This window comes from Nocardia sp. 2TAF39, from assembly GCF_052114905.1.
Lineage (GTDB): Bacteria > Actinomycetota > Actinomycetes > Mycobacteriales > Mycobacteriaceae > Nocardia.
On the sequence record NZ_JBFRFQ010000053.1, the window covers coordinates 1 to 46,916 of the forward strand.

47 protein-coding genes and 2 pseudogenes are annotated in these 46,916 nt (G+C 67.3%); 31 read left to right on the forward strand and 18 right to left on the reverse strand.

Translation table 11 applies throughout. From position 1 onward, the window contains the following. Window positions 1–416 precede the first annotated feature (416 nt). A complete protein-coding gene (locus AB4Z47_RS25960; RefSeq protein ID WP_441954476.1) occupies window positions 417–788 on the reverse strand; it encodes a YybH family protein in 372 nt (123 codons plus the stop codon). 68 nt (window positions 789–856) lie between these two features. After that, window positions 857–1,303, reverse strand: a complete 447-nt coding sequence (locus tag AB4Z47_RS25965) for an Rrf2 family transcriptional regulator (RefSeq protein ID WP_441954478.1) — start codon at window positions 1,301–1,303, stop codon at window positions 857–859. Between the two features lie 353 nt (window positions 1,304–1,656). On the opposite strand from AB4Z47_RS25965, the gene AB4Z47_RS25970 reads away from it, so the two are divergent. From AB4Z47_RS25970 to AB4Z47_RS25980, 3 genes are all read left to right on the forward strand, one after another. After that, window positions 1,657–2,496, forward strand: a complete 840-nt coding sequence (locus AB4Z47_RS25970; protein ID WP_441954560.1) for an IS5 family transposase — start codon at window positions 1,657–1,659, stop codon at window positions 2,494–2,496. A gap of 80 nt (window positions 2,497–2,576) precedes the next feature. Continuing rightward, a complete protein-coding gene (locus tag AB4Z47_RS25975) occupies window positions 2,577–2,864 on the forward strand; it encodes a hypothetical protein (protein WP_441954480.1) in 288 nt (95 codons plus the stop codon). Continuing rightward, window positions 2,861–3,268, forward strand: coding sequence for a hypothetical protein (locus tag AB4Z47_RS25980; RefSeq protein ID WP_441954482.1), 408 nt, complete (start codon window positions 2,861–2,863; stop codon window positions 3,266–3,268). The genes AB4Z47_RS25975 and AB4Z47_RS25980 overlap by 4 nt, the downstream gene beginning before the upstream one ends. Window positions 3,269–3,286: 18 nt before the next feature. Here AB4Z47_RS25980 and AB4Z47_RS25985 read toward each other — a convergent pair whose 3' ends face one another. Both AB4Z47_RS25985 and AB4Z47_RS25990 read right to left on the reverse strand, forming a co-directional pair. Next, the gene (locus tag AB4Z47_RS25985) at window positions 3,287–4,171 is read right to left on the reverse strand and encodes an LLM class F420-dependent oxidoreductase (protein WP_441954484.1); all 885 of its coding nucleotides are present in this window, start codon (window positions 4,169–4,171) and stop codon (window positions 3,287–3,289) included. A gap of 248 nt (window positions 4,172–4,419) precedes the next feature. Further along, window positions 4,420–5,502, reverse strand: a complete 1,083-nt coding sequence (locus AB4Z47_RS25990; RefSeq protein WP_441954486.1) for an SDR family oxidoreductase — start codon at window positions 5,500–5,502, stop codon at window positions 4,420–4,422. A gap of 110 nt (window positions 5,503–5,612) precedes the next feature. Here AB4Z47_RS25990 and AB4Z47_RS25995 point away from each other — a divergent pair, with 110 nt between their 5' ends. From AB4Z47_RS25995 to AB4Z47_RS26010, 4 genes are all read left to right on the forward strand, one after another. After that, complete coding sequence (locus AB4Z47_RS25995; RefSeq protein ID WP_441954488.1) at window positions 5,613–6,239, forward strand: TetR/AcrR family transcriptional regulator; 627 nt, start codon at window positions 5,613–5,615, stop codon at window positions 6,237–6,239. A gap of 59 nt (window positions 6,240–6,298) precedes the next feature. Then, a complete protein-coding gene (locus AB4Z47_RS26000) occupies window positions 6,299–6,610 on the forward strand; it encodes a nuclear transport factor 2 family protein (RefSeq protein ID WP_441954490.1) in 312 nt (103 codons plus the stop codon). A 164-nt stretch (window positions 6,611–6,774) separates the two neighbouring features. Further along, entirely contained in the window at window positions 6,775–7,053 is a 279-nt protein-coding gene (locus AB4Z47_RS26005; protein ID WP_441954491.1) for an alkaline phosphatase family protein, read from the forward strand. Window positions 7,054–7,180: 127 nt separating this feature from the next. After that, entirely contained in the window at window positions 7,181–7,678 is a 498-nt protein-coding gene (locus tag AB4Z47_RS26010) for a hypothetical protein (protein ID WP_441954493.1), read from the forward strand. Between the two features lie 10 nt (window positions 7,679–7,688). On the opposite strand, the gene AB4Z47_RS26015 is transcribed toward AB4Z47_RS26010, so the two are convergent. Beyond that, window positions 7,689–8,111, reverse strand: a complete 423-nt coding sequence (locus AB4Z47_RS26015) for an MmcQ/YjbR family DNA-binding protein (RefSeq protein WP_441954495.1) — start codon at window positions 8,109–8,111, stop codon at window positions 7,689–7,691. A 146-nt stretch (window positions 8,112–8,257) separates the two neighbouring features. Between AB4Z47_RS26015 and AB4Z47_RS26020 the strand changes: the two genes are divergently transcribed. From AB4Z47_RS26020 to AB4Z47_RS26045, 6 genes are all read left to right on the forward strand, one after another. Next, the gene (locus tag AB4Z47_RS26020; protein ID WP_441954497.1) at window positions 8,258–9,478 is read left to right on the forward strand and encodes a transcriptional regulator; all 1,221 of its coding nucleotides are present in this window, start codon (window positions 8,258–8,260) and stop codon (window positions 9,476–9,478) included. A gap of 169 nt (window positions 9,479–9,647) precedes the next feature. Then, entirely contained in the window at window positions 9,648–10,043 is a 396-nt protein-coding gene (locus tag AB4Z47_RS26025; RefSeq protein WP_441954498.1) for a DUF779 domain-containing protein, read from the forward strand. A gap of 376 nt (window positions 10,044–10,419) precedes the next feature. Beyond that, entirely contained in the window at window positions 10,420–12,744 is a 2,325-nt protein-coding gene (locus tag AB4Z47_RS26030; RefSeq protein ID WP_441954500.1) for a nitrate- and nitrite sensing domain-containing protein, read from the forward strand. Between the two features lies 1 nt (window position 12,745). Then, window positions 12,746–13,171: a roadblock/LC7 domain-containing protein gene (locus tag AB4Z47_RS26035; RefSeq protein WP_441954502.1), complete on the forward strand. Its 426-nt coding sequence runs from the start codon at window positions 12,746–12,748 to the stop codon at window positions 13,169–13,171. Further along, the gene (locus AB4Z47_RS26040) at window positions 13,168–13,542 is read left to right on the forward strand and encodes a DUF742 domain-containing protein (RefSeq protein WP_441954504.1); all 375 of its coding nucleotides are present in this window, start codon (window positions 13,168–13,170) and stop codon (window positions 13,540–13,542) included. The genes AB4Z47_RS26035 and AB4Z47_RS26040 overlap by 4 nt, the downstream gene beginning before the upstream one ends. Beyond that, window positions 13,523–14,122 carry a GTP-binding protein gene (locus tag AB4Z47_RS26045; RefSeq protein WP_357265094.1) on the forward strand — a complete coding sequence of 200 codons (600 nt, stop codon included), beginning with the start codon at window positions 13,523–13,525 and terminating at the stop codon, window positions 14,120–14,122. Before AB4Z47_RS26040 ends, AB4Z47_RS26045 begins: the two co-directional genes overlap by 20 nt. Before the next feature lie 78 nt (window positions 14,123–14,200). Here the strand turns inward: AB4Z47_RS26045 and AB4Z47_RS26050 are convergent, their stop codons facing one another. The 5 genes from AB4Z47_RS26050 to AB4Z47_RS26070 all read right to left on the reverse strand — a co-directional run bounded on the left by AB4Z47_RS26050 (window position 14,201) and on the right by AB4Z47_RS26070 (window position 17,744). Further along, window positions 14,201–14,698, reverse strand: a complete 498-nt coding sequence (locus AB4Z47_RS26050) for a hypothetical protein (RefSeq protein WP_441954506.1) — start codon at window positions 14,696–14,698, stop codon at window positions 14,201–14,203. A 32-nt stretch (window positions 14,699–14,730) separates the two neighbouring features. Next, a complete protein-coding gene (locus AB4Z47_RS26055; RefSeq protein ID WP_441954508.1) occupies window positions 14,731–15,144 on the reverse strand; it encodes an NUDIX hydrolase in 414 nt (137 codons plus the stop codon). A 147-nt stretch (window positions 15,145–15,291) separates the two neighbouring features. Next, window positions 15,292–16,401 (reverse strand): DNA glycosylase AlkZ-like family protein, encoded by a 1,110-nt coding sequence (locus tag AB4Z47_RS26060; RefSeq protein WP_441954510.1) that lies wholly within the window; start codon window positions 16,399–16,401, stop codon window positions 15,292–15,294. A 15-nt stretch (window positions 16,402–16,416) separates the two neighbouring features. Next, the gene (locus tag AB4Z47_RS26065; protein WP_441954512.1) at window positions 16,417–17,367 is read right to left on the reverse strand and encodes a M56 family metallopeptidase; all 951 of its coding nucleotides are present in this window, start codon (window positions 17,365–17,367) and stop codon (window positions 16,417–16,419) included. Continuing rightward, window positions 17,364–17,744 carry a BlaI/MecI/CopY family transcriptional regulator gene (locus tag AB4Z47_RS26070; protein WP_357264926.1) on the reverse strand — a complete coding sequence of 127 codons (381 nt, stop codon included), beginning with the start codon at window positions 17,742–17,744 and terminating at the stop codon, window positions 17,364–17,366. Before AB4Z47_RS26070 ends, AB4Z47_RS26065 begins: the two co-directional genes overlap by 4 nt. Window positions 17,745–17,875: 131 nt before the next feature. Between AB4Z47_RS26070 and dinB the strand changes: the two genes are divergently transcribed. Then, the gene (gene dinB / locus AB4Z47_RS26075; RefSeq protein WP_441954514.1) at window positions 17,876–19,117 is read left to right on the forward strand and encodes a DNA polymerase IV; all 1,242 of its coding nucleotides are present in this window, start codon (window positions 17,876–17,878) and stop codon (window positions 19,115–19,117) included. Window positions 19,118–19,138: 21 nt separating this feature from the next. Here dinB and AB4Z47_RS26080 read toward each other — a convergent pair whose 3' ends face one another. Together AB4Z47_RS26080 and AB4Z47_RS26085 are read right to left on the reverse strand one after the other, a co-directional pair. Further along, window positions 19,139–19,735 (reverse strand): Uma2 family endonuclease, encoded by a 597-nt coding sequence (locus tag AB4Z47_RS26080; RefSeq protein ID WP_441954516.1) that lies wholly within the window; start codon window positions 19,733–19,735, stop codon window positions 19,139–19,141. 85 nt (window positions 19,736–19,820) lie between these two features. Then, window positions 19,821–20,120, reverse strand: a pseudogene (locus tag AB4Z47_RS26085) (nuclear transport factor 2 family protein); the annotation flags it as partial. A 111-nt stretch (window positions 20,121–20,231) separates the two neighbouring features. Here AB4Z47_RS26085 and AB4Z47_RS26090 point away from each other — a divergent pair. From AB4Z47_RS26090 to nuoN, 14 genes are all read left to right on the forward strand, one after another. Beyond that, a complete protein-coding gene (locus AB4Z47_RS26090; protein WP_441954518.1) occupies window positions 20,232–20,651 on the forward strand; it encodes an Rv3143 family two-component system response regulator in 420 nt (139 codons plus the stop codon). 487 nt (window positions 20,652–21,138) lie between these two features. Continuing rightward, window positions 21,139–21,519 (forward strand): NADH-quinone oxidoreductase subunit A, encoded by a 381-nt coding sequence (locus AB4Z47_RS26095; protein WP_441954520.1) that lies wholly within the window; start codon window positions 21,139–21,141, stop codon window positions 21,517–21,519. A 51-nt stretch (window positions 21,520–21,570) separates the two neighbouring features. Next, on the forward strand, window positions 21,571–22,125 hold the full coding sequence (locus AB4Z47_RS26100; protein ID WP_441954522.1) for a NuoB/complex I 20 kDa subunit family protein: 555 nt from the start codon (window positions 21,571–21,573) through the stop codon (window positions 22,123–22,125). Continuing rightward, a complete protein-coding gene (locus AB4Z47_RS26105; protein ID WP_441954524.1) occupies window positions 22,122–22,898 on the forward strand; it encodes an NADH-quinone oxidoreductase subunit C in 777 nt (258 codons plus the stop codon). Before AB4Z47_RS26100 ends, AB4Z47_RS26105 begins: the two co-directional genes overlap by 4 nt. Next, a complete protein-coding gene (locus tag AB4Z47_RS26110) occupies window positions 22,898–24,232 on the forward strand; it encodes an NADH-quinone oxidoreductase subunit D (protein ID WP_441954526.1) in 1,335 nt (444 codons plus the stop codon). The genes AB4Z47_RS26105 and AB4Z47_RS26110 overlap by 1 nt, the downstream gene beginning before the upstream one ends. Further along, window positions 24,229–24,942: an NADH-quinone oxidoreductase subunit NuoE gene (gene nuoE / locus AB4Z47_RS26115; RefSeq protein ID WP_441954528.1), complete on the forward strand. Its 714-nt coding sequence runs from the start codon at window positions 24,229–24,231 to the stop codon at window positions 24,940–24,942. Before AB4Z47_RS26110 ends, nuoE begins: the two co-directional genes overlap by 4 nt. Beyond that, window positions 24,942–26,264, forward strand: coding sequence for an NADH-quinone oxidoreductase subunit NuoF (nuoF, locus tag AB4Z47_RS26120; protein WP_441954530.1), 1,323 nt, complete (start codon window positions 24,942–24,944; stop codon window positions 26,262–26,264). The genes nuoE and nuoF overlap by 1 nt, the downstream gene beginning before the upstream one ends. A 23-nt stretch (window positions 26,265–26,287) precedes the next feature. Beyond that, window positions 26,288–28,798, forward strand: a complete 2,511-nt coding sequence (locus AB4Z47_RS26125; protein WP_441954532.1) for an NADH-quinone oxidoreductase subunit G — start codon at window positions 26,288–26,290, stop codon at window positions 28,796–28,798. Then, window positions 28,791–30,683, forward strand: a complete 1,893-nt coding sequence (nuoH, locus tag AB4Z47_RS26130) for an NADH-quinone oxidoreductase subunit NuoH (protein ID WP_441954534.1) — start codon at window positions 28,791–28,793, stop codon at window positions 30,681–30,683. Before AB4Z47_RS26125 ends, nuoH begins: the two co-directional genes overlap by 8 nt. Then, window positions 30,680–31,510 carry an NADH-quinone oxidoreductase subunit J gene (locus AB4Z47_RS26135; protein WP_441954536.1) on the forward strand — a complete coding sequence of 277 codons (831 nt, stop codon included), beginning with the start codon at window positions 30,680–30,682 and terminating at the stop codon, window positions 31,508–31,510. The genes nuoH and AB4Z47_RS26135 overlap by 4 nt, the downstream gene beginning before the upstream one ends. Continuing rightward, a complete protein-coding gene (gene nuoK / locus AB4Z47_RS26140) occupies window positions 31,507–31,806 on the forward strand; it encodes an NADH-quinone oxidoreductase subunit NuoK (RefSeq protein ID WP_441954538.1) in 300 nt (99 codons plus the stop codon). The genes AB4Z47_RS26135 and nuoK overlap by 4 nt, the downstream gene beginning before the upstream one ends. Before the next feature lies 1 nt (window position 31,807). Beyond that, window positions 31,808–33,694 (forward strand): NADH-quinone oxidoreductase subunit L, encoded by a 1,887-nt coding sequence (gene nuoL, locus AB4Z47_RS26145; protein WP_441954540.1) that lies wholly within the window; start codon window positions 31,808–31,810, stop codon window positions 33,692–33,694. Beyond that, the gene (locus tag AB4Z47_RS26150; protein WP_441954542.1) at window positions 33,691–35,316 is read left to right on the forward strand and encodes an NADH-quinone oxidoreductase subunit M; all 1,626 of its coding nucleotides are present in this window, start codon (window positions 33,691–33,693) and stop codon (window positions 35,314–35,316) included. The genes nuoL and AB4Z47_RS26150 overlap by 4 nt, the downstream gene beginning before the upstream one ends. A gap of 155 nt (window positions 35,317–35,471) precedes the next feature. Further along, the gene (gene nuoN / locus AB4Z47_RS26155) at window positions 35,472–37,019 is read left to right on the forward strand and encodes an NADH-quinone oxidoreductase subunit NuoN (RefSeq protein ID WP_441954563.1); all 1,548 of its coding nucleotides are present in this window, start codon (window positions 35,472–35,474) and stop codon (window positions 37,017–37,019) included. A gap of 15 nt (window positions 37,020–37,034) precedes the next feature. Here the strand turns inward: nuoN and AB4Z47_RS26160 are convergent, their stop codons facing one another. Next, on the reverse strand, window positions 37,035–37,370 hold the full coding sequence (locus AB4Z47_RS26160) for a cupin domain-containing protein (RefSeq protein WP_441954544.1): 336 nt from the start codon (window positions 37,368–37,370) through the stop codon (window positions 37,035–37,037). Window positions 37,371–37,441: 71 nt separating this feature from the next. On the opposite strand from AB4Z47_RS26160, the gene AB4Z47_RS26165 reads away from it, so the two are divergent. The 3 genes from AB4Z47_RS26165 (at window position 37,442) to AB4Z47_RS26175 (ending at window position 40,045) form a co-directional block, all read left to right on the forward strand. Further along, the gene (locus AB4Z47_RS26165; RefSeq protein ID WP_441954546.1) at window positions 37,442–38,377 is read left to right on the forward strand and encodes a GlxA family transcriptional regulator; all 936 of its coding nucleotides are present in this window, start codon (window positions 37,442–37,444) and stop codon (window positions 38,375–38,377) included. Between the two features lie 241 nt (window positions 38,378–38,618). Further along, a complete protein-coding gene (locus AB4Z47_RS26170; RefSeq protein WP_441954548.1) occupies window positions 38,619–39,209 on the forward strand; it encodes a TetR/AcrR family transcriptional regulator in 591 nt (196 codons plus the stop codon). Next, window positions 39,206–40,045: an alpha/beta fold hydrolase gene (locus AB4Z47_RS26175; protein WP_441954550.1), complete on the forward strand. Its 840-nt coding sequence runs from the start codon at window positions 39,206–39,208 to the stop codon at window positions 40,043–40,045. Before AB4Z47_RS26170 ends, AB4Z47_RS26175 begins: the two co-directional genes overlap by 4 nt. 184 nt (window positions 40,046–40,229) lie before the next feature. Here the strand turns inward: AB4Z47_RS26175 and AB4Z47_RS26180 are convergent, their stop codons facing one another. The 5 genes and pseudogenes from AB4Z47_RS26180 to AB4Z47_RS26200 all read right to left on the reverse strand — a co-directional run bounded on the left by AB4Z47_RS26180 (window position 40,230) and on the right by AB4Z47_RS26200 (window position 46,756). Beyond that, window positions 40,230–41,453, reverse strand: coding sequence for a DUF418 domain-containing protein (locus AB4Z47_RS26180; RefSeq protein WP_441954552.1), 1,224 nt, complete (start codon window positions 41,451–41,453; stop codon window positions 40,230–40,232). 153 nt (window positions 41,454–41,606) lie between these two features. After that, on the reverse strand, window positions 41,607–43,094 hold the full coding sequence (locus tag AB4Z47_RS26185) for a S8 family peptidase (RefSeq protein ID WP_441954554.1): 1,488 nt from the start codon (window positions 43,092–43,094) through the stop codon (window positions 41,607–41,609). A 387-nt stretch (window positions 43,095–43,481) separates the two neighbouring features. Beyond that, window positions 43,482–44,078 (reverse strand): HdeD family acid-resistance protein, encoded by a 597-nt coding sequence (locus AB4Z47_RS26190; RefSeq protein WP_441954556.1) that lies wholly within the window; start codon window positions 44,076–44,078, stop codon window positions 43,482–43,484. A gap of 444 nt (window positions 44,079–44,522) precedes the next feature. Next, window positions 44,523–45,366 (reverse strand): annotated as a pseudogene (locus tag AB4Z47_RS26195) (IS5 family transposase). 427 nt (window positions 45,367–45,793) lie between these two features. Then, on the reverse strand, window positions 45,794–46,756 hold the full coding sequence (locus tag AB4Z47_RS26200; RefSeq protein ID WP_441954558.1) for a LysR family transcriptional regulator: 963 nt from the start codon (window positions 46,754–46,756) through the stop codon (window positions 45,794–45,796). Between the last annotated feature and the right edge of the window lie 160 nt (window positions 46,757–46,916).

Sequence of the window (46,916 nt, forward strand, 5' to 3'; positions counted from 1 at the left end):
AACCCGGCACGCCGAAGACGATCCAACCCCCGCGTCGTCAAACGCAAAATCCTCAAATGGGCAGCAAAACGCACCCATCACACCCAGCACCCGCAACCGACTCACGACCCGAAACTCACAATCAACGGACCTTAACTGAACGGTATTGAGGCTAAGTGAGCATCCGGGAACGGTGGAGGGTGTTGTTGGTTAGATCGGTGATCTCCGGCGGCGTTGATCGGTGGATCTCGACGGCAGCCATAGGCTCGATGCCGCATCGGTGAAATCCAACGTTACGATGTCGCTTGACAACCGCGCGCCCAGTGGCAGGTGCATGTATCGCCAGGGCACACTGGCGCCGACATGTGAAACACGTGCAGTGGCTTCGCGACTCCTACTCAACGGGTGAAGGCTCTGAGTGAGTGCGCGCCCGATCCTCACCTGTCGGAGTCGTCGACGAGGACGCGCCAGCTGTCGTCGGCGTGGCGGCGCAGCACGAGGGTCGCCACGCCCTCGAACAGGTCCTTGCCGTCGATCTCGCCATTCCGAAGGCGGGTGGACCACACATTCGTCACCAACGCGACATTGCCCGCCTGGATGATCTTCGCAGTGTGCGTCGTTATCGCTGGCTGTAGCGCGAGCCGTTGTTCGTACATCGCCAGTAGTTCCGCATGCCCGCGCACGAGTGCGCCATCGGGCAATGCGAAGCACCCCTCCTCGTCGAAGTACTTCACGACCTCGATCGGATCGCCGCCGTTTATCGCGGCGGTGATCAAAGGTAGAAGCTCTTCGGGTGTACGCGCTGTCATCTCGCTCTCTCCGTCGTAGTCTCGATCTCTCTCACCACGGCCGCAACGGTCGCCGCCCGTCGGCTCGGTCACCGACCCTGTAGCGCAAGTTCATGCTCGATAGCCAGCACATGCTGGGCCAGATGGGCGATGGTGGTTTGGCCGAGCCGCTCTTCCATGGCTTGTTCCGCATCGCGGAACTCCGTTTCGAGCAGTCGCTGCATATTGCGCCCCACCTCGCATGCGTCGCTGGGTGGATGAGGATGCCGCGATAGGATCGGGCCCGCCTCGACTGCGGAATACGCGTCGTAGAGCGTGATCTTGTGCGGAACACGCGCAAGGGACCAGCCACCCCCACGCCCCTCGGTGGACGACACCAGACCGGCATCCCGTAAGGCGCCGAGTATGCGCCGCACCAGAACCGCATTGCTCGCCAGACTGTCCGCGATCTCTGCGGACGTCAGCGAACGATCATCCCAACGCGCCAGCATCGTGAGCGCGTGAATCGCGACCGCGCTCCTGCTACTGACACCCATCGTGACCTCTCCTCAGCCCGCGCCCACCGAACTGCAACTACAGTAGTTGCAGTTTTACGCCCTCGTCAATCCGTGGAGCACAATGGTTGGTTCTGCGTGGAATCAGCCGCTCGCTCCTCGCGCGATCCCCCACCTGGCACAGCGGACACACCCATCCGCCTGCGCATGCCTCAGGCGCGACACGTCCGGCCCCCGGGGCACGCCGCGTGTGGGTGATGTCGGTGAATGTGGTTGCAGCGGAAAGCTATTCGAACGGCGCGGCATCCGGAGAATGCGAAGAACTCCTGGTAGATCAGCGGTTGCTGAAGACCGAAGATCGACCAGGAGTTCGTGTGCCAGTATCGCCTACCTGCCTGTGTTCGTCATGCCCTGCCCACGCTCAGGCGCCGGTACCGTCGCGACCATGTCCGGCGTATCCGTCTTCGTGCAGCGACGAACAGTGGGCACTGCTTGAGCCCTTGCTGCCTGCGCCGGGCAACACCGGCGGGCGGGGCGGACGTGCGGAGAAACATCCCCGCCGCCTGGTCCTGGACGCGATCTTCTACCTGGTCCGCGGCGGCATCGCCTGGCGGGCGCTGCCCAAGGAATTCCCGCCTCCGACCACGGTCTACGACCTCTTATGCCGGTGGTCCAAAGCCGGTGTGTGGCACCGGATCACAGACATATTGCGAGACCGGATCAGGGTAGGCGCGGGCCGGAAAGCGATACCGACGGCGGCGATCATCGACTCGCAGTCCGTACGGGGCGCCGACACCGTTCCCACCGCCTCACGCGGGTGGGACAACGGCAAAAAGGTCGGTGGACGCAAACGGCATATCGCTACCGACACCCTCGGCTCACTGCTGGCCGTGGTTGTGACCGCCGCCAGCACCCAAGACCGCGACGGCGCGCAACCCCTGCTGGCGCTGCTGCGAGAACGATTCGCCACCATCACCCTGACCTGGGCCGACGCCGGCTACACCGGGCGGCTGGTGCGCTGGGCAGGGCAGGTGCTGGGCATGGTCGTCACAATCGTCAAACGGTGCGACCCAGGCTTCGTGGTGCTGCCACGCCGCTGGGTCGCCGAGCGAACATTCGCCTGGATCAGCAAACACCGCCGCTGTGTCCTTGATTACGAAACCCGACCCGACCACCACGAGGCCATGGTCTACATCGCCACCGTCATGACCATGTCACGTCGACTCACCCGATAACCCGAGTTCCCGGACGCTCACTAAGGCAAACACACGCAATCGCCCTCCCGACGGGCGGAGCGCCGGGATACAGTCGTGGTATGACGTCGCCTCGGGACCATAGAACGCGGAAGGTCACCGTCACATTGCCTGAAGACGTCGTCGCGATTCTGCAACGGTGGCGCGCGGCCGGGAACATCGACTCGGTGTCCGCGTTCGTCGCCACATCGGTACGGGCGGGGATCAACCAGTCCGAATCGCTGGCCAAGCTGGAAGAGATCTTCGGCGGACGCCCGCCGCTGGATCTGATCAACCGTGCCCGCGCCGTACAGGGGCTACCGCCGCTGTCCGAAGAGGAGGCGGGCGGTCCGCACGCCGGCGCGGCGTGAGGGCCCGGGCTCTGGGTGGCGTCGTCTTCGACGCCGCCGCTGTCATCGCGTTCGCCAACCGCGCCAACTACGCCCAGGCGGTCGCCTGGGCGACGGTGAGCGCGGGCAACACCATCGTGGTTCCTAGCACCGTCCTCGCGGCGGCGCGGGCGCACATTTGGGCTGACCGGCTAGACATTCTCGCTGTGTTGCTCGGACTCCCGCACACCGTGATCCCGGCATTCGATCGAACGACCGCGGAACGCCTCGGCGTCGACATCATCGGCAACCAGGCGGCCGAAGCGCTGATCGCGGCGGGCCACGCCACCCGCGAAGCGGTCGCGCGGGATTGGCCCTGCCTTACCAGCCGTCCGAAGAAGCTCCGCCAGATCGACCCCCGCGTCATCATCGACCCGCTGCCCTGACTTCCGGCCGCGCGGCGGTCAGCGCAGTAGTTGGATAACGGGGGCGAGCTTTTCCATGCTGTCCTCGAGAACGGTGACGTAGCTGATGCCGTAACGGTCGCGGCGGTCACGAAGGCGATCGGCCATCTCCTCCGGGGTGCCGATGAGCAGGATGGGGTGCTCTTCCGGGGTGTCGGCGACATCGGGAGGCAACGCAGGGCCGAAAATCTCGAGGACGCTCGCGCGTTCGGCGGGCGGGACCACGCGCTGCACCAGAATGTTGAACTCGACCTTGTCGAGACGAGGGCCGAGCAGTTCGCGCACGTAGGCGACGCGTTCTTCCGTTTCGGCAAGTCCAGCCATCTGCAGTGGCGCGCCGTTGCGTGCGGCGGCCGCGCCGGTGAAGGCGATGGTATCGGCGTGCTCCGCGGCCACGCGCAACAGCCGGTCGCCCCAGCCGCCGATGAGCAGCGGCGGACCGCATGGCTGCGCGGGCCGCGGCTGATACTCCGGATCGGCGAACAGTCGGCGCAGCGTGATCACTGTGTTCTCCAGGTGCTCGACCCGCCTGCGCCCGCTCTCGAACGGGATCCCCGCGGCCTCGAACTCCGCCTGCACATAGCCCGCCCCGAGGCCGAGTTCGACCCGTCCGTCGGTGAACTGATCGGCGCCCGCCACGTCGCGGGCCAGCAGCACCGGGTTGTAGAAAGAGGTGTTGAGCACGAACGTGTTCAGCCGTACCCGCTCGGTCGCCTCGGCGGCCAGAATCATCGCAGGGAACGGCGCGGGCAGGCCGAGATGGTCGGCGACGCCGACCACGTCGAAGCCGAATTCCTCTGCCCTACGGCACTTTTCGATCCAACTCGACCGGGATTCGGGAACCACCATGTTGACACCGAACCGGAAGGGGCGCTGCGCAGTCACGCCTCTTGTCTAGCGAATCGGGTCCGGCGCAGTCACCCCGCCCCCACGATCGCGGGGTTCGGCACCGAGCGAGCGTGCCCGCGGCCACGGCGATCCCGAGCAAGGCGACGTGCGGCGGCCACCGGAATCGGACGACGCAACGTCCGCCGGATCGCTCCCTCGGTTCGCCGCCGCTCGACTCCCGAACCAGCGGCGCAGCACGGCGACGCTGGTGATGATCGGTGTCGCGATCAGCATGACGGCACTCCTCAGACGCGCGCGGCGCCGGAGGTGGCGGTCTGCGGCGTCGCGGATTTGCGGGGTGTCGGCTGCTGCACGATCCCATATTGGACAAGGCTTTCGGCGGTGTCCAACACCGTTCCCCGGACCGGGCGCATGGTCCAGCCCAATTCGCGGCGCGCTTTGTCGGCGCTGAGCCGCTCGGTGCGTCCCAGCGTGGGCAGCGTCAGTCGAACACCCCTGTCGAAGACCGCGACCGCACGCACCACCCAGTTCGGCAGTTGCCTGGTCGGCACCCGGAATCCGCGCGGGTCGAACTCGTCGGCGAGGATGTGCGCGATCTCCCCCATCCACAGGTGCTCGCCCGCGCAGATGTAGCGGTTGCCCGCGGCCGCGGGCGTCTCCAGGGCGAGGCGGTGCGCCACCGCGAGATCGCGTACGTCCACCGTAGCCCAGCCGACGCGGGGCGAGCCGGGCATGTCCCTGGCCAGCAGCCTGCGCACCGGCTCGTGCGAGGTGCTCGTCGACGCGGACAGCACCGGTCCGAGCACCATGCCGGGATTGATCACCACCAGCTCGAATCCGCCGTCGACGGGCAGCTTTTCGACGAACTCCCAGGCCGCCCGCTCGGCGAGCGTTTTGCTCTTCGGATACGCCGGGATGCGCTCTACCACCGACCAGTCCGCCTCGGTGCGCAGCGCGTCGTGGGCGTGGCCGTGCGTGATGGCGGCGATCGAGGAGGTCAGCACCACTCGGCGCACCGCGCCGACGGCGGCGCAGGCGCGCAGCACCCGCAGGGTTCCCTCGACCGCCGTGGCGATAAGCCCGTGCTCGTCGTCCGATGGGGCGGTGGGGAACGGCGAGGCGACGTGCAGCACTTCCGTGCAGCCGGAGACAGCTGCCGCCCAGCCCTCGTCGTGGTCGAGGTCGGCCTGCGCGAAATTCAGCTCGCCGGCGGTGCGCTCGGCCAGCTCGACCAGATGCGCGCGTTTGCCGGTGTCGCCGAGGTCGCGGACCGTCGCACGCACGGCGTAGCCGTGTTCCAGCAATTCGGCGACGACCTGACCGGCAACGAAACCGTTTGCGCCGGTGACCAATACCCGTGTGCTCATGTGTTCATCCATCCCGAGGAGTGCTCACGCCGCGCCCATCTGAGCGCCGCTCAAATAATCTAAGCATCGCATAAATATGTTGTCCAGGGCGCGTCGCATACGCTCGGAGGGTGACGCGGACCAGTTATCATCACGGCGCCCTGCGCGACGCGCTGCTGGCCGCCTGCCTGCGATTGATCGAGACCGAGGGCCTCGCCGCGGTCAGCCTGCGCCGGGTGGCGCGCGAGGCGGGCGTGAGCACCGGAGCGCCCTACCACCACTTCCCCGATCGGGCCGCGCTCCTGGCGACGCTGTCCGCACAGGGCTTCCAACTGCTCGGCGCGCAACTCACCGCCACCCGCGACGACGCGGAAACGCCGATGTCGGCCCTCACCGCCCTCGCCCGCACCTACGTGCGGTTCTCCCGCGAGCAACCGGCCTACTTCCGCTTGATGTTTCGCCCAGAGCTCTCCCAGCCGGACAAGCACCCCGATGCCATGGCGGCGGGCGACGCCGCGTTCGCCGTCCTCACCGATGCGGTTGCCGACTGTGTGCGCAGCGGTGTGCTGCCCGCCGACAAGGCCGACACGCTGGCCGTTATGTTCTGGGGACTCGGCCATGGGCTGGCCTCGCTGTGGCTGGACGGGCAGCTGGAAAAGCGCGCGGTCCAGTTCGGAACCACCGCATCAGCTCTGGTGGACGACGTCATGCAGACCTTCGCCGAGCTGATCGAACCGAGCGTACCGCCGCTAAACTAAGGTGGATGCCAAACATTCGCCGACTATGCTTCCCCCATTGATCCGAGAGGAAGACACGGATGACCGCACAGCTGGATCCGACGGTGCAGGAATTCGTCGACGCGCTCAACGCCAACGATCAGGACCGGCTCTTCGCGGTGCTCACCGACGACGCGACCATGTCCGACGACGGCGTGGAACGCAACCTCGCCCAGTGGACCGAATCGGAAATCTTCGGCAGCAACGCGCGCATGCAGGTCGCGTCTGTCGGCGACGTCGGCACCGAGCTCCTGGCCGACTACACCAACTCGCGCTGGGGTTCGATGCGCACGAGCTGGCGGTTCACCATCCGCGACGGCAAGATCAGCCGCTTCGAGACCGGCCAGGCCTGAGCGCCCTTGCCATCCGGACGCCGAACTCGACTCGTGTTCGTCGCGCCCCGGTACGGCACAGGCTCCCTGGCCGATCTGCTTCCCTCCGTCCTCGCGGGGCTCGGCACCCCCGCGCCGACGATCGCCTAGGACTCGAAGTCACCGCCAGGGTCCGCGTCCTCTTGGTGGACGGACTCGGTGCCGATGCGCTGGCCGCGAATCCCGCTGCGGCGCCGTTCCTTTCCAGCCTCCCGCCGGTCACGCTGACGGCGGGCTTTCCGACGACCACCGCCACCAGCCTGGGTTCGCTCGGTGTCGGCGTCCCGCCCGGCGAGCATGGGATCGTCGGCTATCTACTCAGCGTCCCCGGCTACGACCGGCTGCTGAATCCGCTCGCCTGGCGACTGCACGGCGCGAAGGGCAAGTCCGATCTGCGAACCGAACTCGTGCCAGAGGAATTCTAGCCCACCCCAACGGTCTTCGAGCGCGCCGCCGCCGACGGCATCGCGGTCGTTCAGGTGTCGCCGCGCTGCCAGGAAGGCTCGGGATTGACGAGGGCGGTGTTACGCGGGCGTCGAGCCATTGCAGTCGATGCTGATCGGCCAACACGGCTCGCCGACCTCGGCCGAGATGAACGTGCCGCTGGGGGTGCGGGTCGTCCGCGCCTGGACACCGGCCGGTCCGCGCAGCATCGGCGCGCACTGGCCTAGGCTGGAGACCGATCGCGGCGGGCACCGCCGCGCGAGAAACATCCAGGAGGAGCACATGAACGCCACGCTGTCACGGACCGGCCGGACCGGCCTCGGGATCGCGGCGGTCGCCATAGTGCTCGCGGGCTGCACCGACATCGAGCGGGCCCTCAATCGCGGTGGCGACACGCCGTGCAGCGAGTACATCAAGCAGGACCAGGACACCAAGCGCACGACGATCACCAAGTTCGTCAAGCAGCAAAGCAAGGACGACCGCGAGCCCGCGGGGACCGCGGTGGACGCGACGATAGTCTCGGTCGACCTGCTCTGCGGCAGCCAGGCCAACGCCGACACTCCCATCAAAAACGCCGACGTCGCAGGCATTTTCATCAGGAAGTGACCGCGCTGGCTCACCGCGGCGGATGGGCGGCCAGCCAGTCGGTCGCTCGTTTACGTGAGGCGCGGGCCAGCCAGGCGTCCTGGATCACCTCGGTGAGCTCCTGACGGCTCAGCTCACCGATTCGGCTGCCGCGCACCAGCACCGATGGGTGCCCGTCGAAATGCGGCGTGGTGAAAAACGGCGAGTCCGGGTCTTGGACCAGTGCCTGCTTGTCCGATTCCGACGGCACCCAGAACACGATCACATCGGTGTAGCGTTCGCCGGTCTCCGGGTCGACGGCGTCCGGGCGCGCGTTGCGAAAGAACACGAACGACTTCCCCCCGACCTGATAGATCGGGTTACCGTGCGGGCCGTCGACCCGCGTCACATGCGGCATGCCGGATGCCACCTCGTGCACGTCGGCGAGGCGCGCCCGCCGCGAAACGGTCGCCATGTGAGCAGCGTAGGCGCCTCGCGATCGAATCGTCACCGAAACCGATCGCGCCCAGCTGGTCTGCTGTCAAAGCCGCCCGCATGCGACGCGCGTACGCCAGAATGAGAGAGCGAATGTGAGCTCACACAAGGATGGGGTTCTTCCAGGTGGCACAGTTCCGTACCCTCACTCAGCAGCGGGTCGAACTGAAACGAGAATGGGAGCGCTGGGCGACGGTTCCGAATACCGCGGGGCTGCCTCCGCCTCGAACAACCTTGCTACGCGACGAGGTAGCGCAATCCTGGCAGCGGTCGCTGCGTACCGTCGATCCCGGCCGCACGATCGCACCGGGACTGGACGACATCGGCGAGCTGTGGGCCGAGTCCCCGTTGCGCGGCCCGGTGACCGAGCTGGCCACCGACCTGCGCGGGATCGCCGAGGACTCTCGCTATCTGGGTGTGGTCACCGACGGCGCGGGCACCATCCTGTGGTCGTGCGGTGATCGCGCCCTGCGCAGGCAGGCCGAGCAAGTGAACCTCGCCCCTGGCGGCTGCTGGAACGAAAGTCACATGGGGACCAATGGTTTGGCGCTCGCTCTGCGCACCGACCGCCCCGCTTCGGTGTTCTCCGCCGAGCATCTGGTCGCCGCGCTGCACGGCTGGGTGTGCTACGCCGCGCCGATCCACGGCCCCGACGGCCGGCAGGTGGGCGCCCTGAATCTGTCCAGCTCCTGGGACCGCTCGCATCCCGCGGTGCTCACCTCGGTACGGGCCCTGGTCACCGCGGTCGAAACGATCCTGCGAGGCAACCAACCCGCGCCGACGACCGGTATCCGGCTGGAATGCCTCGGCGCCGCACGGCTGCTGCGCGACGGCAGGCCGCTGCCGCTGCCGCCGCGGCAGCTGGAGATCCTCACGCTGCTCGCGCTCGAGCCGGATGGCTTCACCCCTGAGCAGCTGCATACCGCCATCTACGGCGACCGTGCGGTTTCCACCAGCACATTGAAGGCCGACGTCTCTCATCTGCGCCGCGCCACCGGCGGCGAAATAAGCAACCGCCGTTACCTTTTGACCGGTCCGGTGGATTGCGACGCAGTCGACTTGCTGGCCGCCATCGCGGCGGGCGACACGACCTCGGCGGTGTGGCTGTACCGCGGCCCACTGCTGCCCGACTCGGACACGCCCGGCGTGGTGAAGTGGCGCGACTACCTCGATGTCGGCGTGCGAACCGCGGTTCTGGCCAGCGACCGCGCCGAACACTCCGTGGCGTTCGGCGAGCGCTCGCCGAACGATATCGAGGTGCACGAACACGCCTTGCGGCTGCTCCCATCCGACGACGTGCGCCGTGCGGTGGTCACCGCCCGATTGCATACCGCGTTGCGCGCCTGACCTTCTCGCACCAACCTCGCGCCAACCTTCGGGGACCATAGTGACCCTGTCAGTGAGATTCGCGAGGAGCAAGTGCCATGACCTACCCCCAACCGGGGTCCGATTCCGGTGTCATCGGCTGCGCCACGCGTTGGGCCCGTGTCATCGGTGGCGACGAGACGGCCTCGTGATGTCGCAGCGGATTCATCGGGTGGACATCACGGACCGGGCCAGGATCACCCTGCGCCAGATGATCGAACAGCACGGCGCGGTGCTCTTCCACCAGTCCGGCCGAGGCTGCGGCAACGACGCGCCGGTGTGCCTGCCGGTCCGGGAGTTCCGGATCGGCAGCGGGGATGTGCTACTGGGAAATCTGCCCTGGCACACCGAATTCTGGATGAGCGGCGAGCAGTACGACCTCTCGAAGCACACCCACCTCACCGTGGATGTAGTGAGCAGCCACTGCGCACTGGAAGCGCCCGACGAAGTGCGGTTCGCCCTCAGGTCACGGCTGCTCACCGACGAGGAAGCAGAGGCGCTGGCGGACGCACCGCCGCCACGCACCGGAGCCGACCGGTTGGCATAAGCCTGTCCATGCGAACCGGCGGGGCGTCCGCCCGGGTGGGGCACGACCACCCGGGCGGACGTCGAGCGTCAGCGGCCGGGTAGGTGGCGCAGATAGGAGCGCAGCCCTCGATGATGGCGGCGCCGACCACGGTGCCCACGCCGGGGACGACCGCGAGCAGATCATGCCCATGATCTCTTCCTTGGCCGCCCAGGGTTCGACATCGAGTGCGATCCCGTCCGGGCTACACACCGAATTCCTTTGTGGCACATCAGAAATGATGTCAAGTCACATTGAAATGCAACTATTCGGTCATACCGACTGCGCAATGTCAAACCGAGTCCCGCTCAACGGGACAAGGCATCGGGCTGACGTTGATCTCGAGTACGTTGGGCAAATGTTCAGAAGGAGGCTCGGTGTCCGCGGCCGGATTTTGGCCATCGCACTCATTCCGAGTCTGACTCTCCTACTGGTCGGCGTGGGCACGGCAGGGTATCTGGTGTTCAAGGGAGGCTACGCACGGGTGTGGGCCATCCAAGTGCAGAAGTCGACCCCCTCGGCCCGAGAGTTCACCGAGTCCGTCCAGCTGGAGCGCCGCCTGACTCTTGCCGAACTCGCTGGCGACCACGACGCCGCACCAGCGCTCGCCGCGGCGAGGGTGCGGGTCGACAAGGCGGTTGCCGAACTGCGCAGCGCCTCGGGTGGGCTGCAAACACTCGCATCGTCGTTGATCGGGGAGAAGGTCACCCACTTCCTGAATGTGCTGGACCGGCTCCCTACGGTGCGAGCACAGGTCGACACCGGGGTACTGCCCATTCTGGAGGCGTACGCGTTCTACAACGATGGGCTCCGGGCCATTCCGACCGCCACGCAGATCGCCCAGCAGTTCTCGCCGGACCCGGAGATCGCGATCGAACTCGCGGAGGGTCTGCGGCTGTTCTACGCGGCGGAGGCGATGTCGCGTAGCAACGCGCTGGCTCTGGCCTTGGTGAACGCACATGATCAGGCCGCCATTCCGGTGGCGGAATACCTCAGCCAGGTCGGCTACTACCACGCTCAGATCGACTATCTGACCAGCGAATTCGACGCGCCGCAGCGCGATGCCGCAAAGGCCGCGACCGCCTCCCCCGCATGGCGACAACTGACCGCGATGGAAGACGCCCTCACCCGGCGTGCTCTGCAGAACCCCCCAGACGACGGCCAGAACAGCAGTGCCCCCGAACTGCCGTCGAGTGTGGCGGACTGGCAGAACGCGGCGACCGACGTCAACCGCGGACTGATCGACATCTGGATCAACCAGAACAAGCAGGCTCAGGAGGTCGCCGAAGACAAGGCCGGGGGCTCCGCGCTGACCTCGCTGCTGTTCGGCATCGTCGTACTGCTGGTTGCGATCGCAGGTTTCGTCATCGCGGTCAAGCTGGCCAATCGGGTCATCCGCAGGCTGAAGCTGCTGCGCGGGGAAACCCTCGCACTCGCCGACGACGGTCTGCCCGACATGATGCGCCGCCTGCGCGCGGGCGAGCTGGTGGACCCGGCCGAGGAAACGCCGCTGCTGGACTACGGGCACGACGAGATCGGCCAGGTCGCCAAGGCATTCGGCCGCGCACACGCGGCGGCAGTGGCGGGCGCGGTCACCGAGGCCCGAACTCGCGAGGGCGTGAAGGCGGTCTTCCTCAATATCGCCCACCGCAGCCAGATCGTGGTGCACCAGCAGCTGGAAATCCTCGACGAAGCCGAGCGAGGGCAAGAGGATCCCGCCTTGCTCGACACGTTCTTCCGGCTGGATCACCTGGCCACCCGAGAACGCCGCAACGCCGAGAATCTGGTCATCCTCGGCGGCGGCCAGCCCGGTAGGCAGTGGCGTAACCCCGTGGACCTGATCGCTCTGGTGCGCAGCGCCATCGGCGAAACGCTCGACTACTCGCGTGTCCGCCTCGCCCGGCAGCCCGAGGTGCAGATCGTCGGTTCCGCGGTCGCCGACCTGATCCACCTGCTCGCGGAACTGATCGACAACGCCACCTCGTTCTCCCCGCCGCAGTCACGTGTGGAGGTGAGCGGAAATGTCGTCGGCAAGGGCGTGGTCGTCGAGATCGAGGACCAAGGCATGGGCATGCCCGCCGACGAGCTGACCAAGGCGAACGAGATGCTGCGCAACCCACCGGATTTCGGTGTCGCCGCGCTGTCCGCCGATTCCCGGCTCGGCCTGTTCGTGGTCGCTCAGCTCGGCGTTCGGTACGGGGTCTCGGTTCGGCTTGTCGAGTCCGACTACGGTGGAATCCGGGCCATCGTGCTGATCCCGTCCGCGCTCATTGCCCGCGAAGCCGGCACGCCGACATCGAAATCCGAGGTATCCGGCGCGGCGCCCTCGCGGTCGGCGGCACCACCACCCGCGCACCAACACCCCACAGGCATGGCGGAACAGAGCGAGGCGCCCCTCGCGACGCTGGTCGCCAAGCCGGCCGCTGCGGACCCGACCCAGTCCGAGGACGCGACCGCCGCACCGACCGGCAACGTCGATGCCAGGCCCACACTGCCACGCCGCAACCGCCAGGCGAATCTCGCACCGCAACTGAGCGAGCCGGCCGCAACGCCGGCCGGGCCGCAACGACAGCGCACGGCCGAACAGGCCCGTGATCTGATGTCCGCCATCGAAAATGGCACCAGGCAGGGCCGCAAACCGCTCTCCGACCACAACCCGACCCCGGACGCTCAGAAAGACTAAGGTGACTTCATCCAACCCAGGTGATCTCAATTGGTTGCTCGACGATCTCGTCGACCGGCTGGCTGGTGTGCGGCACGCGGTGGTGCTGTCCACGGATGGATTGCTACTCGGACGCTCCGCCGCGATAACGCGCGAGGACGCAGAACATTTCGCCGCCATGTCCTCCACGCTCTACGGTCTCGCCCGCAGCGCGGGTAGCCGCTTCGACGGCGGCGGCGTGCGCCAGGCGGTGATCGAACTCGACCGCGCCGTGCTGTTCGTGACCTCCGCCGGCGACAACGCCTGCCTGGCGCTGCAGGCCGCCGAGTCCGCGAACCTGGGCATGGTGGCCTACGAGATGAACCTGACCGTCCAGCGCGTCGGCACCTATCTGTCCACCACTCCCCGACAGGATCTCGTCGGACAAGTCGAGCCGAAGCTGCCATGACCCATCCGCGTGAGCCCTGGTTCGACGAGGCGGCAGGCCCGCTGGTCCGTCCCTACGCGCTCACACGCGGACGCACCACGGTATCCGGACCCGAACTGGATATGCTCACGTCCGTGGTCGCGGACGAGTCCGCGCCCGCACTGCGTCGGAACGAACCCGAGTACACCGAAATCCTTCGGCTATGCCGGGTTTCGCAGACCGTGGCAGAAGTGTCCGCCCGGTTGCGGTTGCCGCTCGCGGTGACCAAGATCCTCGTTGGTGATCTGATCGGCGATGGGCAATTGATCTTCCGTGCCCCCGTTCCGACGGAGGCCGGACCCGATGACCTCAACATATTGCGAGCGGTACTGGATGGAATCCGAAAACTTTGACCCGAGCGGCACGCCGCACCTGGCCGCCTCGGTCAAGATCCTCGTCGCCGGCGGGTTCGGCGTCGGCAAGACGACCATGGTCTCGGCCATCAGCGAGTGCGCGCCGCTGCGCACCGAAGAGCTGATCACCGAGGTGAGCACCGGCGTCGACGACCTATCGGGTGTCGAGCGGAAGACCACGACCACGGTTGCGTTGGACTTCGGCAGGCTCACCATCGACGGCAATCTCGTGCTCTACCTGTTCGGCACCCCCGGCCAGGACCGGTACTGGTTCCTCTGGGACGAGCTCGCCCGCGGCGCGCTCGGCGCCGTGGTGCTGGCCGATACCCGCAGGCTGGGTAATTCCTTTGCCGCCGTGGACTTCTTCGAGCGCCGCGGGCTTCCGTTCATGGTCGGCGTCAACTGTTTCGACGGCGCTCCACAATACACCGCCGACGAGGTGCGCGACGCCCTCGATCTCGATTCGATCACTCCGGTGATGCTCTGCGACGCCCGCGACCGCGGTTCGTGCAAGACCGTGCTGCTGACCCTGGTGGAGCATCTGATCGCGCGCGCTCAGCGCGCGCGCGTCACCACCTGAATCAACCCGCATACACGGTGCCGAGACTGCCCGCGGAAGTGGCGTTCGTCGGTTCGGCGTATCCGTACTGCTGAGCGCTCACGCCTGCCGCAGCCAGGCGAGGAACAGCAGCACGCCGCCCGCGGCCAGCGCTAGCGCGACCGGGACCGACGACCGCGGCCCATTCCGGCCGAGCAAGCCACGGATGAGCCGCACCTGAAACGCGCCGAGCCCGGCCAGCAGCAGCAGCCAAACCGGGAGCAGGCAGATGCCGAGCACGGCATGCACCACCCACGCGCCGGCCAACGTGGGCCCACCCCAGGAACCTTCGAGGTTGTCGGCCGCGATCAGCGGGTAACCGATCCCCCGGAGCGCGGCTACCACCGCGAGGAACGCCAGAAACCAGGCGAGTAGACCGACCGTCCCGCTGAGCACCGAGTGCAGGATTGCTCGCGGAGCCGAAAACCTATGCGGGAGAACGGTTTCGCCGAGCATCCGCCGCGGCACACGCAGCCTGGTCGCGATTCGCCGGATCGACAGCGGCAGCACCCAGAGCGCATATGCGGCATAACGCAGCAGCACTCGAATCCACGGCATGGTGTCGACGATAGCGATGTCGGATCCGCGCTTCACCGCAGCCGGCCCGCATGCACCAGATCGTCGAACAGCAACTGGTCGACCGGTGGAACGAGAGACCGGTCGGCGTAGGAGAACCACGCGACCTCCTCGATCTCGCTGCTCGCGGCCAGCGTTCCCCGGTAATCGGCGGTGTAGCAGCTCATCCGGACCACCAGGGTGCTCCCGGGCTCATGCACCGCCTCGTAGGTGCCGACATGCGCGACGGTAGCCGGAAGCAGCGCGACCGTGAGTTCCTCCTCGATCTCGCGCAGCAACGTCTGCAGATCGGTCTCACCGCCCTCGCGCTTACCACCGGGAATATAGAAGATGTCCTTGCCGCGCGGCCTGGCGCACAGAATCCGCCCGCCTTCGATCCGCACCCACGCGACCGTATCGATCAACTGCTTCACGCGCCCGTCCGCCACCGCCGCAGCCTAACGCCGTCGCGCGTGTTCGGCCGAGCCGGAAGCCCGATTCCGACAGCGGATGGTGTTCGCTCGTTTCACCCAGAGGGGAGCAGGAGGAGCCCGTTGCGCCGGGACCGAGGACGCAGGTCACACAACGCGACAGCCCTACACGGCCCGCACCGTAAGCATCTCACGCCCCGCCGCGAGCGCGACGTGTTCGATGGCGGCGTCGAGTCCTCGCTTCGGCAGCGGGGCGCCGTCGAACATGGCGATCTCGATCGCGTCGTCGGCGAGTTCCCACGTACCGACGATGCGCCCGCCCACGACGACGATCGGCGAGATCCACCCCGCGCTCCTGCTCACCTTCGCCCGGTGGTCGCCGGGCAGCAGGATACTGTCTCCGGTACCCGGCCCGAGCGCGTATTGGTCGAAGGCGCCGAGCAGGTGCACCGATGTGGTCGGCGTCGTCGCGGCGAGATCGTCGAGGTGTTCGGTCGGCAGAAAGCCGCGGCGGCCTTCCACCTCGACTTCGCCGAGCCGGTCCCCCAATTCGGCGAACCAGCGCCGCACCGTCGCCTTGCGCAGGCTGCTGCGGCTGAGCCAGGCGTCGAACGTTTCCGGTGTCGCAGGACCGTAGGCGCCCAGGTATGCGACTATCGCGGGCGGTGCCGCGACGTCCGGTTCCGGAAGGCCCGGCCAGTCGCGGACCAGATGCGCGGGGCTGGTGAAAGTCACCTTGGCGCCCCGTGCGGGTCCGTGGCAGAGCACGCCCTGCCAGGCCAGCGGTTTCAGCAGCACGCCCCAGCCGTAGCGCAACCCCTCGCCGAGTCGGTGGAACCCGGGCTCGGACACGACCGCATCGACCAGTTCCTCGCGGCTGAGCACCACGCCGTCGAGCACCCGGGTGACCGCCTCGGCCAGCGCCGCGACCTGCGCAGGCGACGCTCCGAAGTTCTTCTGCCAGGACGGCTTCTCCCAAGTGCGGGCCGAGCCGATGAGGGCAAGGCAAGCGGCGGCAAGGTCCGCCGGCAGTGCGTGTAGGGTGCCGCGCATCGCCCAGGTCTTCATCAGCGCACCGTCGTCGAGGGCACGCACCAGCGCGCCCGAATTCGGCTTCATGCAGCGTAGCGCCACCGCCAGTTCCGCGGCCGAGGCGACCTGGGACTGCACCCCGCACAATCGCCGGGCCACCTCGACCGCACCGTCGTCTGAGCGCGACGCGACGTATTGGCGGCGCAGCCGCCAGGCGAAAACCTGGTCCCAGGTGACGCGCAATTGTCCTCCTACTGCTCAGCTCAGCAGCGTGCCGAAAAAGGGCACAGTCGCGGCCGCGAGCACCGAACCGGTCACCGTCATCGCGATCACGCCGACCAGCGCGGTACGGGTGGTCGCCCGCCGGATCGTGCCGACGGGATCGGCCAGCCGCTCGGCCCGCGCCAGCACCGCGGTGCTCGCCGCGCCCAGCGCGCCAGATGGCCCGGACTCGGCGATGCCGACGATAGCGAGTAGCCCGCCGAGCAGTGGCAGCGAACCGTGCTCCGCGGCAGCCTTGTCATCGGCGCACATCTCCAGCAACCGGGCGATCTCGGCCGCTCCAGCGGTGACCAAAGGAAGGCCGGGCAGCGTGGTGGCGACCGCGTGCAGCACCGCCGTCAACGACGCGTGCCTACCGGACAGGTGCGCGCGTTCGTGGGCGAGGATCGCGGCAAGCTGATCAGGTGTCAAGGCCTCGAGCGCGGCGCTGGTGACGACGATGGTGTCGGGGCGTCCCGGTACGCAATACGCCTGGCGCTCAGCCGAATCCAGCACGACGGCACCGACGCCGGGCACCCGCCTGCCGACCAGGCGCACGGCGCGCGCGTGAACACGGGTACGCCTGCGCATGTGCACGACGACATTCACCGCCCGCGCCACGAGCGCGACCGTGGCCGTAACCACCAGCGCCGCCACCGCGAAGGTGGCCGCCTGGGTAGCCGCGGCGCCGTGCGCGTGGATCGGCGTCCACAGGATCGCAAAGCAGGCGCGCAGCGCGTCCTTCGGATGTCCCCAGTAGGTGGCGAATTCGATGGTCAGCATGATCGCCGTGGCTGTCCACGCAGCCAGCGCACCGATGATCGCGGCAAGCCAGGCGATCACGCCGAGCCGCGGCGCGGTGCCGCGATGGGTGAGACGACGCAGCACGGGGGGACCGACGGCCGCTACCGCGCTGCCGTACAACATCAGCGCGATCGCCAGGCTCACGGAACTTCTGGGGTTTTGCGAGCCGATAGTCTGCGTAGCGCAGCGCGCAGGCCGGCCGACTCCTCAGCGCTGATCCGGTCGACGAAATGGCTGAGCACCAGGTCCGAGCGTCCGCCGGAGCCGAGCGCCTCCAGCATGAGCCGGGCGCTGTGCTCCTCTCTGGTGAGCGTCGGCCAATATCGGTAGGCCTTGCCGGAACGCTCGCGTGCCAGCCAGCCCTTGCGATGCAGGTTGTCCATGGTCGACATGACCGTGGTGTAGGCGATGTCCCGCTGAGTCGACAGTTCGTCGAAGATCTCGCGCACTGTTGTGTCCTCTGCGTCCCGATCCCAGATGCGGTCCATGATCACCGCCTCCAGGTCCCCGAATCCACGCATACTACCGACTCCTCATGCCTAAGCTGTGCCCTCTCGTGGGAACAGGGTACCTGGCCGACCCCGATTACTACTGAGTTAAATCGTAGATTCGACTGCGGCCGACACGGTTCGCCAGATGGATATGCGAACATATGTTCGTGTCCGATTCACCCGTCCTCCGATCCGGCACTCCCCGGATCCTCCCGCGGGCCGAGGCGTCGATCCTGCATGCCGACCTGGACTCCTTCTACGCCTCGGTCGAGCAGCGCGACGATCCGCGCCTGCGTGGCAAGCCGGTCATCGTCGGCGGCGGCGTGGTGCTCGCGGCCAGCTACGAGGCGAAGGCGTTCGGCGTGCGCACCCCGATGAACGGCGGACACGCGCGGCGTCTGTGCCCGCAGGCGATCGTGGTGCGCCCGCGGATGTCCGCCTACGCCGAGGCGAGCAAGGCGGTCTTCGAGATCTTCCGCGACACCACGCCGGTCATCGAGGCCATCTCCATCGACGAGGCGTTCCTCGATGTCAGGGGGCTACGCCGGGTCGCAGGCGAGCCGGTGGCGATTGCGCAGCAGCTGCGCGGCGAGGTACGCGATCGGGTCGGCCTGCCCATCTCCGTGGGGATCGCCCGCACCAAGTTCCTCGCGAAGGTGGCCAGCGCAGTCGCCAAGCCCGACGGGCTGCGCCTGGTGCCCCCGGATGGCGAGCTCGATTTCCTGCACCCGCTACCGGTCGAAAGACTCTGGGGCGTCGGCGATGTCACTGCCCGCGTGCTGCGCGAGCACAACATCGCGCGCGTCGGTCAGCTGGCCGAACTGGGCGAGAGTCCATTGTGCGCGATCCTCGGCCCTGCCGCGGCCCACCACCTCTACGCACTGTCCTGGGCGCGCGACCCGCGCCGGGTCGAAACCGGCAAAAGGCGCCGCTCGATCGGCGCCCAGCGCGCACTTTGCCGCCGGCACCGCCCGCCCGACGAGATCGAGGCCTATCTACACGGCCTCACCGACCGGCTCGGCGGACGCCTGCGCGCCGCCGAGCGTGTGTGCCGAACCGTGGTGCTGCGCCTGCGTTTCGATGATTTCACCCGCGCAACCCGCTCGCACACCCTCGCCCAAGCCACCGACCACACCGAGACGATCCTGCGGGCGGCCCGCATCCTGCTGGGCACAGCCATGCCGATGATCCAGGATCGCGGCCTCACCCTGATCGGCCTCGCGCTGACCAACCTCGATAACGCCGACGCCGTCCAGCTGCCCCTCCCCTTCGAAGTACGCGCCACCAATTCCCTCGACGCGACGCTCGACAACCTGCGACAGCGCTTCGGCTCCGCCGCGGTTACCCGCGCGGCACTCCTCGGCCGCGGCGAAGGCCTCTCGGTGCCGCTGCTCCCCGACTGACAGCCTCGCGAGGAATCGGCGTCACCCGTCGAGTTGCGCGAACAGGATCGACACCGGGAAAGGGCTGTCGAGGACCACAGTCTCCTGATGAGTGTCTACGAGACGATAACTGCGGCTGGCCCAGTCGAGTCGATACTCCTGGATCAGCTTGACGTACAGGTTCGCGTCGAGATGCACGACCAGATAGACCGGAATGCCCTCATACGCATACTCGGCCAGCTTGTCGATCGTGTCGGTGTATACCGAACCGGGTGAAACGACCTCGACAACCAGTAACGCGTCCGCCGTCGTCAGCTTCGACCCGCGTTCGATACAGCGGTAGATGCTCACGTCCGGACGGCGGAACGAGAAGGTGCCCGCGCGGCCCGCGCGCCTGCTGAAGTGCACGTCGACGTCGGTTGATACGCGCGTGCACGGATCGTCGGGCTTGGCCGCTTCGAGCTGGTTGGCGAGCCTTCGGGCGATATCGCTGTGCTCGGTGGACCCGCTCTGACACCGGATCACATTGCCATCGATCACTTCGATCAGCTTGCGCAGATCGTCCGGCAGCTGGTCGTACTGCGCCTCCGTCATCTCCAGTGCGCCTGGATCGTCGGCCCACACCGGTAAAACGCTCACTAGCTGCCTCACTCGGGACGGGGCTACGGTCGATGCCATCGTACGCGTGGCAGACCCCGAGAACCGCAGCCCTCACTTGCCAGGGCTACCCCTGCGTCGCGGCTGGCGCCTCCTGTTGGATCCGCTCGAACTGGACCCCCATGGCGGCCGACGGGGCTTGGGCACCCGACACCGGCCGCACCATCACCATGAGGTCGTCGATCTTGCCGTTCTCATCGAAATGCAGGAAATCACAACCGTTCACGGTCTTACCGTCGACCGTGGCCTCGAAGACCAGCGCATGGTCGCGCCCATCGGACCCCGCGATCTCGCGCACGTAGTGGAAGTCCTCGAACACAAGCAATACGGTACGCAGGATCGCGGCGGTGATCGCCTTGCCCGGATATCATCGGGCTTTCGGCGAAGGGCACTACCGGTGCGACGCGGTGAACCGCTGTGCGCCGCGCGGAAACGATCTGAGCGAACCTGCCACGCGGCCTGCCCTCGCGGACGTACCATGCCGTTCGTGGCCGATTCCGCTGGTTCTACCGCACTGCGGGTCCTCGTGTACAGCAGCGACGCCGATACCCGGCGCCAGGTGATCCTGGCACTGGGCAAGCACCCGCATCCCGAACTCCCCGAACTCGACTACGTCGAGGTGGCGACGGCCCCGGTGGTGATCCGGCAGTTGGATGCGGGCGGCATCGATTTGGCGATCCTCGACGGCGAGGCCGCCCCGACAGGCGGACTCGGCATCGCCAAACAGCTGAAGGACGAAATCGACCAGTGCCCACCGGTTCTGGTGCTCACCGGCCGTCCGGACGACGCATGGCTGGCCAAGTGGTCACGTGCCGAGGCATCGGTCGCTCATCCGATCGATCCCATCCGTCTCACCGAGGCTGTCGTGGGGTTGCTGCACAGCCGTTCCGTGGCCTGAACCCGGACGGCCCCGGCACACGATGCCGGCACGACTCATAGCGATCATGAATAGATAGACCGGTCTCCGTCGGCCACGCCGGGACCGTCGGGACCCGATCGATTCATCGCCGTACCGACGACCACAGCGCCGCCGTTCACAATCGCCGATTCCGACTCCGAACCCGCTCGGACCCACAATGACGTCGGCGCCGGCAACAGATCCGCCGCGCGACTCACCGATCGCCCGACGTCACGTGAGGCCGTCTCGGATTACCACCGTTTCAGTCATAAATCGACGTACTGAATTCGATCAAACGCTGCATCGAAACGAGTTGTGTCTCGACCGTTCAGTTGTAGGCTGTGCCCTAGCTCACATAGGAGCGGGAACGGCATGAACCCGCCCCGAGCAAGCCGAGGGGCGAGTCTGGCCGAGGCGGACAACGACGTCAGCCCGCCTCGGACGCTGTTGTCACCAGCTCCAGCTCGCAAGGAGGGGAAGGGCAGTCGTGAACATCGAGGTGCCGACTCTTGTACTCGGCGCGATCGCTGCGGCGTTCGCGCTGTTCTCCATCGTCATGGCAGCCCTTGTCGGCCCGAAGCGCTACAACCGGGCGAAACTGGAAGCCTACGAATGCGGTATCGAACCCACCCCGCACGCTGTCGCAGGCGGCCCGGAAAACGGTACCGGACAGCGCTTTCCGGTGAAGTACTACCTCACCGCCATGCTGTTCATCATCTTCGACATCGAGATCGTGTTCCTCTACCCGTGGGCTGTCCACTTCGATGCGCTCGGTCTCTTCGGTCTCGCCGCGATGGCGTTGTTCATCTTCAACGTCTCCGTGGCCTACGCCTACGAATGGCGCCGCGGCGGTCTCAGCTGGGACTGAACGCCGCACGACCGCATTCGTAGACGACAAGTGGAAGCGAGTCAGTAGAACATGGGTCTCGAGGAAAAACTGCCCAGCGGTTTTCTGCTGAGCACGGTCGAGGATTTCGCTGGATATCTGCGCAAGGGCTCGCTGTGGCCCGCCACCTTCGGCCTGGCCTGCTGCGCCATCGAGATGATGGCTACCGGCGCAGGCCGATTCGACATAGCGCGATTCGGCATGGAGGCGTTCCGCGCCTCACCTCGGCAGGCCGATCTGATGATCGTCGCGGGCCGGGTGAGTCAGAAGATGGCCCCCGTGCTGCGTCAAGTCTACGACCAGATGACCGAGCCGAAATGGGTGCTGGCGATGGGCGTCTGTGCGTCCTCCGGCGGGATGTTCAACAACTACGCCATCGTCCAGGGCGTCGACCACGTGGTGCCGGTCGACATCTACCTGCCCGGCTGCCCGCCCCGCCCGGAGATGCTGCTCAACGCGATCCTGGCACTGCACGCAACAATTCAGGAGATGCCACTCGGCGTCAACCGCGAGGAAGCCATCCGCGCCGCCGAGCAGGCCGCGCTCGCCTCGACGCCGACCATCCGGATGGAGGGTCTGCTGCGATGACCTTCGATACCTCCGACAACGCCGATACCGCTCCCGCGCACGACGCGACCGATGCCGCGGCCACTGCGGGCCCCGAAGGCACACTGCCCGAAGAGGATTCCGCACAGTCCGGCGCCGAGGTGATCGGCGTGCGCCGCGGCATGTTCGGTGTCACCGGCACCGGCGACACCTCCGGCTACGGCCGCCTCGTCCGTCCGGTCACCCTGCCCGGCAGCACACCCGCACCCTACGGCGGCTACTTCGACGAGGTGGTCGACTCGCTCCGCGCCGCACTCAGCGCGGTCGGCACGCGCTTCGACACGGCGCTGGAGAAAGTGGTCGTCTTCCGCGGCGAGCTCACCCTGCACGTGCGCCGCGAGCACCTCGTCGCCGTCGCCCGCGCGCTACGTGACGACCCCGCGCTGCGTTTCGAGCTCTGCCTCGGCGTGAACGGCGTGCACTATCCGGAGGACTCCGACCGCGAACTGCACGCGGCTTACCACCTGATGTCGGTCACGCACAACCGCCGTCTGCGCGTGGAGGTGTCCGCGCCGGACACGGACCCACACATCCCCTCGCTCTACGACGTGTACCCGACCACCGACTGGCACGAGCGCGAGACCTACGACTTCTTCGGCATCCTGTTCGACGGTCATCCCTCGCTCACCCGGATCGCCATGCCGGACGACTGGCGAGGCCACCCCCAGCGCAAGGACTACCCGCTCGGCGGGATCCCGGTCGAATACAAGGGCGCGCGCATCCCGCCGCCCGACGAGCGGAGGACGTACAGCTGATGAACGACACAGACACCCGGCCCGACGTCACCGATGACACCGGGCCGGAGCCCACCGTGGTCACCGTCGCGGGACAGGACTGGGATCAGGTCGCCGAGACGCTATCGGGCGCGGGCGAGGAACGCATCGTCGTGAACATGGGCCCTCAGCATCCGTCGACGCACGGCGTGCTGCGGCTGATCCTGGAGATCGAAGGCGAGACGGTCACCGAGGCCCGCTGCGGAATCGGGTATCTGCACACCGGAATCGAGAAGAACCTCGAATTCCGCAACTGGACCCAGGGTGTCACGTTCGTCACCCGCATGGACTACCTGTCGCCGTTCTTCAACGAGACGGCCTACTGCCTCGGCGTGGAGCGGCTGCTCGACATCACCGAGCAGATCCCCGAACGCGCCACAGTCATCCGCGTCCTGCTCATGGAACTCAACCGCATCTCCTCACACCTTGTCGCGCTGGCCACCGGCGGGATGGAGCTCGGCGCGCTCACCCCGATGCTGTTCGGCTTCCGAGAACGCGAGCTGATCCTCGACGTCTTCGAGACCATTACCGGTCTGCGGATGAACCACGCCTACATCCGCCCTGGTGGCCTCATCCAGGACCTGCCCGACGACGGGGTCGCCAAGGTGCGCGAACTGCTCGCCCTGCTGCCCAAGCGGCTGCGCGATATGGAGCAACTGCTCACCTCGAATCCGATCTGGAAGGCCCGCACGCAGGACATCGGCTACCTCGACCTGCAGGGGTGCATGGCGCTCGGCATCACCGGCCCGGTGTTGCGCGCCACCGGCCTTCCACACGACCTGCGCAAGGCTCAGCCGTACTGCGGCTACGAGAACTACGAATTCGACATCCCCACTACCGCGGGCTGCGACTGCTACGGCCGCTATCTGATCCGGGTGGAGGAGATGAAGGAATCGCTGAAGATCGCCGAACAGTGCCTGGACCGGTTGCGGCCCGGCCCGGTGATGGTGGACGACAAGAAGATCGCCTGGCCCGCCGACCTGCAGCTCGGCCCGGACGGACTCGGCAACTCGCCCAAGCACATCGGCAAGATCATGGGTACATCCATGGAGGGCCTCATCCACCACTTCAAGCTGGTCACCGAGGGCATCCGGGTTCCGGCGGGCCAGGTGTACGTGGCCGTCGAGTCGCCGCGGGGCGAACTGGGCGTGCACATGGTCAGCGACGGCGGCAGCCGGCCCTACCGGGTGCACTATCGCGACCCCTCTTTCACCAATCTGCAAGCGGTCGCGGCGATGTGCGAGGGCGGCATGCTCGCCGACGTCATCGCCTCGGTCGCCAGCATCGACCCGGTCATGGGCGGAGTGGACCGATGACGGAAATCCTGCTGAAGCTCAGCACCCGGCCCGAGCCTTACCCTCCGTTCGTCCGCGAGCGGCTCGAGACCGACGCCGAGCAGATTATCGCGCGCTACCCGCATCCGCGCTCGGCACTGCTGCCGTTGCTGCACCTGGTGCAGTCCGAGGAGGGCTACGTCACCGGAACCGGCATCGAATTCTGCGCCGAGCAGCTGGGCTTGACCGGCGCCGAGGTCACCGCCGTGGCTACTTTCTACTCCATGTACCGGCGCACACCGACCGGCGACTACCACGTCGGCGTGTGCACCAACACACTGTGCGCGGTCATGGGCGGCGACGCCATCCTCGCTGCCCTCGAGCGCCACCTCGGTATCGAGCACGGCGAGACCACGGCGGACGAGTCGATCACGCTCGAGCACGTCGAGTGCAACGCGGCCTGCGACTTCGCGCCGGTGGTCATGGTCAACTGGGAGTTCTTCGACAACCAGACGCCGGAATCGGCCCGCGCCCTCGTGGACGCGCTGCGCGCCGGACAGCAGGTGACGCCGACCCGTGGCGCGCCGCTGTGCACGTTCAAGCAGACCGCGCGCGTCCTCGCCGGATTCCCGGACGAACGCCCCGGTGTCCTCGACGGAGTCGCGGGCGAGGCCACCCTCGCCGGTCTGCGCGTCGCCCACGAGCAGGACATGCAAGCGCCTGAGCCACAACAGGATTCGGAGGGCGCCTGATGACACTCACACCCGTACTCACCAGATACTGGGACGAGCCGCAGTCCTGGACGATCGACACCTACCGCCGCCACGACGGCTACCAGGCGCTGCGCAAAGCCCTCGACATGGACCCCGACCAGGTCATTCAGACCGTCAAGGACGCGGGTCTGCGCGGCCGCGGCGGCGCGGGCTTCCCCACCGGCATGAAGTGGAGCTTCATCCCGCAGGGCCCCGGACCCGACGGCGTCAGCAAGCCGCATTACCTCGTGGTCAACGCCGACGAGTCGGAACCCGGCACCTGCAAGGACATTCCGCTCATGCTGGCCGCACCGCACGCGCTCATCGAGGGCGTCGTCATCGCGGCCTACGCCATCCGCGCCGCGCACGCGTTCATCTATATACGGGGCGAAGTCGTTCCGGTGCTGCGACGGTTACAGGCCGCGGTGGCGCAGGCCTACGAGGCCGGGTTCCTCGGCCGCGACATCCTCGGCTCCGGCTTCGACCTCGAGCTGATCGTGCACGCGGGCGCGGGCGCCTACATCTGCGGTGAGGAGACCGCGCTGCTGGATTCGCTCGAAGGCCGTCGCGGGCAACCGCGACTTCGCCCACCGTTTCCCGCCGTCGCGGGCCTCTACGCCTGCCCAACCGTGGTGAACAACGTGGAATCGATCGCGAGCGTGCCACCGATCATCCATAACGGCACAGCCTGGTTCCGGTCCATGGGCAGCGAGAAGTCCCCCGGCTTCACCCTCTATTCACTGTCCGGCCACGTGGCGCGGCCCGGACAGTACGAGGCGCCGCTGGGCGTCACGCTGCGCGAGCTACTCGGCTACGCCGGCGGCGTCCGCGCCGGACACCATGTCAAGTTCTGGACCCCGGGTGGTTCGTCCACGCCGCTGTTCACCGAGGAGCACCTCGACGTGCCGCTCGACTACGAGGGCGTCGCCGGTGCCGGATCCATGTTGGGCACCAAGGCGCTACAGATCTTCGATGACACCACCTGCGTCGTACGAGCGGTGCTGCGCTGGACCGAGTTCTACGCGCACGAGTCCTGCGGCAAGTGCACCCCGTGCCGGGAGGGCACCTACTGGCTCGTTCAGCTGCTGCGACGGATCGAGGCGGGCCGCGGCAGCGAATCCGACCTGGGCAAGCTTCTCGACATCAGCGACACCATCAACGGCAAGTCCTTCTGCGCCCTCGGCGACGGCGCGGCAAGCCCGATCATCTCCTCGCTGAAGTACTTCCGCGAGGAGTACGTCGACCATCTGCGGCTCGGCGGATGCCCGTTCGACCCGGCGCGCTCCACGGCATGGGCCGAGGCAGGAGAAGAGGTTCGATGAATCCAGTATCGAGTAGCGATTCGATGACGGGTGGCGGTCGGGCGACGAGTGGGCCTGCTATCGCGAGTAGCAACACCAGCGGGCTGGTTCCGGCCGATCTGGTGACCGTGACCATCGACGACACCACCGTCAGCGTGCCCGCGGGCACCCTGCTGATCCGGGCCGCCGAACTGATCGGCATTCAGATCCCCCGCTTCTGCGACCACCCGCTACTCGACCCGGTGGGTGCCTGCCGCCAGTGCCTGGTCGAGGTGGAGGGCCAGCGCAAGCCGGTCGCCTCCTGCACCATGGCTGTCGCCGACGGTATGGTGGTCCGTACCCAGCTCACCTCCCCCGTCGCCGACAAGGCGCAGGAGGGCGTGATGGAGCTGCTGCTGATCAATCACCCCCTCGACTGTCCAGTGTGCGACAAAGGCGGCGAATGCCCGCTGCAGAACCAGGCAATGTCCACCGGCCGTGCCGAATCCCGGTTCGACGGCGAGAAGCGCACCTACCCCAAGCCGATTCCGCTGTCCACGGCCGTGCTGCTCGACCGGGAACGCTGTGTGCTCTGCGCCCGCTGCACCCGCTTCTCACAGCAGGTCGCGGGCGACCCATTCATCGAATTGATGGATCGCGGCGCGCTGCAACAGGTCGGCACGGCGCAGGCCGAACCGCTCGACTCCTACTTCTCCGGCAACACCGTGCAGATCTGCCCGGTCGGCGCACTCACCGGCACCAGCTACCGGTTCCGTGCCCGCCCGTTCGACCTGGTCTCCAGCCCGAACGTGTGCGAGCACTGCGCCTCCGGCTGCGCACAGCGCACCGACCATCGGCGCGGCAAGGTGCTGCGCAGGCTTGCGGGCGACGACCCGCAAGTCAACGAGGAGTGGAACTGCGACAAGGGGCGCTGGGCCTTCGCCTACGCCACCGAACGTGACCGCCTGACGACGCCGCTGGTGCGCGGATGGGACGGCAAGCTCGCGCCCGCCTCCTGGTCCGAAGCGCTGGCCGCGGCCGCGGAGGGACTCGCCGCCGCGTTCGGCGACGCCGGGGTACTCGTCGGCGGCCGGATCACCGAGGAGGACGCCTACGCCTACGCCAAGTTTGCGCGAATCGCCCTCGGCACCAACGACATCGACTTCCGCGCCCGCGTGCACTCGGTGGAGGAGGCCGAGTTCCTCGCCGCCCACGTCGCGGGTCGGGGCACCACGGTGACCTACGACAGCCTCGAGACCGCACCGGTCGTCCTGCTGGCCGGGTTCGAACCCGAGGAGGAGTCGCCCATCGTCTACCTGCGGCTGCGCAAAGCGGCTCGCAAGCATGGCCTGCCGGTCTACTCGGTGGCGCCGTACTCCTCACGCGGGCTCGACCGCATGTCCGGCCGCCTCCTGCAGGCCGTGCCCGGTGCGGAACCGTATCTGCTGGACGCCATCCGCACCGGCGAAAACCACACGCCCGCAACTAATTCCGCGCAATTTGCCGAACTGGCCAGGCTCCTGCGCGAACCCGGCTCGGTGATCATGGTCGGCGAACGGATGGCGGGCATCCCCGGTGCGCTGTCGGCGGCCGTCCGCCTCGCTGACGAGACCGGAGCCGCGCTCGCCTGGGTCCCACGCCGAGCCGGAGAACGCGGGGCCGTCGAGGCAGGCGCACTGCCGGGCCTGCTGCCCGGCGGTCGCCCAGTGGTGGATTCCCGTGCCCGCCAACAGGTCCGGACCGTGTGGAACGTGCCCGAACTGCCTGGCACCGTCGGCCGCGACACCGCGGCCATCCTGGACGTCGCGGCCGGCCTCGGCGCGCTGATAATCGGCGGCGTCGACGTCGCCGACCTGCCCGACCCGGCCGCTGCGCTGGCGGCCGTCGACGCCGCGCGATTCGTGGTCAGCCTCGAACTGCGGCACAGTCCCGTCACCGAACGCGCCGACGTGGTTTTCCCGGTGGCCTCGGCCATGGAGAAGTCCGGCACGTTCCGCACCTGGGAGGGCAGGCCTCGACCGTTCGCCGCCGCGCTCGGCGACGACATGGTGCGCCGGCAGTCCGCCCCGCTGTCGGATCAGCGGGTGCTGCACGCCATCGCGGACGAAATGAAGGTGTGCCTCGGCCTGCCCGATACCGAATCCGCCCGCGCCGAACTCGCCCAGCTCGGCGCGTGGGACGGAGTGCCTGTCGCACCGCCCGCGAACCAGCCACATCCGCTCCCCCAGCCCGGACCGGGCGCCGCGGTTCTTGCCAGCTGGCGGATGCTGCTGGACCAAGGCCGCATGCAGGACGGCGAACCGAATCTGGCGGGCATCGCCCGCCCACCCGTGGTGCGCCTGTCTGCCGCGACGGCCGCCGAAATCGGCGTGATCACCGACGATCCGGTCACGGTCGCCACCGACCGTGGCGCCGTCACGCTGCCGCTGATGATCAGCGACCTGCCCGACCGTGTGGTCTGGCTACCACAGCACTCGCCGGGCTGCTCCGTCGCCGAGCAACTCGCCGTCCAACCCGGTGACATCGTGCACCTGCGACGCGCCGACGAGAGGATGAAGGAACACCGTCATGAGTGATCTGGCTGCGCTCTTCACGGCGTCCGCGGGACCCTCTGTGGTTACGGACGCTGCCTCCTACAGCCCCGACGCGACCGCTGGCTTCGGACACGACCCGCTGTGGCTCGTGATCGCGAAAGCTCTCGCCGTCTTCGTTTACCTGATGTTCATTCCGCTGATCGCTGTGCTGGCCGAACGAAAGATCGTGGCACGCATGCAAATGCGGATCGGTCCCAACCGGACCGGACCGTTCGGCTCGCTGCAGAGCATCGCCGACGGCGTGAAGATGGCCCTCAAGGAGGACATCGTCCCGGCAATCGTGGACAAACCGATCTTCATTCTGGCGCCGGTCATCTCGGTGGTGCCCGCGTTCATGGCGTTCGCGGTCATCCCATTGGGTCCCACGGTGTCGATTTTCGGCAACCGCACTGCGCTCCAACTCACCGACCTGCCGGTGGCGGTGCTGTACATCCTGGCGATCACCTCGGTCGGTGTGTATGGCATCGTGCTGGCCGGATGGTCGTCCGGCTCCACCTACCCGCTGCTCGGCGGCCTGCGCTCGACCGCACAGGTCATCTCCTACGAGATCGCGATGGCGCTGTGTTTCGCCACCGTGTTCCTGCTCGGCGGCACCATGGCCACCTCGGGCATCGTCTCCGCACAAGAGGGCACCTGGTATGTCTTCCTGCTCCTTCCGTCGTTCCTGATCTACTGCGTCTCCATGGTCGGCGAGACCAACCGGGCGCCCTTCGACCTGCCCGAGGCCGAGGGCGAGCTGGTCGGCGGATTCCACACCGAATACTCCTCGCTCAAGTTCGCCATGTTCATGCTGGCCGAATACGTCAATATGGGAACGGTTTCCGCTCTGGCGACCACCCTGTTCCTCGGCGGTTGGCACGCGCCGTGGCCCCTCAACATGTGGGACGGCGCGAACTCCGGCTGGTGGCCGGTGCTGTGGTTCACCGCCAAGGTGTGGACGTTCCTGTTCGTGTTCATCTGGCTGCGCGGCACGCTCCCGCGCCTGCGCTACGACCAATTCATGAACCTCGGCTGGAAACTGCTGATCCCGACCTCCCTGTTCTGGGTCATGGTGGTCGCCACCGCGCGGGTGCTGCAGGCCGAGGGCTACCACGTGCAGACGCCGATCCTAGTGATCGGCGGCCTGGTGATCTCCGGGCTGATCGTGCTCCAGTTCCTGCGGGCGGGCCGGGCCAAGGGCGCGCCGCCACCGGTCGACGAGCCCTCGGCCGCAGGCCCGACGGTCTTCCTCGGCTTCCCGGTGCCCCCGCTGCCTGCCGACGTCCGCTCCCGGGACTCCGCCGAAGCCGGACTGCTGGACCCGCTCGCCGGATTCATGGTCACCGCCGCCACCATGTTCAAGAAGCCCAACACCGAGTTCTACCCGGAACAGAAGGTGCCCACCGCGCCTCGCTACCACGGCAGGCACCAGCTCAACCGGCACCCGGACGGCCTGGAGAAATGCATCGGCTGCGAACTGTGCGCATGGGCCTGCCCTGCCGACGCGATCTACGTGGAAGGCGCCGACAACACCGAGGCCGAACGCTATTCGCCGGGTGAACGTTACGGCCGGGTCTACCAGATCAACTACCTGCGCTGCATCGGCTGCGGGCTGTGCATCGAGGCGTGCCCCACCCGCGCACTCACCATGACCAACGAGTACGAACTCACCGACGACAACCGAGCCGACCTGATCTACGAGAAGGACCAACTGCTCGCCCCGATGCAGCCCGGCATGACCGCGCCGCCGCACGCGATGTACCCCGGCGCCGACGAGGCCGACTACTACCTCGGCAACGTTCCCGGCGGCCCGCAAAAAACCGCCGCCGGCGGCGGCGTCGATCCCGAGCAGCGTGCCCCTGCCGGCGCGAAAGGAGCAGTGCGGTGACCGACCTGATCCTGGCCGCGGAGCCATTGACCCGCACCTCCACCGGTGAGGCCGTCCAATTCTGGATCCTGGCCCCGCTGGCGGTGATCGGCGCGCTCGGCATGGTGTTCGCACCCAAGGCCGTGTACTCCGCGATGTGCCTGGCCGCGACGATGATCGCGCTGGCCGCGTTCTACATCGCCGAGGATGCGCTGTTCCTCGGAGTCGTGCAGATCGTGGTCTATACCGGCGCGGTGATGATGCTGTTTCTGTTCGTGCTGATGCTCGTCGGCGTCGACTCCGCCGAATCGCTGAAGGAAACCATCCGCGGCCAGCGCCTCGCCGCCGCCGCGGTAGGCCTCGGCTTCGGCCTGCTGCTGGTCGGTGGCATCGCCAACGGTGTGCGCGACTCCGGAATCCCCTTCCCCGCCGGTGGTTTCGCGGGCCGCGACGTGATCGGCGAGCTTGCCGAGCTGATTTTCGTGCGCTATGTGTGGGCCTTCGAGCTCACCGGCGCCCTGCTGATCACCGCGACCATCGGCGCGATGGTGCTCGCCCACCGCGAACAGTTCGGGCCGCGGATGACCCAGCGCGAGGTGTCCCGCCGCCGGTTCCGCGAAGCGGGCCACCGCGCCACGCCGTTGCCCACCCCCGGCGTGTACGCCCGGCACAACGCGGTGGACGTCCCGGCACAACTGCCCGACGGCTCCTTCGAGGAACTCTCGGTCAGCACCATCCTGCGGCACCGTCGCACCAAGGCGCTCACCGAAGCGGCCGTCCTCTCGGTCGGCACCGCGAGCCCATCGAACGGGACCGAGAACCAGAGCGACGAGGAAGGCAATCGGTGAATCCAGAGAACTACCTGTTCCTGTCCGCCCTGCTGTTCACGATCGGCGCAGCCGGCGTACTGCTGCGGCGTAACGCCATCGTGGTGTTCATGTGCATCGAACTGATGCTCAACGCGGTGAACCTCGCGTTCGTCACCTTCTCCAGGTTGCATGCCAACCTGGACGGCCAAGTGTTCGCGTTCTTCACCATGGTGGTCGCCGCGGCCGAGGTCGTCGTCGGTCTGGCCATCATCATGACCATCTTCCGCGCCCGCCGCTCGACCTCGGTCGATGACGCCAACCTGCTGAAGTTCTGACATGGACACGGCAACGCTCTGGCTGCTGCCCGCCCTCCCCCTGGCGGGCGCGATCGTCCTGCTACTCATCGGACGCTACGGCGACAAATGGGGTCACCTGCTCGGCACCACGATGGCGGTGGCCTCCTTCGTGGTCGCCGGGACCGCGTTCTTCGCCATGCTAGGGCGCGATTCCGCCGAACGTCCGGTGCACACGGACCTGTTCAGCTGGGTTCCGGTCGCGGGCCTCCAGGTCGACGTCGGACTCCAATTGGACCAGCTCTCGATATGTTTCGCACTGCTGATCACCGGCGTCGGCTCGCTGATCCACGTCTACTCGATCGGCTACATGAGCCACGACCCGGCACGCCGGCGGTTCTTCGCCTATCTAAACCTGTTCCTCGCGGCCATGCTGCTGCTGGTACTCGCGAACAACTACCTCGTGCTCTACCTCGGCTGGGAGGGCGTCGGCCTGGCGTCCTACCTGCTGATCGGGTTCTGGCACGAAAAGCCCTCGGCGGCAACGGCGGCCAAGAAGGCGTTCGTGGTCAACCGCGTCGGGGACATGGGTCTGGCGATCGCCATGATGATCATGTTCGCGACGTTCGGATCGATCGGCTTCGGCGACGTGTTCGGTGCCGCACCCGCCGCCAGCGAGGGCACACTCACCGCGATCGGCCTGTTGCTGCTGCTTGCCGCGTGTGGCAAGTCCGCGCAGGTGCCCCTGCAGTCCTGGCTCGGCGACGCGATGGAAGGCCCCACCCCGGTGTCGGCGCTCATCCACGCGGCCACCATGGTCACCGCGGGCGTTTACCTGATCGCGCGGTCCAACCCGATCTTCGACCTCGCGCCGAACGCGCGGCTCGGGGTCGTGCTGGTCGGCGCAGTCACACTGCTGTTCGGCGCGATCGTCGGCTGCGCCAAGGACGACATCAAGAAGGCACTTGCCGCCTCCACCATGAGTCAGATCGGTTACATGGTGCTCGCCGCGGGCCTCGGCCCCGCAGGATACGCCGTCGCCATCATGCACCTGCTCACCCATGGATTCTTCAAAGCCGGACTATTCCTCGGCGCCGGTTCGGTGATGCACGCGATGGACGACGAGACCGACATGCGCCGCTACGGCGGCCTGCGCACACTGCTGCCGATCACATATGTCACCTTCGGCCTCGGCTACCTCGCCATCATCGGGGTCCCGCCGTTCGCCGGGTTCTTCTCGAAAGACCGGATCATCGAGGCAGCGTTCAACCAGGGCGGCGCAAGCGGACTCGCGCTAGGCATGGTGACGCTGCTCGGTGCGGGACTGACCGCGTTCTACATGACGCGCGTCATGCTGATGACCTTCTTCGGTGAGCGCCGCTGGAAACCGGACACCCATCCGCACGAAGCGCCCGCGGTGATGACCGGACCGATGATCCTGCTCGCGGTGGGTTCGGTCGGAGCAGGCGCCCTGTTCGTCCTGGGCTCCTCGCTGCAGAACTGGCTCGAACCGGTAGTCGGCGCCCACCATGGCGAGGAAGCCGTCCCCGCCCCTGTGGTCACAACGCTCGCGCTACTGGTGGTAGCCGTCGGCGTCGCCGTCGCCTACTACCGGTACGCGCAGCAGGAGGTTCCGCAAACCGCACCGGAAGCCGTGTCGGCGCTGACCGTCGCGGCACGCAGAGACCTCTACGGCGACGCGTTCAACGAGGCAACGTTCATGCGGCCGGGACGGTATCTGACCCGGGCACTGGTCTTCCTCGACAATCGTGGCATCGACGGGATCGTCAACGGCACCGCTGCGGTGATCGGCGGGCTGTCGGCGCGGGTCCGGCGGGTGCAGTCCGGGTTCGTGCGCTCGTATGCCCTGTCCATGTTCACCGGCGCGGCCCTGGTGGCCGCTGCCCTGCTGGCGGTGAGGTTGTGGTGAGCGATTTTCCCTGGTTGACGACACTGTGGTTGGCGCCGGTCGTCGGCGCGGCGATCGTGCTCGTGCTGCCCGCCGCGCAACGCACCCTCGCCCGCTGTGTGGCGCTGGGCTTCTCTCTGGTGGCCTTGATCCTCGGTATCGGGCTCGCAGCGGGATTCGATCCCGGCGGCGCACAGTACCAGTTCGTCGAATCCCATCAATGGATTCCGGCGTTCGGCGCCGGTTACACGCTGGGCCTGGACGGGATCGCGCTGGTGCTGGTGCTGCTGACCGCGGCGCTCGTTCCGCTACTGATCCTGGCGGGCTGGCATGACGAACGCGAGGTGGGCAGCGGCAAACGGGTCGGGCACACCTATGTTGCGCTCACCCTGCTCGTCGAGGGGATGGTGCTGATCTCCTTCGTCTCGCTGGACATCCTGCTGTTCTACGTGTTCTTCGAGGCGATGCTGATCCCGATGTACTTCCTCATCGGCGGGTTCGGACCGCGCACCGGGGACGTGCAGCTGCGCCAGCAGCGATCGCGGGCGGCGGTGAAGTTCCTGCTATACAACCTGTTCGGCGGATTGATCATGCTGGCTGCGGTGATCGGCTTGTACGTGCTCACCGCCCGCGAAGGGCTGGGCGAGGGATCGTCGGGCACGTTCGACTTCCGCGCCGTAGTCGCGGCCGCCAACGCGGGCCAGCTCGGCGCGGGACCTGCGGTGCTCAATGCCCTGTTCCTCGGGTTCATGTTCGCCTTCGCGGTAAAAGCACCGCTGTGGCCGCTGCACACCTGGCTGCCGGACGCCGCCGTCGCAGCGACACCGTCGAGCGCGGTGCTGATGATGGCGGTGGTCGACAAGGTCGGCACGTTCGGCATGCTGCGCTACTGCCTGCCGCTGTTCCCCGACGCGTCGGGAACCTATGCGCCGCTGGTGATCACGCTCGCGGTGATCGGCATCGTCTACGGCGCGCTGCTGGCGATCGGGCAGACCGACGTGATGCGCCTGATCGCCTACACCTCGATCTCCCACTTCGGCTTCATCATTCTCGGCATCTTTGCCATGACCAGCCAGGGCCAGACCGGCGCGACGCTGTACATGGTCAACCATGGCATCTCCACCGCCGCGCTGTTCCTGGTGGCCGGATTCCTGGTATCGCGCCGCGGCACCCGGCTCATCGCCGAGTTCGGCGGTGTACAGAAGGTGGCGCCGGTGCTGGCCGGCACGTTCTTCATCGCAGGTCTCGCGACGCTGTCACTGCCCGGTCTGGCCCCGTTCGTCAGCGAATTCCTCGTGCTGGTCGGCACATTCACCCGCTACCAGTTCGCCGCGGTAGTTGCCACCGGCGCACTGGTGCTCGCCGCCCTGTATGTGCTGTGGCTCTACCAGCGGATGATGACCGGACCGGTGAAGGACGGCAACGAGCGGATCTACGACCTGGTGCCCCGGGAACTCGCCGTAGTGGCCCCGCTGATCGCCGCGCTGCTGTTCCTCGGCGTCTACCCGAAGGTTCTGACGGACTTCATCAATCCCGCGGTGAGCCAGACGCTTACCACCATCGGCCGGACCGACCCCGCGCCGTCTACACCCACGCTGCCCGAGGCAGGTTCGGCCGAACATCCCGGAGGTGCCCACAAATGAGCCGACTGATTGCGCGCCTTGTCGTCACCGTCGCGGGAATGTTCGCCGCGATGATCGCCTTCTCGAGGACGGCCTGAGTGAGCGACTTCGACTACGCGACAACGCTCGCCGCGCGTGTGCCCGCGCCGAGCATCGAATACGGCTACCTGTCCCCCATGCTGATCGTGTTCGGCGCCGCCGTGCTCGGTGTGCTCGTCGAGGCGTTCCTCGGGCGCCGCTACCGCTACGGGACGCACCTGATGCTGAGCCTGGTCGGGCTGGTGGCGGCGCTGGTGGCCGTGGTGGCGCTGGCGGGCACCACGTCCACCGCGATCGCGGGTGCCGTGGCGATCGACGGCTTCAGCCTGTTTCTGCAGGGTACGATCCTGGTGGTGGCTATCCTCGGCGTCCTGTTCATCGCCGAGCGCGGCGCCGAACCCCGTGTGGAAGCCCGTTCCGGCCCGGGGACTTGGAGTCTGGCCGCCGCCACCCTCGGACGCGGCGTGGACGCCTTCACGCCGCAGGCTTCCGCGGTGCCCGGCAGCGCGACCGAAGCTGCGGCGCTCCGCGCGGATGTCGCGACCACCGAGGTGTTCCCGCTGACGCTGCTCGCGGTCGGTGGCCTGATGCTGTTCCCAGCGTCCAACGACCTGCTCACCATGTTCGTCGCACTCGAGGTGCTGTCGCTGCCGCTGTATCTGCTGTGTGGGTTGGCTCGGCGCAACCGGTTGCTCTCGCAGGAGGCGGCGCTGAAGTATTTCCTGCTCGGCGCGTTCTCCTCGGCGTTCTTCCTCTACGGTGTCGCGCTGCTCTATGGGCAGGCAGGCACGGTGCGGCTCGGCGGAATCGCGGATGCCATCGCTCAGCACCCGGACAACGCGATGCTGGCGCTGCTCGGGGTCGCGATGCTCGCGGTCGGCCTGCTGTTCAAGATCGGTGCGGTGCCGTTCCAGTCGTGGGTGCCGGACGTGTACCAGGGCGCGCCCACCCCGATCACAGGCTTCATGGCCGCGGCGACCAAGATCGCGGCAGTCGGTGCGTTCCTGCGTGTCCTGCAGATCGCGGTGCCGGGTCTGCGTGATGACTGGCGCCCGATCCTGTCGGCCGTCGCGATCGCCACCATGGCGGTCGGCGCGGTCATGGCAATCACGCAGACCGACGTCAAGCGCATGCTCGCGTATTCCTCGGTGGCCCATGCCGGGTTCATCCTCATCGGCCTGGCGGCGGCGAACGGTCGCGGTGTCGTGGCGGTGCTGTTCTATCTGCTGGCTTACGGCCTCGGCACGCTCGGCGCATTCGCGGTCGTCAGCTTGGTCCGCGAATCCTCCGGCGCCGAGGCCACCAGCCTGCCCCAGTGGGCCGGGCTCGGCCGCCGCTCCCCGTGGCTGGCCACGGTTTTCGCACTGTTGCTGCTTTCCTTTGCAGGTCTGCCGCTCACCAGCGGGTTCGTCAGCAAGTTCGCCGTCTTCGAAGCCGCGGCCACGGGCGGCGCGACACCGCTGGTGATCGTGGGCGTGATCTGCAGTGCCATCGCGGCGTTCTTCTACATTCGCGTAATCGTGCTGATGTTCTTCACCGACCCGCCCGCCGACGCTCCGCTGATCGCCACCCCTGCGTTCACCACGGCGATCGTTGCCGTCGCCGCGGCGGCCACCCTCGTGCTCGGCGTGTTCCCGCAGCCACTGCTCGATCTAGCAGATCGGGCGGCGACGTTCGTCCGCTGATCTCATGTGATCGGCCTAGCCTTCGGGGTAGAAGAGGAACAGCGTACAGCCGGTTGTGGTCGCGGGCACGTGCCATGATCCGGCTGGTGCGTGCAGGAATGTTCCGGCCGGGTAGTCGCGCGCGCCGTCGTTGAAGGTGCCCGCGACCACGTAGACCTCCTCCGGGCCGGGCTCGTGGACGTCTCGGCGCGGCCACGACGTGCCCGGTTCCATCTCCAGCACGTCGGCGTGCGCACCGGACGGCCCTTTCCACAGCGGACGTATCCGAATCCCGGGGAAGAGCTCTCGGATAGGAGAGTCGGTCACGGCGGCGAAGGTGTATCCCTCTTGGGCGAGGATCTCGGGGTGCATGTCGTCCACGCTGCCTGGCGCAGTGACGCCACAACAGTGTCGAGTAAGACACCGTAGGGTACTTTTCTGCCATGCATCGCGTGGTTGCCCTGGTTCAGCCGGTGCAGTCGACGTTCGAGCTCGGCTGCGCTGTCGAGGTGTTCGGTACGGGGCGGGCCGGGATACCGCAGTACTACGAGTTCGAGGTGTGCACTGAGACGCCCGGCCCGGTGCCGACGACGGCCGGGTACGCGATGTCGGTAACGCGAGGCCTTTCGGCGCTCACGTCCGCGGACACCGTTCTCATCCCGGGCTGGTCTTCTGTGGAGGCGCCGCTGTCGGACCGTGTGCGGCACGCGCTGCTGCGGGCACACGCCCGTGGGGCGCGGCTGGTCACGATCTGCTCCGGAGTGTTCGCGCTGGCCCGAACGGGGCTGCTGGATGGCCGCTCGGCGACAACACACTGGGCGCGCGCCGCACAGCTGGCCGGGGATTTCCCCGAGGTGCGTGTGGAGCCCGACGTGCTCTACGTGGACCACGGTGATGTCGCCACGAGCGCCGGCGCGGGAGCGGGTATCGACCTATGCCTGCATCTCGTCCGGCAGGACCACGGGGCCGCGCATGCTGCCCTCATCGCGCGGCACATGGTGATGCCGCCGCACCGCGAGGGCGGGCAGGCGCAGTACGCCCCGCCCCCGCCACCCGCGGCCGCGCTGGACGGCCTGATCGAGTGGGCCGGCGCGCACCTGGGGACACCGCTGTCGGTGGGCGATATGGCCGCGTACCTCAACGTCTCGCCCCGCACGCTGGCCCGGCGCTTCGCCGACCAGCTCGGCACGAGCCCAGGCACGTGGCTGCTGTCGCGGCGGGTGACCGAGGCACGCACCCTACTGGAGGAGACAGACCTACCGGTGGAGACGATCGCGGCCCGCGTCGGCCTCACCTCGGCCGTCAACCTGCGCCGCCGCTTCCGCGCCCAGGTCGGCACAACCCCGGGCGCCTATCGACGAGCATTCCGGGTCTCCTGACGCATACGTTCCCGCGGCGGCTGCCCGCCCTCAAACGCCCTCTCGCATAACGCGCGGTCGAAACGGCCACGCGGCTTGCTGAAAAGTCAGAGGTAACCCGCACATAGTGCGGTGCTATGTGCGGTAACTCGCCAGCGCCGGATTTCTCAAAGATGTTCCTCGACCCCCGAACAGCACCCTTGCAAAACCTAGTGATATTAGGTTAAATGCTAGTTGCCCTAGTATGGAGGAGGTTGCGCGGATGATGGTACGAGCCGGGCTGACCGCCGAACGGATCACGCTGGCCGCGGCAGATCTCGCCGACGAGGTCGGTATCGACAACGTCACGATGTCGGCGCTGGCCAGGAAGTTCGGCGTCAAGGACGCGAGCCTCTACTCGCACATCAAGAATCTCCAGGAATTGCGGGCCAGAGTGGCGATGACGGCCGCCGCCGAGAAGACCGACCTGATCGCGGCGGCGGTCGCGGGCCGGGCGGGACGCGATGCGCTCGGCGCGTTCGCGCATACCTGGCGCGAGTACGCGCTGCGCTACCCCGGCCGATACGCCGCAACGCAGCTGCCGGTGAGCGCCGAAATCGCCAAGACTTCGCCCGGCGCGCTGCGCGGCATCGAACTCACCTATGGCATGCTGCGCGCCTACGGCCTGGCCGAGCCCGACCTCACGGACGCGGTCCGGTTGCTGCGCAGCACCTTTCACGGTTACGCCACCCTGGAGGCGACCGGCGGCTTCAGCCATTCCCGCGACACCGCCGCCTCCTGGGAACGCATCATCGACGCCCTGCACGTCGCACTCGAGCAGTGGCCATCCCGGCACGAGGAGCAGTCATCATGAGATCCGACACCCTGAAAGTCCCCGGCGCCACCCTCTACTTCGAGGTGCGCGGCAGCGGGCCGGTTCTGCTGCTGCTTCCTGGCAGCGGGGGCGACGCGGCCGTTTTCGATCCCATTACCGACCCACTCGCCGAGCATTTCACTGTCGTCACCCTCGACCCACGCGGCTACTCCCGTAGCGTGCTCGACCAGGACGCGCCTGCCGACATGCAGGTCGAAGTGCAGGGCGACGACGCCTTCCGGCTACTCGAGCACCTCACACCCGCCGGCGAAGACGCTTACGTCTTCGGCGGAAGCGGCGGCGCGGTGGTCGCGCTGGATTTGCTCGCACGGCGCCCACACCGGTTGCGCTCGGTCGTCGCGCATGAGCCGCCCTGCTTTGCGGTGCTGCCCGATGCCGCCGCACACAAAGCGTTCGTCGACGAGGTGTACGAACTCTTCATGGCCGAAGGCCTCGCCGCTGCGGGCGCCCGCTTCCTCGAGGGCATCGGCGGAGGGATGAACGCCATGCCCGATCCTTCCGAACTCCCGCCACGCGCGGCGGAGATGATCGGACGTCTGCACGCCAACGCGCCACGCACCATGGCACACGAACTGCGGACGGTCACCTCATACCACCCCGACCTGGCCGCTTTGGCACCGCTTTCCGACCGCCTTGTCCTCGGGGCAGGCCGGGAAAACAGAGGAAAACTCCCCTATCGTCCGGCCGAGACGATCGCCGCGCAGTTGAACATCCCGCTGACCGAGTTCCCCGGCGGGCACAGTGGATTCACTGACGCGCCCACCGAATTTGCCCGACTCCTGCTCGATTTACTGCTGGATGCCCGCGTGCGCTGATCGCAACGTCGACCGACCAAGCCCTGCGTTTCGTTGCGGAGCCGTGACAAGGTCGCACCCGGGTACGGGAGGCCTCACGCGAGCGCCGGTTTGCGTGGAATCTCCCCCAGCCGAGCTACGTTCGATTCCGTCAGCCGACGGTTTCGCGAGAAGGCAGTTCGCAGGACGTCGCCCTTCGATTCCGTCAATCCTTGTGCACCGGGACCTGTTCCGGACTACGCCGCCACGCCGGGACCTGCAGATAGGTCGCGGCTCGTAGCAGCCACTCCACCGGCCCGTACCGGAACCGCCCCAACCACCAAGCGCTCAGCGCGAGCTGCGCGACGTAGGTGAGTAGCGCGATGCCCAGGACAACGGCGGGCGGGACCGCATCGACCAGGGCGAACCCATATCCGGTGTAGACAACCATCAGCACGATCGACTGCCCGATGTAGTTGGAGGCCGCCATCCGTCCTGCCGGTGCGAGCCCGACGATCACCCGCGCCGTGCGTGCCGACCGGGTCAGGCAGAGGACGCCCGCGATGTAGGCGAAAGTCATGAGCGGGTTGACCAGCTCCTGCACTCCGACCCAGAATGCAGGCGGCCGAATCCAATTCAGCGCGCCGGCGAAGGTGAGGGCCGACACCGGAAGCCCGATCGCCATGCCGCCCGCCAACGCTCGCGGCGCCCAGCGGGCCACCGTTTCCCGGTCGGCGAAAAGCTCCCGCTTGCCCGCCGCCATACCGATCAGAAACATGCCGAGGCTGGTCACGCCCTGGGTGAGCCAGATGAGTGCGATGAACGCGGGCGCCAGCCACATCTGGTTGGCGAAAGCGTCCCCGGCGTTGCCCGCATATCCGTCGTGTATCCGGTTGATGCCGAAGAAGGTCGCCAGCCCGAAGATCGTGCCGCCGCCACCCGGCAGGAACGCCCAGGCGCACCAGGCCGTGTACAGCCCTGCCCCGGTGATGACCGCGGTGCGCGGCCCGAGGTCCTTCAGGGTGATCAGAGTCAGGCACAGGTACGCGTACAGGGTGAGGATATCGCCGATCCACAGCAGGAATACGTGTGCGAGCCCGACGGTCAGCAACGCCGCACATCGCCGCAACAGGCGTGCGTTCGCCGAGGCCCCCGCTCGCTGCGCCGCCGCGATCTGCAGCGTGAACGAGTAGCCGAACAGGAAGGCGAAAATCAGGTAGAACCGACCCGCGAACAGCGCGTCCACCAGCCCGCGCAGCGCCTGGTCGACCGGCCCCTGGAATCGCGGCCGCGGATCGTCGTCGGTGCCGGTGAACGACCACAGCGTAGTCGCGACCGTGACGTTGGTGATGAGGATGCCGAATAGCCCGAACCCGCGCAGGATGTCGACCTCCGCGATCCTGCGCCCAGTCGCGGTCGCGGGAAGCACGGATTCTGTCGGCCCGGTCATAGTCCGAAACCAGGTGGACGCACTGGAACAGCGCGTCCGCCGTCGGACCGGTTTCCGCTTCGCCGATCGTCGCTGCGCGACCGCGGCCTGCGGCGTAATGACAATTGCTGCCGCTGCTCCGTACCCAGTCGCGCCACCTCGTCGGGCAGCGGCCTACCGAACGTATCGGTCATGCCCGGACCCAGCCGGATCGCGACGATCTGGTCGAAACTCGGACTGCGGCACGATCATCGACTTCAGGTCAGGCAGGTTGCCGATCCGCTCGGTCGCGGGCCGTCCCGGCGCGTCGGTCTGGGGTGAACCGGTCTCACGCAGTCGCGCTCGCACCTCCGCAGGCGTCTTGCGTCCGGCCGCGGCCCCAGTCATACCCTGATAGCTCGCGACGGCGCCGACCACGATCGGCGACGCACTCGAGGTGCCGCTGAACACGTCGGTGTACCACAGGTCTTCGTCGGAACCACCTTGTAGATCGCCATACCCGGTGGTGGTGACCTCCAGCCCCCAGCCTTGCACGTCCACACGCTGGCCGTAGTTGGAGAACGCCAGCCGGGAACGGGCGGGGCCGTGATCGTTCCCGTGCAACCCGGGCGGTGGTGCGCCCGCGCCGACGATGATCGCCCCGGAATCGGCCGCGCCGCCCCGGAACGGGTTGCGCCATGTGGTCGGGAACTGCGCGGGCCGTGTGTCATACAGCGCGGCGTCGAGGTCTTCGCCGCCGTTGCCTCCGGCCTCCACCACGATGACACCTTTGCCGATCGCATAGCGGATAGCCGCCCAATCGTCGGGCCACCATTCGATCGCGATGTAGCCGCGCTGGTCCGGCCTGCCTGCGTAGTCGAATCGTGGTCCGGGACGGTGTAATTCGAGCAGAATCACGTCGCCAGCGCCCAACACGTCGGCTGCCGAACGGATCGCCGCCGCCGACCCCGACCCGAAGACCGATACCGCCCTGATATACGCCTCCGGCACGATGCCGGTGATGCCGTAGGGGTTCACGTCACCGCTGATCTCGCCCACGACAGCGGTGCCGTGGTCACGCCAGCCCTGCTCTGGTGACGGGTTGCCTCCGATCACCCCGCCCTGGTTGTTGTACAGGTCTTCGTGGGTAAACCGCCACGCGCCCTCGACATCCACCACGCGCACGCCTTCCCCGCGCCCACCGGGAACCGTCCAGGCCCATCGTGCGTCGATCCCCTGCGGGGCGGCGTCCAGATACCCTTGGCGATCTTCGAGATTCGGAGTCACCGGCTGTGCGTCGGCGGCAGGCCCCGCGACACGCACGACACCTTCCGGCGCGATGGGCGGTTCAGCGGGCGGCTTCACATACGCCGCCCCCACGGCATCGTCCGCACGCAACCGCTCGGCGACGCCGTCGAGATCATCGGTGACGCCGCGGACGAAGAAGTAGTTCAGGTACTCCGCCCCGGTACCCGCGTGCGGGGAGCCAGTCAGCCTGCTCTGCAATCGGTTGGCCGGTCCGAAGACTCGAACCAATTCGGCGCCCGCCGGAAGCAAGTCGTTGACTCGCGACTGTACGTCGCGGTTCTCGTTGAGGGCAATCGGTGTGATCGCGGAATCGGTGCCGTGGGTGACCACAATCAGCTCAGCGGGCGATCGGAGCTCTCGGTGCTGGGATCCCATGGTGCACAGTCAACCTGGTGTGCGGGCGGGCCGCCACCGCAATCGCTGGCGCGGTCACCGTGACCAGAACCGATAGATGGCCAGTCGCAGCGACTATCGGCCATCGATCGTTTCGCTCAGGTGAGCTGTCGTCTGAAGTAATCGATGGCTTGCAGGTCGCTTGCTGCATAGTGGGCTGCCACTGCGACCGGGGTCATCCGAGTATTCAGCTGAACGTGCGGGTTCGATTCGCACGCTCTGCATTCCACCGTCGAGAAGATCGCCGTCCCGCTGATCAACACCTCTGCGAGGCCGAATCGGCCGACCTGGTAGACCGATACGCGTTCCTGCTCGTCTTCGAGGTCCTCGATCAGATTGTCGATTGCTGAACTCCTGCTACCCGACCAGTTACGGACTCAGCCGCGTGTTCGGGGCGAGCGCGCGAAACGCGACCGCGCCGCGGCGGACGTCGGCGACGCCGAGCACCTCCGTCGACCCGATCACGATCAAGCACAGCCCGATCACCCAGCCGAGCGCGTCCAGCGAGGCGCACGGCAGGACACCGACGATCACACCCAGCACCATCGTGGCGAGGCCGACCACCTCCTGCCGTCCCCCACCGCACAGGTCGTCGGCCCACACCGCCACAGTGGCATGGCAGATACCGCGAATCGCCCACGCCGAACCGATCCACAGCGACAGCAGCTGCGCCGAGTTGCCGCCCGCGAAGCACAGCGCGGCCAGCAAGGCCGACAGCACGCCGCTGACGAACACCAGGGCACGCAGCGCCGTGGCGAAGCGAGCGCCGAACGCCATGATCAGTTGGAGCACTCCGTGGAGCAGCAGATAAGCACCGCACAGCATTTCCGCCGTCGGCAGCGACTTGTGTGGCCACACCGCCAAGGCCACACCCATGATCATCGAGCAGGCACCGGCCACCAGTACCGTCTGCCGGGCGCCGCCGGCCAGTGGTTCCGTACGCCCTTCGACCCCAGTTTCGGGCATAGCAACATGATATGACGACTTCTGTTCGCGGGGTGTTTGCCTTCACTACGCAACGCCGAAGCGGATCCTCGAGATTCGAGTCAACCAGGCCCGCGCGTCGTTCCCCGTTCCCTTGGCCTCTCGGCAAGGACAAGAACACACCACCGCAGACGGCGACTCCCTCGGCAGTCCGCCACGGGGCCGTAACCACATGCTTCGGCGGGGGCGCCGCTAGCGCTCAGGAGACGACGCCGCACACAAATCGCGGTCCGAACGGAATGTCGGTGTAGGACAATCCCTCCTGCGCGGGGCCGAATTCGTTTGGTGGTCGGGACCGGTGTCGTAGTAGCCGAGATCGAAGCCATGACCTGTTGCGCAGGAACGTGCTGGTAAGGCTCGGGTCACCAGCCGCATGCGAGGGTGATGGCCGTGGGCTCGGCTAAGAGGTCACGCAGATAGGTGGTGTCACCGGCGGTGTGCTGGCCGAGTGTCCCAGCGGTGGGTGGTCCAGGCGCGGCGGATGAGGGCGCGGACGGTGATGACGGCATCGGCGAGATCGAAGAAGGCGTCGATGACACGTTCGCGGCGTTCGTAGCAACGCTGCAGCTTGTTGAAGGCGTTGTGCCAGGAGTTCGTTCGCTCCACGTGCCAGCGCCCGCTCGCCTGCACCGGGGCCTTCAGGCCCTTGACCGCGATCTTCCCGTGCAGACCGCGACCGGCGAGCAGGTCTCGAGTCTTGCCCGAGTCGTAACCCGAGTCCAGGTGCACGGTGATCCGGTCCGGGAGCGGCCCCAGCTCGTCGGGACAGTCGAGGGTGGGTGCCAGCAGGGGTGAATCGTGCCGGTTCGCGCCGGCCAGGACTCGCCCCAGCGGGATCGGCGTAGCCCTCGACCAGCAGTGAACGCTTCATACCCTGCTTGCGGCGGTCGACCGGGGACGGCCCGGCGACTTCCCCGCCGCCGGGTGCCTTGGTGATACAGCCGTCCACGGCGATGTCGTGCAGGACCAGGCCGACGATGCGGTCGTAGCTGCCCAGAGCGATCGTCTTCAGCCGGGCGAAGACCCCGGCGGCGAGCCATTCGTCGCGGCGGTTGCCGATCGTGGTCGCCGAGCATGCCGCATCGGCGATGGCCTTGTAGGAACAGCCGAAGCGCAGCACCTGGATCAGCTTGTCGAACACGATCCGGTCGTCGATGCGGCGGCGGTGGCAGCCCAGTGGATGCCGGGGATCGTAGACGCGACGCTCAGGCAACAGGGCGGCGAACTGGTCCCACAAGGGGTCGATGAGCCATGATGGCAGGGCGGGCACGGACCCTCCAGTGATCAAGAGACGTAAGCACTTTCATGATCGCTGGGGCCGTGCCCGCCCGCACTCACGCCCGAATATCAACACCCAATCTGCGCGACCTCTAAGGATCGTGTTATCTACGGCGATCCCTCGGTGGCGGTGGGGTTTTGGTGTTGAAGCACTGGAACTGGCTCTCGTGACAAAACGGGTGATGATCTCCGTTGGCAGGGAATTCGCCCATCGGATAGGTGAGCGCCTCACCGCGAATACCGCAAGTAGAAACTGGACTGTCGCGTCACACGCGCTCACAGCCGATTATCGGGCAGTGGAAGCAGTGGACGAATCGTTCGCCTCGGACGGTCTGCTCTTGCGGGGTTGTGATGGTTTGGTCGGCCGCCATCGGAGATGGTTGTAGTCCGAGGTCCCCTTCGGGGGCGGGCCCAGCGAGTCAGCTCGGTAACACGCCGCTTGAAACGATGTCGCCTCCGATGCGCCGCGGCGTCCTTGCCCAGGATGGGAGCCAGGTGGTGTCGGAGAGAGTTGTCAGGCTTGCGAAGTGGTTGATGATCGCTCGCAGGCCACGGTGCGGATTCGTTGCGGGGAAGATGAGCGATAGCGGGTATGCGATCGTGGGATTCACGACCGGGATGCGGCGTAGGTCGTAGTTGGTCGGCCAGATGAGGCGGTCGCGCGTGCTGACGAGGGTGGCCACGTCTGCGGAGTCCGCGAGGGTGTCCAGGAGTGCTTCGACGCCGAAGTTCGGGCCTGCCCCGTCGATGCGGAGGTCGAACTCGGCGGCGAGCTGATCGTAGAACTCTGCCCATTCGCTTCGGGGTGCGATGCCTGGCACCCAAATTCGATGCCGGCGTAGCTGGGCTGGTGTCAGCGTTCGCGCGGAGGCGAGCGGATGCCCTGGGCCGACGAGGAGCTCGAGCGGGAAGTCGAGCACATGGATCATGTGGACGTCGCGTGGCAGCGCGGCCGGGTCGGTGACGGTGCGGAACGAGGCGTCGATGTCGCCTGCTTGGATGGCAGCGACCGCCATGCGTGGGTCGCTGGCTTTCAAGGTCACCACGTCGAGAACGGTTTCGGGATGTGACCGCCAGTAGTCGTGGAGGATGACGGCCTGCCCGCTTCGAAACCCGAGGACGTCGATCCGCAGTGCCCGTGAGTCCGGTCTGATCGCGGTGATGGCGCGCTCGACGCCCGCGACGATGCTGCGTGCGTGTGGCAGGAATGCCTGGCCGTCGAGCGTTAGTTCGACCCCTCGGGCGGTGCGGGTGAACAGGCGGACCTCCAGCTCGCGCTCCAGGGCGGCGATCCGCTTCGAGACCCCCTGCTGCGTCACGCCCAGCTCATCGGCCGCGTGTTGCAGCTGTCCGAGCTCGGCCGCGCGGACAAACGATCGCACCGCCTCGGTATCCATTGGTAGTCCGGGGCTCTCGCCCCTTTCCCCTTTCAATTCCGTGCGTGCGGTTTTCCCGCACACGGCTTACCGATGATCGTCATGACAGGGTTACGCTGCCTTCGGGTAGCGGACGGTGCCGCGAAGCCGGTGCAGGCCGTGCCCG

Coding starts and splice junctions, on each gene's coding strand:
- AB4Z47_RS26090 (WP_441954518.1), top strand. CDS start 20,232: ATGCCGTTCGTGGCCGATTCCGCTGGTTCTACCGCACTGCGGGTCCTC.
- AB4Z47_RS26000 (WP_441954490.1), top strand. CDS start 6,299: ATGACCGCACAGCTGGATCCGACGGTGCAGGAATTCGTCGACGCGCTC.
- nuoF (WP_441954530.1), top strand. CDS start 24,942: ATGACACTCACACCCGTACTCACCAGATACTGGGACGAGCCGCAGTCC.
- AB4Z47_RS26185 (WP_441954554.1), bottom strand. CDS start 43,094: ATGGGATCCCAGCACCGAGAGCTCCGATCGCCCGCTGAGCTGATTGTG.
- AB4Z47_RS26070 (WP_357264926.1), bottom strand. CDS start 17,744: ATGCGTGGATTCGGGGACCTGGAGGCGGTGATCATGGACCGCATCTGG.
- nuoN (WP_441954563.1), top strand. CDS start 35,472: ATGCTGATCGTGTTCGGCGCCGCCGTGCTCGGTGTGCTCGTCGAGGCG.
- AB4Z47_RS26025 (WP_441954498.1), top strand. CDS start 9,648: ATGTCGCAGCGGATTCATCGGGTGGACATCACGGACCGGGCCAGGATC.
- AB4Z47_RS26045 (WP_357265094.1), top strand. CDS start 13,523: ATGGAATCCGAAAACTTTGACCCGAGCGGCACGCCGCACCTGGCCGCC.
- AB4Z47_RS26050 (WP_441954506.1), bottom strand. CDS start 14,698: ATGCCGTGGATTCGAGTGCTGCTGCGTTATGCCGCATATGCGCTCTGG.
- AB4Z47_RS25960 (WP_441954476.1), bottom strand. CDS start 788: ATGACAGCGCGTACACCCGAAGAGCTTCTACCTTTGATCACCGCCGCG.
- AB4Z47_RS26110 (WP_441954526.1), top strand. CDS start 22,898: ATGAACGACACAGACACCCGGCCCGACGTCACCGATGACACCGGGCCG.
- nuoL (WP_441954540.1), top strand. CDS start 31,808: ATGGACACGGCAACGCTCTGGCTGCTGCCCGCCCTCCCCCTGGCGGGC.
- AB4Z47_RS26100 (WP_441954522.1), top strand. CDS start 21,571: ATGGGTCTCGAGGAAAAACTGCCCAGCGGTTTTCTGCTGAGCACGGTC.
- AB4Z47_RS25965 (WP_441954478.1), bottom strand. CDS start 1,303: ATGGGTGTCAGTAGCAGGAGCGCGGTCGCGATTCACGCGCTCACGATG.
- AB4Z47_RS26030 (WP_441954500.1), top strand. CDS start 10,420: ATGTTCAGAAGGAGGCTCGGTGTCCGCGGCCGGATTTTGGCCATCGCA.
- AB4Z47_RS26010 (WP_441954493.1), top strand. CDS start 7,181: ATGCTGATCGGCCAACACGGCTCGCCGACCTCGGCCGAGATGAACGTG.
- nuoE (WP_441954528.1), top strand. CDS start 24,229: ATGACGGAAATCCTGCTGAAGCTCAGCACCCGGCCCGAGCCTTACCCT.
- AB4Z47_RS26170 (WP_441954548.1), top strand. CDS start 38,619: ATGATGGTACGAGCCGGGCTGACCGCCGAACGGATCACGCTGGCCGCG.
- AB4Z47_RS26105 (WP_441954524.1), top strand. CDS start 22,122: ATGACCTTCGATACCTCCGACAACGCCGATACCGCTCCCGCGCACGAC.
- dinB (WP_441954514.1), top strand. CDS start 17,876: ATGTTCGTGTCCGATTCACCCGTCCTCCGATCCGGCACTCCCCGGATC.
- AB4Z47_RS26165 (WP_441954546.1), top strand. CDS start 37,442: ATGCATCGCGTGGTTGCCCTGGTTCAGCCGGTGCAGTCGACGTTCGAG.
- AB4Z47_RS26125 (WP_441954532.1), top strand. CDS start 26,288: ATGACGGGTGGCGGTCGGGCGACGAGTGGGCCTGCTATCGCGAGTAGC.
- AB4Z47_RS26040 (WP_441954504.1), top strand. CDS start 13,168: ATGACCCATCCGCGTGAGCCCTGGTTCGACGAGGCGGCAGGCCCGCTG.
- AB4Z47_RS26190 (WP_441954556.1), bottom strand. CDS start 44,078: ATGCCCGAAACTGGGGTCGAAGGGCGTACGGAACCACTGGCCGGCGGC.
- AB4Z47_RS25990 (WP_441954486.1), bottom strand. CDS start 5,502: ATGAGCACACGGGTATTGGTCACCGGCGCAAACGGTTTCGTTGCCGGT.
- AB4Z47_RS25975 (WP_441954480.1), top strand. CDS start 2,577: ATGACGTCGCCTCGGGACCATAGAACGCGGAAGGTCACCGTCACATTG.
- nuoH (WP_441954534.1), top strand. CDS start 28,791: ATGAGTGATCTGGCTGCGCTCTTCACGGCGTCCGCGGGACCCTCTGTG.
- AB4Z47_RS26180 (WP_441954552.1), bottom strand. CDS start 41,453: ATGACCGGGCCGACAGAATCCGTGCTTCCCGCGACCGCGACTGGGCGC.
- AB4Z47_RS26015 (WP_441954495.1), bottom strand. CDS start 8,111: ATGGCGACCGTTTCGCGGCGGGCGCGCCTCGCCGACGTGCACGAGGTG.
- AB4Z47_RS26160 (WP_441954544.1), bottom strand. CDS start 37,370: ATGCACCCCGAGATCCTCGCCCAAGAGGGATACACCTTCGCCGCCGTG.
- AB4Z47_RS26175 (WP_441954550.1), top strand. CDS start 39,206: ATGAGATCCGACACCCTGAAAGTCCCCGGCGCCACCCTCTACTTCGAG.